The organism is Shinella sp. GW835-FHT14H05 (assembly GCF_058793575.1).
Genome location: NZ_JBXAFY010000017.1, coordinates 1 through 56898, shown reverse-complemented (window position 1 = coordinate 56898; position 56898 = coordinate 1). Strand labels below are relative to the sequence as shown.

The 56898-nt window shown below is 61.0% G+C and carries 48 protein-coding genes (1 of these 48 only partly in view); 31 read left to right on the top strand and 17 right to left on the bottom strand.

Translation table 11 applies throughout. From position 1 onward, the window contains the following. The 6 genes in view from trbJ to traI are tightly spaced (at most 10 nt apart) and all read right to left on the bottom strand, a layout consistent with a single transcriptional unit that may run on beyond the window. A protein-coding gene (gene trbJ, locus AC1Q6Z_RS30175) for a P-type conjugative transfer protein TrbJ (protein ID WP_492650150.1) crosses the window boundary here: on the bottom strand, window positions 1-657 show its 5' portion. It extends 159 nt beyond the left edge of the window; only the first 657 of its 816 coding nucleotides appear in the window; the start codon lies at window positions 655-657; its stop codon lies off the left edge, out of view. Beyond that, on the bottom strand, window positions 629-3097 hold the full coding sequence (locus AC1Q6Z_RS30170) for a conjugal transfer protein TrbE (protein ID WP_492650149.1): 2469 nt from the start codon (window positions 3095-3097) through the stop codon (window positions 629-631). Before AC1Q6Z_RS30170 ends, trbJ begins: the two co-directional genes overlap by 29 nt. A gap of 10 nt (window positions 3098-3107) precedes the next feature. Next, window positions 3108-3407, bottom strand: coding sequence for a conjugal transfer protein TrbD (locus AC1Q6Z_RS30165; RefSeq protein ID WP_192321205.1), 300 nt, complete (start codon window positions 3405-3407; stop codon window positions 3108-3110). After that, window positions 3400-3807: a conjugal transfer pilin TrbC gene (gene trbC / locus AC1Q6Z_RS30160; RefSeq protein WP_192321203.1), complete on the bottom strand. Its 408-nt coding sequence runs from the start codon at window positions 3805-3807 to the stop codon at window positions 3400-3402. The genes AC1Q6Z_RS30165 and trbC overlap by 8 nt, the downstream gene beginning before the upstream one ends. After that, window positions 3797-4768, bottom strand: coding sequence for a P-type conjugative transfer ATPase TrbB (gene trbB / locus AC1Q6Z_RS30155; RefSeq protein ID WP_192321201.1), 972 nt, complete (start codon window positions 4766-4768; stop codon window positions 3797-3799). The genes trbC and trbB overlap by 11 nt, the downstream gene beginning before the upstream one ends. Beyond that, a complete protein-coding gene (gene traI, locus AC1Q6Z_RS30150; RefSeq protein WP_192321199.1) occupies window positions 4765-5397 on the bottom strand; it encodes an acyl-homoserine-lactone synthase in 633 nt (210 codons plus the stop codon). Before traI ends, trbB begins: the two co-directional genes overlap by 4 nt. Before the next feature lie 360 nt (window positions 5398-5757). On the opposite strand from traI, the gene repA reads away from it, so the two are divergent. The 3 genes from repA to repC all read left to right on the top strand — a co-directional run bounded on the left by repA (window position 5758) and on the right by repC (window position 9533). Next, the gene (repA, locus tag AC1Q6Z_RS30145; RefSeq protein ID WP_192321198.1) at window positions 5758-6969 is read left to right on the top strand and encodes a plasmid partitioning protein RepA; all 1212 of its coding nucleotides are present in this window, start codon (window positions 5758-5760) and stop codon (window positions 6967-6969) included. Then, window positions 6966-7967, top strand: coding sequence for a plasmid partitioning protein RepB (gene repB, locus AC1Q6Z_RS30140; protein WP_192321196.1), 1002 nt, complete (start codon window positions 6966-6968; stop codon window positions 7965-7967). The genes repA and repB overlap by 4 nt, the downstream gene beginning before the upstream one ends. A gap of 231 nt (window positions 7968-8198) precedes the next feature. After that, window positions 8199-9533, top strand: coding sequence for a plasmid replication protein RepC (repC, locus tag AC1Q6Z_RS30135; RefSeq protein WP_192321194.1), 1335 nt, complete (start codon window positions 8199-8201; stop codon window positions 9531-9533). Window positions 9534-9544: 11 nt separating this feature from the next. Here the strand turns inward: repC and AC1Q6Z_RS30130 are convergent, their stop codons facing one another. Further along, window positions 9545-10471, bottom strand: coding sequence for a recombinase family protein (locus tag AC1Q6Z_RS30130; protein ID WP_192321193.1), 927 nt, complete (start codon window positions 10469-10471; stop codon window positions 9545-9547). Window positions 10472-10623: 152 nt separating this feature from the next. On the opposite strand from AC1Q6Z_RS30130, the gene AC1Q6Z_RS30125 reads away from it, so the two are divergent. After that, window positions 10624-10989: a type II toxin-antitoxin system RelE/ParE family toxin gene (locus AC1Q6Z_RS30125; RefSeq protein ID WP_192321191.1), complete on the top strand. Its 366-nt coding sequence runs from the start codon at window positions 10624-10626 to the stop codon at window positions 10987-10989. Continuing rightward, complete coding sequence (locus tag AC1Q6Z_RS30120) at window positions 10982-11308, top strand: helix-turn-helix domain-containing protein (protein ID WP_192321189.1); 327 nt, start codon at window positions 10982-10984, stop codon at window positions 11306-11308. Before AC1Q6Z_RS30125 ends, AC1Q6Z_RS30120 begins: the two co-directional genes overlap by 8 nt. Window positions 11309-11335: 27 nt before the next feature. Here the strand turns inward: AC1Q6Z_RS30120 and AC1Q6Z_RS30115 are convergent, their stop codons facing one another. Beyond that, window positions 11336-12361, bottom strand: a complete 1026-nt coding sequence (locus tag AC1Q6Z_RS30115; protein ID WP_492650148.1) for a site-specific integrase — start codon at window positions 12359-12361, stop codon at window positions 11336-11338. A 224-nt stretch (window positions 12362-12585) separates the two neighbouring features. On the opposite strand from AC1Q6Z_RS30115, the gene AC1Q6Z_RS30110 reads away from it, so the two are divergent. Next, the gene (locus AC1Q6Z_RS30110; protein ID WP_192321181.1) at window positions 12586-13539 is read left to right on the top strand and encodes a DUF1403 family protein; all 954 of its coding nucleotides are present in this window, start codon (window positions 12586-12588) and stop codon (window positions 13537-13539) included. 2 nt (window positions 13540-13541) lie between these two features. Next, window positions 13542-14228, top strand: a complete 687-nt coding sequence (gene scpB / locus AC1Q6Z_RS30105; RefSeq protein ID WP_192321179.1) for an SMC-Scp complex subunit ScpB — start codon at window positions 13542-13544, stop codon at window positions 14226-14228. Window positions 14229-14324: 96 nt separating this feature from the next. Here the strand turns inward: scpB and AC1Q6Z_RS30100 are convergent, their stop codons facing one another. After that, window positions 14325-14603 carry a phage exclusion protein Lit family protein gene (locus AC1Q6Z_RS30100; protein WP_492650147.1) on the bottom strand — a complete coding sequence of 93 codons (279 nt, stop codon included), beginning with the start codon at window positions 14601-14603 and terminating at the stop codon, window positions 14325-14327. 201 nt (window positions 14604-14804) lie between these two features. On the opposite strand from AC1Q6Z_RS30100, the gene AC1Q6Z_RS30095 reads away from it, so the two are divergent. Next, a complete protein-coding gene (locus AC1Q6Z_RS30095) occupies window positions 14805-17780 on the top strand; it encodes a Tn3 family transposase (protein ID WP_065653655.1) in 2976 nt (991 codons plus the stop codon). On the opposite strand, the gene AC1Q6Z_RS30090 is transcribed toward AC1Q6Z_RS30095, so the two are convergent. Together AC1Q6Z_RS30090 and AC1Q6Z_RS30085 are read right to left on the bottom strand one after the other, a co-directional pair. Beyond that, the gene (locus AC1Q6Z_RS30090) at window positions 17720-18409 is read right to left on the bottom strand and encodes a phage exclusion protein Lit family protein (protein ID WP_192321173.1); all 690 of its coding nucleotides are present in this window, start codon (window positions 18407-18409) and stop codon (window positions 17720-17722) included. The two genes, AC1Q6Z_RS30095 and AC1Q6Z_RS30090, sit on opposite strands and share 61 nt — an antisense overlap. Beyond that, window positions 18406-19266 carry a pPIWI-associating nuclease domain-containing protein gene (locus AC1Q6Z_RS30085; RefSeq protein WP_192321171.1) on the bottom strand — a complete coding sequence of 287 codons (861 nt, stop codon included), beginning with the start codon at window positions 19264-19266 and terminating at the stop codon, window positions 18406-18408. Before AC1Q6Z_RS30085 ends, AC1Q6Z_RS30090 begins: the two co-directional genes overlap by 4 nt. Window positions 19267-19408: 142 nt before the next feature. Between AC1Q6Z_RS30085 and AC1Q6Z_RS30080 the strand changes: the two genes are divergently transcribed. From AC1Q6Z_RS30080 to AC1Q6Z_RS30040, 9 genes are all read left to right on the top strand, one after another. Continuing rightward, the gene (locus tag AC1Q6Z_RS30080) at window positions 19409-19999 is read left to right on the top strand and encodes a DUF6088 family protein (RefSeq protein WP_192321169.1); all 591 of its coding nucleotides are present in this window, start codon (window positions 19409-19411) and stop codon (window positions 19997-19999) included. Continuing rightward, window positions 19992-21029, top strand: coding sequence for a nucleotidyl transferase AbiEii/AbiGii toxin family protein (locus AC1Q6Z_RS30075; protein WP_192321167.1), 1038 nt, complete (start codon window positions 19992-19994; stop codon window positions 21027-21029). Before AC1Q6Z_RS30080 ends, AC1Q6Z_RS30075 begins: the two co-directional genes overlap by 8 nt. 59 nt (window positions 21030-21088) lie before the next feature. After that, a complete protein-coding gene (locus tag AC1Q6Z_RS30070) occupies window positions 21089-21934 on the top strand; it encodes a restriction endonuclease (RefSeq protein WP_246765508.1) in 846 nt (281 codons plus the stop codon). A gap of 18 nt (window positions 21935-21952) precedes the next feature. Next, window positions 21953-22732 carry a Hachiman antiphage defense system protein HamA gene (locus tag AC1Q6Z_RS30065; protein WP_192321166.1) on the top strand — a complete coding sequence of 260 codons (780 nt, stop codon included), beginning with the start codon at window positions 21953-21955 and terminating at the stop codon, window positions 22730-22732. Beyond that, window positions 22716-26234 carry a DEAD/DEAH box helicase gene (locus tag AC1Q6Z_RS30060; RefSeq protein WP_192321164.1) on the top strand — a complete coding sequence of 1173 codons (3519 nt, stop codon included), beginning with the start codon at window positions 22716-22718 and terminating at the stop codon, window positions 26232-26234. The genes AC1Q6Z_RS30065 and AC1Q6Z_RS30060 overlap by 17 nt, the downstream gene beginning before the upstream one ends. Before the next feature lie 608 nt (window positions 26235-26842). After that, window positions 26843-27379, top strand: coding sequence for a hypothetical protein (locus tag AC1Q6Z_RS30055; protein ID WP_246765507.1), 537 nt, complete (start codon window positions 26843-26845; stop codon window positions 27377-27379). Between the two features lie 108 nt (window positions 27380-27487). Then, window positions 27488-30928: a DEAD/DEAH box helicase gene (locus tag AC1Q6Z_RS30050; RefSeq protein ID WP_192321284.1), complete on the top strand. Its 3441-nt coding sequence runs from the start codon at window positions 27488-27490 to the stop codon at window positions 30926-30928. Further along, window positions 30925-32664, top strand: coding sequence for a phospholipase D-like domain-containing protein (locus AC1Q6Z_RS30045; RefSeq protein WP_192321162.1), 1740 nt, complete (start codon window positions 30925-30927; stop codon window positions 32662-32664). Before AC1Q6Z_RS30050 ends, AC1Q6Z_RS30045 begins: the two co-directional genes overlap by 4 nt. Next, a complete protein-coding gene (locus tag AC1Q6Z_RS30040) occupies window positions 32661-33806 on the top strand; it encodes a hypothetical protein (RefSeq protein WP_192321160.1) in 1146 nt (381 codons plus the stop codon). Before AC1Q6Z_RS30045 ends, AC1Q6Z_RS30040 begins: the two co-directional genes overlap by 4 nt. A 6-nt stretch (window positions 33807-33812) precedes the next feature. On the opposite strand, the gene AC1Q6Z_RS30035 is transcribed toward AC1Q6Z_RS30040, so the two are convergent. Next, window positions 33813-36494: a UvrD-helicase domain-containing protein gene (locus AC1Q6Z_RS30035; RefSeq protein WP_271046329.1), complete on the bottom strand. Its 2682-nt coding sequence runs from the start codon at window positions 36492-36494 to the stop codon at window positions 33813-33815. Between the two features lie 94 nt (window positions 36495-36588). Continuing rightward, window positions 36589-38010: a hypothetical protein gene (locus tag AC1Q6Z_RS30030; protein WP_271046328.1), complete on the bottom strand. Its 1422-nt coding sequence runs from the start codon at window positions 38008-38010 to the stop codon at window positions 36589-36591. A gap of 171 nt (window positions 38011-38181) precedes the next feature. On the opposite strand from AC1Q6Z_RS30030, the gene AC1Q6Z_RS30025 reads away from it, so the two are divergent. The 3 genes from AC1Q6Z_RS30025 to AC1Q6Z_RS30015 all read left to right on the top strand — a co-directional run bounded on the left by AC1Q6Z_RS30025 (window position 38182) and on the right by AC1Q6Z_RS30015 (window position 40268). After that, the gene (locus AC1Q6Z_RS30025) at window positions 38182-39162 is read left to right on the top strand and encodes a 3'-5' exonuclease (RefSeq protein WP_492650146.1); all 981 of its coding nucleotides are present in this window, start codon (window positions 38182-38184) and stop codon (window positions 39160-39162) included. 14 nt (window positions 39163-39176) lie between these two features. Then, window positions 39177-39998: a DUF429 domain-containing protein gene (locus AC1Q6Z_RS30020; RefSeq protein ID WP_192321155.1), complete on the top strand. Its 822-nt coding sequence runs from the start codon at window positions 39177-39179 to the stop codon at window positions 39996-39998. Between the two features lie 72 nt (window positions 39999-40070). Beyond that, the gene (locus AC1Q6Z_RS30015) at window positions 40071-40268 is read left to right on the top strand and encodes a hypothetical protein (RefSeq protein WP_246765506.1); all 198 of its coding nucleotides are present in this window, start codon (window positions 40071-40073) and stop codon (window positions 40266-40268) included. A gap of 106 nt (window positions 40269-40374) precedes the next feature. On the opposite strand, the gene AC1Q6Z_RS30010 is transcribed toward AC1Q6Z_RS30015, so the two are convergent. Further along, a complete protein-coding gene (locus AC1Q6Z_RS30010) occupies window positions 40375-40728 on the bottom strand; it encodes a hypothetical protein (RefSeq protein ID WP_192321153.1) in 354 nt (117 codons plus the stop codon). 221 nt (window positions 40729-40949) lie between these two features. On the opposite strand from AC1Q6Z_RS30010, the gene AC1Q6Z_RS30005 reads away from it, so the two are divergent. From AC1Q6Z_RS30005 to AC1Q6Z_RS29990, 4 genes are all read left to right on the top strand, one after another. After that, window positions 40950-41915: a DUF3991 and toprim domain-containing protein gene (locus AC1Q6Z_RS30005; RefSeq protein WP_192321151.1), complete on the top strand. Its 966-nt coding sequence runs from the start codon at window positions 40950-40952 to the stop codon at window positions 41913-41915. Window positions 41916-42060: 145 nt separating this feature from the next. Continuing rightward, window positions 42061-42663: a DUF1419 domain-containing protein gene (locus tag AC1Q6Z_RS30000; protein ID WP_192321150.1), complete on the top strand. Its 603-nt coding sequence runs from the start codon at window positions 42061-42063 to the stop codon at window positions 42661-42663. A 12-nt stretch (window positions 42664-42675) separates the two neighbouring features. Then, window positions 42676-43074 carry a DUF3085 domain-containing protein gene (locus AC1Q6Z_RS29995; RefSeq protein WP_192321148.1) on the top strand — a complete coding sequence of 133 codons (399 nt, stop codon included), beginning with the start codon at window positions 42676-42678 and terminating at the stop codon, window positions 43072-43074. A 98-nt stretch (window positions 43075-43172) separates the two neighbouring features. Then, window positions 43173-48308, top strand: coding sequence for a helicase-like domain-containing protein (locus tag AC1Q6Z_RS29990; protein ID WP_492650145.1), 5136 nt, complete (start codon window positions 43173-43175; stop codon window positions 48306-48308). Between the two features lie 297 nt (window positions 48309-48605). On the opposite strand, the gene AC1Q6Z_RS29985 is transcribed toward AC1Q6Z_RS29990, so the two are convergent. Both AC1Q6Z_RS29985 and AC1Q6Z_RS29980 read right to left on the bottom strand, forming a co-directional pair. Then, a complete protein-coding gene (locus AC1Q6Z_RS29985; RefSeq protein WP_192321144.1) occupies window positions 48606-48938 on the bottom strand; it encodes a hypothetical protein in 333 nt (110 codons plus the stop codon). Further along, window positions 48928-49251: a hypothetical protein gene (locus AC1Q6Z_RS29980; protein ID WP_271046339.1), complete on the bottom strand. Its 324-nt coding sequence runs from the start codon at window positions 49249-49251 to the stop codon at window positions 48928-48930. The genes AC1Q6Z_RS29985 and AC1Q6Z_RS29980 overlap by 11 nt, the downstream gene beginning before the upstream one ends. A 553-nt stretch (window positions 49252-49804) precedes the next feature. Between AC1Q6Z_RS29980 and AC1Q6Z_RS29975 the strand changes: the two genes are divergently transcribed. The 7 genes from AC1Q6Z_RS29975 (at window position 49805) to AC1Q6Z_RS29945 (ending at window position 56035) form a co-directional block, all read left to right on the top strand. Then, window positions 49805-51544 (top strand): ParB/RepB/Spo0J family partition protein, encoded by a 1740-nt coding sequence (locus AC1Q6Z_RS29975; protein ID WP_192321142.1) that lies wholly within the window; start codon window positions 49805-49807, stop codon window positions 51542-51544. A 97-nt stretch (window positions 51545-51641) separates the two neighbouring features. Then, the gene (locus AC1Q6Z_RS29970; RefSeq protein ID WP_192321140.1) at window positions 51642-52118 is read left to right on the top strand and encodes a UCP036055 family protein; all 477 of its coding nucleotides are present in this window, start codon (window positions 51642-51644) and stop codon (window positions 52116-52118) included. Beyond that, the gene (locus AC1Q6Z_RS29965; RefSeq protein ID WP_371746609.1) at window positions 52115-53008 is read left to right on the top strand and encodes a DUF7007 domain-containing protein; all 894 of its coding nucleotides are present in this window, start codon (window positions 52115-52117) and stop codon (window positions 53006-53008) included. Before AC1Q6Z_RS29970 ends, AC1Q6Z_RS29965 begins: the two co-directional genes overlap by 4 nt. Further along, entirely contained in the window at window positions 53005-53349 is a 345-nt protein-coding gene (locus tag AC1Q6Z_RS29960) for a hypothetical protein (RefSeq protein WP_271046327.1), read from the top strand. The genes AC1Q6Z_RS29965 and AC1Q6Z_RS29960 overlap by 4 nt, the downstream gene beginning before the upstream one ends. A gap of 4 nt (window positions 53350-53353) precedes the next feature. After that, a complete protein-coding gene (locus AC1Q6Z_RS29955) occupies window positions 53354-53809 on the top strand; it encodes a hypothetical protein (protein ID WP_246765504.1) in 456 nt (151 codons plus the stop codon). A gap of 344 nt (window positions 53810-54153) precedes the next feature. After that, entirely contained in the window at window positions 54154-54762 is a 609-nt protein-coding gene (locus tag AC1Q6Z_RS29950; RefSeq protein ID WP_192321139.1) for a hypothetical protein, read from the top strand. Window positions 54763-55108: 346 nt separating this feature from the next. Next, entirely contained in the window at window positions 55109-56035 is a 927-nt protein-coding gene (locus AC1Q6Z_RS29945) for an ArdC family protein (RefSeq protein ID WP_192321137.1), read from the top strand. 53 nt (window positions 56036-56088) lie between these two features. Here AC1Q6Z_RS29945 and AC1Q6Z_RS29940 read toward each other — a convergent pair whose 3' ends face one another. Next, entirely contained in the window at window positions 56089-56346 is a 258-nt protein-coding gene (locus AC1Q6Z_RS29940; RefSeq protein ID WP_192321135.1) for a hypothetical protein, read from the bottom strand. Window positions 56347-56898: the final 552 nt, after the last annotated feature.

Here is a 56898-nt window from a genome sequence, read left to right as displayed (position 1 = left end):
CTGCATCTGCGCCACCTGTTGAGTGGCGATCTCGTGGCCCACCTGGAGCGCCTTCATCTGGCCGTCGGCGCTTTCGGACATCGTGCGCAGCGACGACATCGTGCTCTCTTCGCTGGAAAATTGCTCGGCCGTGAGATTGGCGGCCTTCAGCGTGCCGGCGATCGTGTCCCGGTTGGTGTCGGACCAGGACTGATAGGTCGTCGAAAAATTCGCCTGGTCGGGCAGGCTGCTCTTCATCTCGGCATAGCTCTGGAACCGCTGCTTGAGCGTATCGTCGATATTGCCCATCGAGAACGCGATGCCCTGCCCCTGCCCGACGATGCTCTGAAGCCGGTTGAGATCGCTTTCGACCTGACCCCAGACATGGGCCGGCAGCTGCGCCGTGTTCTGCAGCATGTTCTCGTAGATCCTCAACTGGTTCTGGATCTGCTCGGCCAGCTGATTGATCTGGGTGATCTGGTTGTTCACCTGCTCGGCCGATTTGCCGACCAGCGAGATCAGCTCGGCATTGTTGGCGAGCTGGGTGAACTCCGTCGCCTCGCCGGTGACGCCACCCGCCCGGACTGGGACGGGGATCGAAACTGACGCGACCGCCGCAATGGCCAAAGCGGCAACGGCGGTGCGCCGATCAGGCGCTGTGAAGATATGTTTGCGCATGGGCAATCCCCCTTTGCTGCAGCCAGTGAAGAGGCCAGTCGGCCCCGTGTTCGAGGCGAAGCGCACGGATGCGCTTCAAATCTTCCTTGCCGGAAGCGCCAACGAAGGAGAGTGCGATGGGCCCAAGCGCCATGTCGAAGAGCCGGCGTCCGTCTGGTGACGAGACGTAATATTCGCGCTTCGGAAGCGCGGTTGCGACGATCTCGATCTGCCGTTCATTGAAGCCGATCCGCTCGTAGAATTCCCGCGTGCCGGGTTCACGCGCCGCCCCGTTCGGCAGGCAGATCTTGGTTGGGCAGCTTTCCTTCAGGACATCGATGATGCCGGAGCGTTCCGCATCCGAGATCGATTGGGTGGCTAGCACCACCGCGCAATTAGCCTTGCGCAACACCTTCAGCCATTCGCGGATCTTGTCGCGGAAGAGTGGATGGCCGAGCATCAGCCAGGCCTCGTCGAGGATGATGAGGCTTGGGGCGCCCGTCAGCCGCTTCTCGACCCGGCGGAACAGATAGGTGAGCACCGGCACCAGGTTGCGCTCGCCCATGTTCATGAGCTCTTCCACCTCGAAGCACTGGAAGGCGCCGAGCGTCAGGCCGTCTTCTTCCGCGTCGAGCAGTTGGCCCATCGGCCCGTCAACGGTGTAATGATGCAGCGCGTCCTTGATCTCGCGCATCTGTACGCCGCTCACGAAATCCGACAGCGACCGGCCGCGCGAACTCGCCATCAATCCGATCTGTCGCGAAATGGCGTTGCGGTGGTCGGGCGTCACCGTGACCCCCTGAAGAGCCACCAACGTCTCCAGCCATTCGGCCGCCCAGGCGCGATCGCCATCGGTTGCGAGCCCGGCGAGCGGGCAAAAGGCGAGGCTCGCGGAAGCCCCCTCCCCTTCTCCGCTTGTATCGCCGCCGATCTCATAATGATTGCCGCCGACCGACTCGGTGAGCGGCAACATCGAGCGACCCTTGTCGAAGGCGAAGACCTGCGCGCCGGCATAGCGGCGGAACTGTGCGGCGATCAGCGAGAGCAGCGTTGATTTGCCCGAGCCGGTCGGACCGAACACCAGCGTATGGCCGACATCGTCGACATGCAGGTTCAACCGGAACGGGGTCGAGCCGGATGCCACCTGCATCAGCGGCGGTGCTCCCGGCGGATAGAAGGGGCAAGGGGCAACCGGGCTTCCCGACCAGACCGAGTTCAGCGGAACGAGATCGGCGAGATTGCGGGTGTTGATCAGCGGCTCGCGGATATTGGCATAGGACACACCGGGAAGACTGCCGAGAAAGGCGTCGGTCGCATTGAGCGTCTCGATCCGGGCGCCGAACCCTTCCGCCTGGATCAGGCGGCGGACGGCCTCGCACTTTTCCTGCAGACGCGTCTGTTCGTCGTCGAAGAGGACGATGACGGGCGTGTAGTAGCCATAGGCGGTGAGTTGAGAGGCCGCTTCCGCGATCGCGTCCTCCGTTTCGGCCACCATCAGCATGGCGTCCTGGTCGAGCGAGCGGCTTTGCGTCTGAAAGAGCTGATCGAAGAAGGGCCGAACCTTCTGCTGCCACTTCTGGCGGGTGCGCTCCAGCCGGGCGCGCGCTTCTTGTTCGTCCAGGAAGACGAAGCGGGACGACCAGCGATAGGTGAGAGGCATTAGATCGAGGGCGTTGAGGATCCCCGGCCAGCTTTCCGCCGGCAGGCCGTCGATCGCCACGACGCCGAGAAACCGGTTCTCGACGGTCGGCGTCAGCCCGTGCTGCAACTCGGCCGTCACCAGCCAGTCGAGATACATCGGAATGTCGGGCAGGCGGACGGGATGGTTTTCGCCGGTTACACAGAAACGGATGAACTGGAAGAGGTCGTCGTAACGCGCGGTCCGCAAACCGCCGCGCTCCTCGACCTCCTGCGTGAGCATGCGGCGGATGGAAATGACATTGGCGAGATACTGTTCGACCTCGCGGATCGAGCTCGAAAACGCGTCGAGCGCTCCGTCAGCATAGGTGGTGGAGCGGCTGGCGGCATCCGAATAGACGTAGCGGGTCAGTCCGGAGCGTCGCGGTTCGGGTGGCCGCCAGGTCAGGATCAGCGCATGCCGGCTTTCGAAATGCCCCTTCTCTCGTTCGAAATGCGCCCGCCGCTCCGCGTCGATCGCGCGCGTCACCGCATCGGGGAAATGGCAATCCTCCTCGGCCGGATAATCGGTCGTCGGCACGCGCACCGCCTCCACCTGGATCATCCAGCCGGAGCCGAGACGGGCAAGGATCGCGTTGATCTGGCGGCTGACCTCGTTTCGCTCGGCCTCCGTCGAGCTTTCGCTGTCCGGTCCCGCGAAATACCAGCCCGCCATTAGGCTGCCGTCCTTCAAGAGCATGACGCCATTGTCGACGAGCCCGGCATAGGGAACGAGGTCGGAAAACGAGGGTCCGGACGGACGGAAAGGCTTCAAAGCTACCATGGTCGCGGCCTCAATAGCGCCGCCACGGCGTCGACGTGGCGCGGTAGCAGGACCTGTAGGATATGTGCTGGAGATAGACCCGGCGCATCAGCGGATCGGCTTTCGCCATGATGCGAAGTCCGCCGATCGCCACGAGCCACAGCGCCATCCCGAAGATCGCCGCATACCAGGTGAGCACGACGAAGATCAGGATCACGGCCGCAAGACCCGAGAGCAGCACGAGTTCACGATCGGCGCCCATCAGGAGATTGGGGCGCGACAGGGCGCGGTGGATGCGCGAGCGGACGAGGTTGGAGCCGGTCTCAGCCATGAGCCCCCTCCCCTTCCCGGCCGAGGACGGCGGTCTGCGTGGTTGGGGTTTCCGACGTCACCGGCTCGAGGCTTCCGATCGAAGCGCCGGTCGCTCCGAATAGGGCGACGATCTGGGTGGCCCCAAGCAGCACGCCGCCGACGAGCGCGATGTAGCAAAGGCGCCGCGCAAAATCGTTGAGTTCGCCGCCGAAGATCAGCATGCCGCCGGCGATCGCGACGGCGGCCAGCGCAATGAAGCCCGCGACCGGGCCGGTGATCGATTGCTGGATCTGCTGGAGCGGACCTTCCCAAGGCAGTCCGCCGCCGCCCGATGAGGCAAGCGCGGGCGAAACCAGCATCAGCGACAACAGGAAAACGGTAAAGCATGTGGTCAATGCATGATGACGCTTAGGCGGCATGGATATCCTCATCGATCTGGGCGTAATGTTCAGTCTGATAGGTCGTGCCCCGGAACCCCTCAACATGGATGACGTCGCGGACGCGTCGGCTTCGTCCGCTCCGCTCGATCGAGACAACGACATCGACCGCCTCGCCGATCACCTCGCGCATCGGCTGCTGGCTCACCTCGGCCGTGAGCTGCTCCAGACGCCGCAGAGCTGACATCGCCGTATTGGAGTGAACGGTGGTGACGCCGCCGGGATGGCCGGTGTTCCAGGCCTTGAGCAACGTCAGCGCCGCCCCGTCGCGCACTTCGCCGACGATGATCCGGTCGGGTCTGAGCCGCATCGTGCTTTTGAGGAGCCGCGCCATATCGACACTGTCGCTGGTGTGCAGCAGGACCGCATTCTCGGCTTTGCATTGGATTTCGGCGGTGTCCTCGAGAATCACCATGCGATCGTCAGGCGCGGTTTTGACGATCTCAGCGATGACGGCGTTGGCAAGCGTCGTCTTGCCGGAGCCTGTTCCGCCGGAGATCACGATGTTCAAGCGCGATGCGATTGCGTTTCTGAGCACCGAGGCCTGCGCCTCGGTCATGATCTCGCTCTTCACATAGTCGTCGAGCGGGATCAGCCGTGACGCGCGGCGGCGGATCGTGAACATTGGTGCGGAAACCACAGGCGGCAACAGGCCTTCGAAACGATGGCCGCCGATCGGCAACTCGCCGGAGATGATCGGCTGCTCGTGATCGGCCTCCGACTGCAGCGCATGCGCCACGCTGCCGATGACCACCTCGGCGGCCGCGGGCGTCATCTCGCCGGCCGGCGCGACACCGTGGCCGAGCCGTTCGATGAACAGGCGCCCATCCGGGTTCAGCATGATCTCGACGACGGTCGCGTCGTCGAGGGCCACGCAAAGCTGGTCGCCAAGCGCGTCCTGGAGTTTGCGGACAAGCCGGGAATGAGAACGAAGCTGGGTCATGCCGCGCTCCTGGCCGAGGCGGCACCGATTCCGGAGAAGGAGGATCGGTAACCGGCCGGTCGGACGCGCTCGAAGCTTGCGTAGTCGGCCCGCAGGCTGCCTGCGACCGCCATCGTGTTGCCGATCGCCACAGGTTTGCCCAGTCGCGTCATCGGCCAGCCGGCGCGTTTCAGGATGCGCTCGAAGCGAAGGTCGGTCGCGGTGACGATCTCGCTGTAGCCGTTTACCATCGACCACTCGATGATGCCGGCAAACATGGTTAGCGTCGCAAGGTGAAGGTGCCCTTCCCTCCCCGCCTCAAGCGAGGTGTCGACGCAAAAGCGCGAGCTTTCGATCATCCCGGCACGGGCCTTCAAATCTCCCTCCTCCAGCAACTGGGGAAACGTGTCCTGCAGCATGGTGGGGCCGGTTGCGGGAAGGAGACGTGCCGAGCCGCAGACCGTGCCGGATTTGGTGGCGAGGATATAGGTGGGCCTAAGATCGTCGTACTCGTCCCGTTCACCGTGGCCGGTGGTCGTCACCTCCCAGCCGAGGCGCGATCCGAAGACATTTGCCCGAAGGCAATGCATCTCTTTGAGCAGGCCGGAATACTGCCCGTGGAGGTCCGGCGTAACGGCAATCAAGCGCATGATCCCCTCCGTGAGAATCGATTTGCGCCGATAGAAATCACCACGGTTCGGCTGTGGCTATGTGCAGATCTGCATATCGGTGATTCTGCCGAATCGCGGTTTAGTGACGCTGATGAGGCCCTCGCACATGTGGATGAGACATGCAGATCTGCAGATCGAGAAAATTGGTGCTAACCCCTGTGGTTTAGCTAACCTACGGGAATCGTTACGTGAATCGCTGTTTCAAACGGGTAAGAGCCAAATGTGTTAAGGTTTCGTTAACCTTAAACTGCTGGACGCGCGGCTGGAATCATGCGCTATCTTTGACGGCAAAAGGGCATTAGATCGGCCTTTGCCCGTCAGAAAGGTCCAGTAGCAACAATGTCGAACTTAGCGAGAGCACAAATCGGCGAGGATCCCGCCGACAAAATCATTCGTCACGCGAGAACTCTCTCGTCCGAGTTGCAGGCCCGGCGCGAACAAATGTATCCGCCAAACGCCCAGAAGCAGCTCCGCTACTTCCTGACAAATGAAGTTTCCAAGCTCACGAACATCCCGGAATCGACTCTGAGAACGATGTCAATCGAGGGCAAGGGTCCAGTCCCGGCGCGGCTTGAAAACAATCACCGAGCATACACCTTGGAGCAGATCAACGAGTTGCGCGAGATATTCGCGCATTCTCGTCCGTCCGACGCCCGCCGCTTCTTGCCCCGCAGGCGCACTGGTGAACATTTGCAGGTGCTGGCGGTTGCAAACTTCAAAGGCGGTAGCGCGAAGACGACAACCAGCGCCCACTTGGCGCACTATCTCGCGCTACACGGGTTCAGGGTCCTCGCCATCGACCTGGATCCTCAAGCATCACTGTCCGCGATGTTTGGGGCCCAGCCGGAGATGGACGTCGATGACAATGAGACGATCTATGGAGCGCTGCGCTACGACGAGCATCGGCGCGCAATGCGTGACATCATTCGGCCGACATATTTTGCGGGAATTGATCTGATTCCGGGCAACATCGAGGTGATGGAGTATGAGCATGAGACCCCTCGGGCTCTCGCTGACCGTCGTATCGGCACTGGTGAAATCTTCTTTGAACGGCTCCGGCTTGCCATCGAGGAAGTGGAGAGCGACTACGACGTAGTGGTACTGGATACCCCCCCTTCCCTCGGGTTCCTCACCCTCGGCGCCATTTATGCCGCGACAGGGCTCATCGTGACCGTCCACCCCGCCATGCTCGACGTCATGTCGATGAGCCAGTTCCTGTTGATGATGGGTGACCTGATTGGCGTCATTCGCGACGCCGGTGCGAAAATGCAGCAGGACTTCCTTCGCTATCTCATCACTCGTCATGATCCTAACGACCAGTCACAGGTGCATGTCGTCGGTATGATGCGCAGCTTGTTTGGAGACGATGTTTTGACACCAACCGCTGTGGAGAGCAGTGCTGTCGAGACCGCGGGATTGGCCAAACGGACACTCTATGAACTGGAGCCAGGGAACATTGGCGCGAACACGGTCAAGCGCGCAAGAGAATCGATCGACTCCGTCAATCAGCGAATTGTCGATTTGATTGAACGAAGCTGGGGCAGGCCATGAGCAAGCAACCCGGACGGAAATCAATTCTCGCAAACTTCGCCTCCTACACTCCACAGCAGAGGGAGTTAGAGCAAGAAAATGCTCCGAGTGAGCCGACAACGTCGAGTTCGCGTGTTGCTGGGGTGATAGGTGCGACACAGCGCACGCTCGCAGAATTGCGGGAGGAGAGGGAAGAGTTGAAGGCCCAGCTCGAGGCGAGCGGCGAGCTGGAACTCGATCCGGAATTGGTCGACCCTTCCCCATTCCCTGACCGGCTGATTGACGACGATGAAGAGGCGTTCGAAGCCTTCAAGTTGCTTATCGCTTCAGAGGGACAAATGATGCCTATTTTGGTGCGGCGGCATCCTGCGGACCCGGCTCGATATCAGGTGAGTTATGGACACCGACGACTGCGCGCCGCACGCGAGCTTGGATTGAAGGTCAAGGCCAAGGTTGGAAGTCTTGATGATCGGCAGCTTGTCATCGCGCAAGGCATGGAGAATTCGGCGCGCCAGGATCTCACCTGGGCAGAGAAAGCATTGTTCGCGGCTGGGATGGAAACGGCAGGCGTCAAAGCTCGCGATATCCGTGCGGCTTTGGCCGTTGATGACCCTGAACTGGCAAGGTTCAGAACGGTTTGCCGGATAGTACCGGAAGATGTGATGAGAGCGATCGGCCGGGCGCCGAAGGCGGGACGGACACGATGGACTGCATTGGCAAAGGCCTGCTCTGACGACGACGCTGTCGACCGAGTGCGCAAAACCTTGGCAGATGCCAAGGGTTCTAAATCCGATGACCGATTTGTGCTGGCATTAAACGCAGCTGCCGCGAAAACGCGGAAAAAGTTGGAAACTGTGAACGTTGTGGATGCGAGCGGCAGTAAACTCGGGACCGCGAATTTCACGTCATCCGAAGTGCGGATAACGGTGGATCCCACTCATGCGCCGGGATTCGCTGAGTTTGTTCGGAGTGAATTACCCGCTCTTGTAGAGCGCTACAAAGCGAGTCGAGATTCATAAAATCTTGGCAGCTGCCAAGGTTCGTGCATGCGTGCCGATCCGCTCGATCGGGATAAAAGAGGAAAGGAAGCGAAGAACGACAAAAGCGAAAGGCCCCCGAGCGGCAAACCAACTCGAGAGCCCTTGTTCCTTGTAGCGAAGAAACAATAGCCCTCTCTGATTCGGCTGTCAAATCCGAACATCGTAGCTCGCGGTCCAAACCGACTTTGTCCGTCGCTTAAAGGCGAAGGCATGAGAGAGACTGTTGTAACGACGCCTTTTGGGCGGCGGCCGATGACGCTTGGCCAAATTTCAAGGCAAATCGCAGTAAGAGCGGTCAAGCCGGAAGCAGCTGTCCAAAAGTGGCAAGTGTTCCAAAGCATCCGAGAGGCCAAGGAGCCTCTCGGGGCGACTGACCGATCGCTCACGATCCTCAACGCCCTGCTGTCATTCCATCCGGAAACCACACTCGCCGTTGACGCAGAACTTGTCGTCTGGCCGTCGAATGAGCAACTAGCTGCCCGGGCGAATGGCATGCCCCCAACGACGCTTCGCAGGCACATCGCCGTCCTAGTAGATTGCGGTCTGATCATTCGTCGCGACAGCCCCAACGGCAAGCGCTTCGCCCGCAAGGGCAGGGGGGGAGAAATCGAGCAGGCTTTTGGTTTCGATCTTTCGCCGATCGTCGCCCGTGCGCAAGAATTTCGCGAAATTGCTGACGCCGTCCTTGCTGAGAAGAAGGCTTTCCGGGTTGCCAAGGAGCAGCTAACACTGCTTCGCCGGGACATCGTAAAGCTCATCGAAGTTGGCGTCGAGGAGCGAGTTCCAGGTAATTGGAGTAGGATACAGCTAGCCTACCAGGCGATTGTCAGCCGACTGCCGCGGTCAGCGCCCAGACAGGTCGTCGAGGATATTTGCGTTGAACTTCACGCCCTATGCTCAGAAATTCGTGACGTGTTGGAATCTTTCGCAAAAGTTCAGAATGCGGACGCCAATGAGTCCCATTGCGGTCGCCACATACAGAATTCAAAACCAGACTCTACTTTTGAATCTGAATACTGCTTTGGAGAAAGAGCAGAAGCGGGCGGCACCGTTGCAGAAATCGACAATGTGCGGAGCCTGCCGAAACGGGAGTTGCCATTAGGGATCGTGCTGGACGCCTGCCCGGAAATTAGGGAGCTGGCACAAGGAGGGGCAATCCGGCACTGGCGCGACCTGCTGGCGGCGGCGGATATCGCACGGCCGATGCTGGGGATCAGCCCGAGCGCTTGGCGGGAAGCCCGCGAAGCCATGGGCGAGCAGCATGCGGCGATCACCCTTGCCGCGATCTACCAGAAGGCCGGCCAGATCAACAACGCCGGCGGCTATTTGCGCAGCCTGACGGATCGAGCCAAAGAGGGGCAGTTCTCGACCTGGCCGATGGTCATGGCCTTGCTGCGGGCAAAGCTCGATGCGCAGAACTCCAGCGATGATCGCAGTTTGGAAAGGGACCGATCGAATGATGCGGCCGAAGCCAGAGATCGGCTGCAGGTGTCGGATTCGCTGTTGAAGAGCTTAAAGGGCCTGCAGAGGCCAAAATCGCGATGAAGGCCGCGCTGCTACCCGGCGCTGGAGATCAGTCCCGATCGGCGTGCACGATCGATGAGGTTCTTCACGGACGAGGGCGACCATTTCGAGCCGCCGCGTGGGGTGCGCTCGTGCAATCGTTCGAGTTGGGTCGCGATTTCGCGAAGTGTCAGGTTCGGGTTCGACGAATGGATACCGGCGACCAGCGTCATCAACCGATCCTCGGGCAGGCGGGGAGGGGATTTGCGGAGCAATGCGGCATCGGCCATCCGCTCCGCGACCATCCATTTCACGGCGCGGCGAAGACGCTCCGGCGTCCAGTCGAGGCCGCGTTGGTTCAAAACGCGGGCGATGTCGTCCCAGGTGTGATCCGGCCGCATGCGCCGAACGGTAGGAAGCCATTGATTGGCCGTTGCCTGTACGCGTTCTCCGTACGCCGCTCTTTGCGCCGCAGTCATCTTGGCCAGCGCCTTGGGACGCCGTTCCCGGATGCCGGGATTGCCGGGCAGCCTTCCCTTGGATTTTGCCGCCTTGATTCCTGCCTTCGTTCGCTCGGAAATCAGGGCACGTTCGAGCTGCGCCACGGCGCCGAGCACCTGGAGCGAAAACATTCCTTGCGGGGTCGATGTGTCGATCGGATCGCAGAGCGACCGAAAATGCGCGTTCTTCGCAGTCAGATCCTCGATCACCTCGAGCAGATGGCTAACGGATCGTACCAGACGATCGAGCCGAACCACCACGAGCGTGTCGCCGGCGACGATCTCGCGCAGCAGCTTTGCAAGAGCTGGTCTGGCTCGCGAAGCGCCCGAACCGTGCTCCTGGATGATCTCGCTGCAGCCGGCCGATCGCAGTTCCATTTCTTGCGCGTGCGTTGCCTGCTCCTCCGTCGAGACGCGTGCGTAGCCGATCAGGCGGCCCTGTGGTCGACGAGAAATGCGATTTTGCGTGTCAGCGGTCATTTGGAGCGTCTGAGAGGTCGTTAGTTGAGCGGGTTTCCAAATGAAGAGGATACGGATAACCGATCGGTTGCTGGCGCTTCTGAAGCCGCTATTGCCTTGAGCGGAGACGTGGATTATATATCCCAAAGTATCTATATCATTCAGGATATGAAATGACGGAATGGAAGGTCGAGTTTCATGACCGCTTCAAAGGCGAGATCACAGACCTTCCAGCCGATGTTCGGGTCGAGTTGCTCGCGCATTTGGTGCTGCTTCGCGAGAAGGGCTTTCGACTGGGACGACCTGAGGTCGATACGCTCGAAGGCTCCAAACACGCGAACATGAAAGAGCTGCGCGTCAAGGTCTTGAAGGTGCAATGGCGGTTCGCCTTTGCCTTCGATCCGGAGCGGAAGGCTGTGGTTCTCTGCGGTGGCGCGAAGAGCAGTGTGAGTCAGAAACTCTTCTACAAACGCCTGATCGATCTGGCGGACAAACGGTACGACGAGCATTTGAGCGAGTTGGAGAAGAAACATGGATGATCTCGATAAGCTGATACAGACGCTTCCTGAGGACGAACAGCGCGCCATTGCAAAGCGTGCCGACGAGCTTGTCACGGCGCACAATCTGCGTGAATTGCGGGCACTCGCCGGGCGGACGCAGGAAGACGTGTCTGCCGGGACCGGTTTCAAGCAGACCAACGTCTCGAGGCTGGAGAAGCGCGCCGACATGAAGCTGTCGACGCTTCGCGATTATGTCGAATCCCTCGGCGGCACGTTGAAGATCGTCGCGGATGTGGCGGGCAAGAAAGTCGATCTTTCCAGCATCGCAGAGCGCTCCCGACACGGTTCAAAGGTCTGACCGTGCCACCGGTAGGGGAGGGGTGTTTTAGAGCCCGGCCGCTTTAGTGAGATTCACCCTGAAACGGTCGCGCCGACGCTGGTAGCGGCGGGTCATTTCGGCGCTGGCGTGGCCGAGCTGCTTCTGGACATGGCGCTCGTCGACCTCGGCCGACGAGGCGAGGCCGGCACGCAGTGAGTGACCAGAAAACTTCAGCCCCCGCTCGATCTCCGGAAGATCGCCGCGCACGCCGGCCGCCAGCGCCGCCTTCTTGACGAGGCGAGCCACTTCCTGGTCATTGAGCCGATCGGGCCCAACATTTTTCCCCTGGCCGGTCACGCGCCGAAACAGCGAGCCTCGAGCGAGCTTGGCAAACTTGATCCAAGTCTCAACGGCGACAACCGGACAGGTGGCGTCGGACGAACCGCGGCCGATCTCTACCTCCCGCCAGCCGGTCTTGCCGCGCAGCGTCACCAGCATGCCCTTGTCTGATATCTCGATCCAGCCGCGTCCATCCTCGGTCTGGTCGCGGCCGAGGTCGAGGCCGACGATCTCGGAGCGGCGCAGGCCGCCGGCAAAGCCGATCAGCAGCATCGCGCGGTCGCGCAGGCCGCGCAGGGAGCCGCGGTCGAGCGTCTCGAGCATGGCGATCAGATCTTCCGGCAGAAGAGCCTCTTTCTGTCGGGGCGGGGCGGCGTGCCTGTTGCGGATGCCGGCCATCACGGTGGCGATGGCGCGATCCTTGCGATTGAGCGACATGCCGCGCTGGGCGCAGTTCCAGCCGATGGCGGCGAGGCGCCGCTCGATGGTCGAGACACTGTTCGGCGTGCTGCCGCGTGCTGACGTGCCAACAGCACTGCCGGAGGCGCAGGCGGTGACGTAGAGGCCAACGACCTGCGGATCGGGGGGCAGGGGAGAAAGGTTCTGGCGCCGGCACCAGGCCGTAAAATGCTTCCAGTCGGCGGCATAGGCGCGGCGGGTATTCGCCGAGCTCGCGGCCTCGACATAACCGCGGGCGCGATCGGTGAGATCCTGCAGATGAGCGGGCAGGGCAGGGGAAGCCGGCCCAGCCATCGCGCCGTTAGAAATCTCGCCCTCCGCAGCCCTGCTCTCAGACGGAGCAGCGTTCTGCTCGAGACCAGTTTCAGTGTTCTGTTCGATGATTTGGCTCATTCTTTATATAAAGAGCAAAACGAACGATAATGCAATCTTATCGGTCATTACTCGTGCAAGACAAGGTGTGCGGTTAAACGTGAATTGACTGGATAAAAGTGCACAAGCGATGTAGCCTTGCCGGCATGGATTCGCTCGCCCGCACCGTCGTTTCAGCCTCTATGCCGCCGGCCCACCTCCCCGCCTGGGCGCTTCCGCGCGGGCGCGAGCTGACAGAGGCGGATGCTGCGTTTACCGCCGGCATCGCCTTGAAAACGCTTGATGATCTTATTCGAGCCAGTCCTGTCTGGTCGGGCTGCTGGCGCGCGCGACAAGCCCTGAAATGCGCGGTATCTGCTATCCGTCTGACGGGGCGAAACGACGACGAGGCGGCACTCCGTGACGCGGTTCTGCTCACCTCGGCCGACGGTGATCCCGGCCCCGCCGGAAGGGTGTTTATCGCCTACAGAAGGCTCGCCAATCGAAAACCCGGCTTTTTCTCGAAGACCATTGCCGAACTGGCTGAGCTGCTGGGTCTTGCGTGGGATGATCGATTGAAGGCAACCATCGGCCATGCCGAAGACGCATTGCAGTCGGACCGGCCGGCGCCCTTTGCCGCGGCGGATCTCGTTTCGAGGATCTATCGCGACCGTCCGGATGCCGAGCCGCTCGCCTGGGCGCTCGCCGACATGCTGATGGCGGCCCTGCTGAAATGGGAGCGGCCCGTGCCGCTGCTGATGGCCGAGCGTTACGGTCCTGCCTTCCGGACGCTCGGCGGCAGGGGACGGGTGCGCCCGGGCGAGCCCGGCTTTCCGCGCGCGGTCTGCCTGGCGCTGGTCGAAGGAACGGGGGCCGCCTTGCGCTCGGCGAATGAGATTGCCCGGCGAGCCGATCCGCTTCTGGCCGTGGCGCCGAAGGTGCGGACCAAGGGCGCCAGCGCGGTCATCGCAAGACTGCTTGAGGAGGATGCCGTGCCGGCCTCGGCGCCCGGCAGCAATCTGTCGCGCTGGGCCGCGACCCGGCTGTTCGAACGGCTCGAAGGATTTGGCGTCGTGCGCGAGCTCTCCGGACGATCGTCGTTTCGAGTTTATGGGTTGTAACGATGGCCGGAACGAGCGCAACCAAGAGACTTCGTGGAAGCAAATCGAGATCGGAGGATGAAATCCTCTATGACCGGGAACTGGAGGATCTGCCGCCGGACCTGCGCTGGCGGGAATGGATGTTGCGCGTCGAGGCCGTGATTTTCGCCTCGGCCGAACCGGTCAGCCGCGAAACGCTGGCGCGGGTGGTCGGAAAGAGCTGCATCATCGATCTCATCATCGATGATTTGCGCGAGGAACTGCGGTCGCGTCCCTATGACATCGTCGCTGTCGCCGGCGGCTGGCAACATCGTAGCCGTTCGGCTTATGCGTCCGCGATCCGCGCCGCGCAGGCGCCGACGCGGTCCTCTTCGGTGTCGCTGTCGGAGCATGAAGCCGCGGTGCTGGCGGCCATCGCCTATCAGCAGCCGGTAACGCGCGGCGAGCTGTCGAAAATCTTCGGCAAGGAGGTGAGCCGCGACACGATCGCCAGCTTGCGCGACGCCGGCTTCCTCGGCTCCGGTCCGCGCAGCCCGACACCCGGTGCGCCCTACACCTATGTGACCAGCCGGCATTTCTTGTCGGCGTTCGGTCTCGAGACGCTACGCGATCTGCCCGACCTCGAACTGTTGGAGGACGCGGGACTGCTCAGCCGGCAGGCGCTGGAACAAGGCGTCACCGATGAACCTGGTGACGTTTCGGAGGATTGAGTTTTGCGTGCCAATCAGCGTTTGCTGTTTTCCGGCACCCATAGCCGCTCGTGATTGTCTGTCGTTGGCAACTCTCGTCATTCGGCTCTGTGCTTTTCACCGACTCCGAGAATGATCTATTAGCTGATCGATGAAACCATTCTTCGCGCAGTCAGGCTGTGAAAGTTCGGTGGTCGGGTCAAAAAACGCCTTCAGCACATAATAGCTGATCTCCAGTGCCGGGCTCTCCATCGGGACATTTTCAAAACTGTCGAAAGCGTCGGCAAATCGTTGGGCGGCAGGCGGGTGCGTTGACGTGGCTTGCCGAACTTCATCGACGAGCCCGATCCAGATGAACGCGACGCAGATCGCCAAGGTCCGGAACTCACGGTGCATATCGCTCGGAACTTTATGGGGTCAGAACAAGAGCAGGCCGAAATCGTACGCTAAGGTCGAACAAATCCGGAACGATGCCGTAGATCGGATGTGCAACATCCGATCTCTGTGGATTGCCATCGACATGCGCCAATTTTGATTTCTCTGTCCGGCCCGACTCGACAACGCTTCACGCAGATTGGTCATGAATGGGGTCGGGCGATGGCAAAGCGCAAGCTTCTCAAAGATCAAGATCGCCGGAAGCTTGTCGATATCCCGGTCGACGAGGACAGCCTAATCCGCCACTATTCGTTGTCATTGGCGGATCGCCTGGAGATCGAACTGCGGAGACGTAATCACAATCGGCTCGGCTTTGCCATCCAGCTATGTCTGATGCGATACCCAGGTCGAGTGCTTGGAGCAGAAGAAACTCCGCCTCGCGCCATGCTGAAGTATGTTGCTGATCAGATCGGCGCCGCTCCAGACGAATTTGCTCTCTATGCACGTCGTGAAGAAACTCGTCGGGATCATATGGCGCGGCTAATGGTCTATCTGGATACGAGAAGCGCGACGCCGCCAGATCGCCGCGCCGCGCTATTAGCGGCAATTCAAGCGGCGACCATGTCAGACGACGGTGCTGCGATAGCCAGTTCGGCTGTCGCCGCATTTCGCGAACGCGGAGTTCTTCTGCCGGCGATCGACACGATCGAACGCATTGGCCTTGCCGGCCGTGCCATAGCCCGTCGCCGGGCAGAAAAAACTCTGATTGAAGAAATCCCGCTCGATAGGCTTCAATCACTGGATAGGCTGTTAGAGGTTGACCCGTCGATCGGCAAGACGCGCTTCCACTGGCTGCGCTCGGCGCCAGAAGCGCCGGCTGCGTCGAACCTCGTCGGGCTGACCGAGCGAATAGCTTTTCTGCGGCGGCTGGAGATCCATCCGGAACTGCAGGCGCGGGTATCATCCGGACGGTGGGACCAGATGATCCGGGAGGGCAACGCAACGCCGGCCTGGCTTGCCAACGAATTCAACGCCAGCCGTCGCCACGCTCTGATCGTGGCTCAAGTCATCAAGCTTTGCCAGAAGATCACGGACGATGCTGTGACGATGTTCATCAAGCTGATGGGCAAGTTGTTCTCGCAAGCCAATAATCGGAAGAAGCAGCGGCAGATGGACTGCAGAGCGAACACCGCCAAAGCGCTGCGCATGTTTCTGGATACGATCACGGCCCTGCAGTCTGCCAACGACTATGGTCGGAACGCATTAGATGTTCTCGACCAAAGAGTCGGCTGGGACCGGCTGCTTCGGATAAAGCCCGAGCTCGAGTCGATGGTCGACGACAACGAGGCGCCGTCGTTGATCGTAGCAGCCGAGCAATATTCGACCGTCCACAAGTACGTTGGTGCATTCCTTCAGGCCTTCACGTTCCGCTCGGCGCATCGCCACGACCCGCTTCTGGCGGCAATTGCGCTACTGAAACGGCTTTATACCGAGAAGCGGCGGACACTCCCGGATCGCTTGCCGATCACCCACCTCAGCCAAACTGATCGACGGCTTATCTTCGAACAGGGTAAACCCGATCGCCGTCTCTACGAGATCGCCACGCTCGCGGCTTTGCGAGACCGGCTTAGATCTGCGGAGATCTGGGTCGATGGCAGCCGATCTTTCCGGCCCATTGATGAGCATCTGATGCCGCGGTCGACATTCATCTCGATGAAGGAAGACGATCGTCTCGGTTTGGGGGTCCAGAGCGACGGCGCGCAGTGGCTTGCCGAAGCGCGTCAGATGCTCGACTTCAACCTGACGCGTCTGGCGCACAGAGCACGATCTGGAAAGCTCGAGGGAGTTCGTCTCGAGGCAGGAACCTTGATTGTCACACCAACCGCCAGCGAAGTCCCCGCAGCCGCCGAGGAGCTGAATGCCGAGATCAGCGACATGTATCCGTTGGTGGAGGTTCCCGACTTGCTGAGGGAGGTGCATGAATGGACCGGCTTTGCAGATACATTCACGCATGTTCGCACCGGCGACGTTCCGAAAAATGTCTCTGCCATGCTGGCGGGCGTCCTGGCGGATGCGACCAATCTCGGGCCGAAGCGAATGGCTGGCGCATCCAAGGGGATCAGCGCTCATCAGATTGGGTGGATGCGCACATTCCATGCTCGATCGGAGACTTACCGCGCGGCGCAAGCATGCATCACCGATGCCCACACCCAGCATCCACATTCCCGCCTTTGGGGCAATGGCACAACGTCATCGTCCGATGGCCAATTCTTCCGTGCGAGCGATCGAGCTGCAAAGCGCGGCGACATCAACTTGCATTACGGCAGCGTGCCCGGATCGAAATTCTATAGCCATCTGTCAGACCAGTACGGCTACTTCAGTATTTTGCCCATCAGTCCAACCGAGAGCGAGGCGGCCTATGTGCTCGATGGGCTCTTCGATCAGGACACGGTCCCAGACATCCAGGAGCACTTTACCGACACGGGCGGTGCCAGTGATCATATCTTCGGGCTGTTCGCCTTGATCGGAAAGCGGTTCTCACCGCGACTGCGTAATCTCAAAGACCGGAAGTTCCACACGTTCGACAAGGGCGATGCACATCCGGCGCTGTCGAACCACATCGGGGCGCCGATCAATGCCAATCTGATCATCGATCATTGGGACGATCTGCTCCATCTCGCGGCGTCGATCACGACGCGGTCCGTGGTCCCGTCTACGATACTCAAGAAACTGTCCGCATCTCCGAAGCAAAGCCATCTTGCGAGGGCGCTCCGCGAACTCGGCCGTATCGAGAGGTCGCTCTTCATGATCGAATGGTACTCAAGTCCGGCACTACGGCGGAGATGCCAAGCGGGTCTCAACAAAGGTGAGGCCGCCCATAAGCTCAAACGCGCTGTCTTCTTCCACGAGCGAGGCGAGATTCGCGACAGGTCGTTCGAGAGCCAAGCGTTCCGCGCCTCTGGTCTCAACCTCGTCGTCAGTGCGATCGTCCATTGGAATACCGTCTATCTCGACCGTGCAATCACACAGCTGAAGCGAGCGGGTCGAGACATTCCTGATACTCTGTCGAAGCACATCTCGCCGCTCAGTTGGGAACACATCAACCTTACCGGCATCTACACTTGGGATGCCGAACATCAGATGCCGAACGGATTTCGATCGCTTCGTATGCCAGCCGGGCTGCGGCGGGTCGCATAAGTTCTCAATCTGTTCGCCCTTAGCGTACGATTTCGGACTGCTCTTGTTCTGGCCCCTTTATCGAGGATCCACGACACCGCCCAAGCGTCTGCCTCGTGCTCCTGTTGATGCATCAGCGCGGTATATGCATGATGCCCGAGTACAAGATGCCCGCATTCATGCAAGACTATGAAGCTTGCCGCTGCGAGGAACAGATTGTTGGTCAGGCCATCTTGGGACGAGGGATCGGCCGCTGAATCTGGCTCTAAATGAGGATGTTCCCAAGAAAATTCTTCATTTCGTATAAGCGCCAGGGCGGCATTTTTCAGTTCGATTGCAACAGAGTCCGGACCGCCCGATGTGATGACGACCTGCGAAAGGTTCATTTCGGCGGCCGTCTGCGTAAGGACGGATAGGACACGTACGGAGGCGGCTACAGCCCAAAGGCTCAGCAACGCGGCGTAAGTGCCCTCAATCTCCTTGGTAGTCGGAAATGCCTCGAAGTTTGCCGGCCCATCAACAATCTCGAGGACCCATGTCTCTCCTCCCATTTTCGCCAACAGCTCATGGACGCGCTCCGGCGCAATTCTAAATGGGCTTTCCCGGAGTGACGGGATAAAACCACGCATCAGTCGTTCAGCATCGGTCATTCATAAAAGCTCCGGTTGTCGACGCTGATATTGAGATCATCAGCCCGAATTGCCATGAGCCGAGCGACGGCGCACGTAACGGTCACGACGTAGGGGTAGGAATCATCCTGCCGGAACCCGATTTCGTTTCTGACGTCTGAATTAGACCCGTATTGCAGCTCGACCTCAACCTCGCCTTCAACACGATAGCTAATGTCCTGCGAATCCAACTTGGTTACGCTCACATTGTCTATGTTGTGTCCATCGACGGTCGTATGCGTCGAAAGCTCATCAAGTTCATCGATCGTCTCCGAGATGAGTTTCTCGAAGACGGCTTCTTGCATCGCGTCAGCTACGGCATGGGTGATAGCCTCTCGGCTTTCATTTGCGGCTTGGAGCAATTGGTCGAGGCCGCGCAAGACGTCCTGGATCATCACGCGAATCTCCCATCCTTTGGAGAGGATGGTATCGGCGCGAACATGTGTGGCCCTGTTGAGTCCATCCATTACTTCGATCAGGGGCGTTGTGAACTCGCGCACATCTATGCCGAGAGTGTCGCTGACGAAATCGTCCGGCAACCCGGCCTTTACGATGTAACTTGCGCGCTGATGGCGAGTGACGGTTTTGGTATCCTTGGCCTGCACGAACCAAACGCAGGCTCGAACGTCCTCATCAGGAGCGAGGCTGTGCAGCACATGGCCGATCGCTTCCCGCAGGCCGCTTGCCGCGAAGTTTCCTCGCAGAGGGTTATCCCGATCTCGAGCGACGCGGAAGCAGCCTTCGAGTACGGTCTCGAAGAATTTGTCCTTCGGCATTCGTCCCTGGAGTGCGCGACGCATCTTCTTGAGTTGGCTCCAGCGTGGAGGATTGTTGTTCATCAATTTCCTCTGTGTCCGAAAGTGAGTGTGGCCGGAGCTTCCGCTCCGCCGCAGGCGTTGAATGCGGAGCTTGAATGTCAGAAAAAGATGCACTATTTTCTGACATATGAAAAGCACTTCGACATCGGTACCAGACAAGATTATGAAACGCGCCCGCGCTGGCGGGCGCGGCGGCGTTTTCACGCCTAGCGATTTCCTGGGCATTGCTGGACGCGCCGCAGTCGATCAGGCGCTGTCCCGACTGGTCAAGGGTGGTAAACTCCGGCGCCTCGCGCGAGGCCTTTATGATTTCCCGAAGGTCCATCCGCAGCTTGGGCTGCTTTCGCCAGCTCCGGACGATATCGCCCAGGCGCTGGCACGGGAGACCGGTTCTCAGTTGCAGATTGCTGGCGCCCGTGCGGCGAACGCACTTGGGCTTACCACGCAGGTGCCGGCGAAGACCACCTATCTGACCGACGGTCCCTCCCGCAAGGTCGTCCTGGGAAAGCGCGTCGTCGATCTGCGACATGCCTCGCCCAAGCATTTGATCGCTCCTGGCAGTGCGGCTGGCACGGTCGTGCAAGCGCTTCGCCATGTGGGAGCGATGCGTGCCGGCGACGTTGCGCAGGTCGCAGTGCGCCGCCTGTCAGCCAACGACAAGAAGATGCTTGCGTCCTCTGCGGTTCGGGCCCCAGCCTGGATGAGGCCGACACTCGTATCGATCGCCAACGCGTCAGGTGAGATCGATGGATAGGGTGGCTCTCCTTCCGGCTGATGATCGAGCCGCCCTGTTTGGCGAAACAGGCGCCCTTCGAGGAGTTGACAACACGATCGTCGAAAAGGACTTCTGGGTCTGCTGGACTTTGAAGCGTCTTTTCGGCCTGCAGAAACAAGATGCAGCCACCCTCGTTTTCAAGGGTGGTACATCCCTTTCCAAGGCATTCGGCGCCATCCGCCGCTTTTCCGAGGACATCGACCTTTCGTTCGATCGAGCGGAGCTCGGCTACACCGGCGACCGCGATCCGGAAAAGGAAGGCATCAGCAAGAAACAAGCGAACAAACTGATTGAAGCCTTGGTGAGTGACGTCGAGCGGCATATTGCCGAGAAGCTTCTTCCGGCGCTCAGGTCCGCGATCGTCGAGCAATTGGGCGAGCCGAGCGAAGGCAAGTGGTCGCTGGAAATAGATGCCAACGACGCGCAGACAGTGAACTTCCACTATCCGCCTGCGCTTGCGAGCTCTGAATATGAAAGCATGGCCTACATCACGCCGCGGGTGAAGCTTGAGCTCGGTGCGCGCGGCGATCCATGGCCGACCGAGCAGAAGTTTATTCATCCCTACGCGGCGGAGGATTTTCCGGATTTCTTCAAAGATCCGGAATGCACCGTGACTGTTCTCTCCGCGCAACGGACCTTCTGGGAAAAGGCGACCGCGCTGCACGCCGAGGCGCACCGTCCCGCCGAGACCGCAACGCCGCAGTATTTCTCCCGCCACTATTATGATCTCGCGATGCTCCTCGACACCGAGGAAGGAAAAGCCGCGGCCGGCGATTTCGACCTTCTAGTAACAGTGGCAAAGCACAAGGCGACCTTCTTCCGGTCCAGTTGGGCCAGCTACGATACAGCGAGGCCTGGTACTTTGAGACTGATGCCGAGCGAGTCCCGTATCAAAGATTTGCGCGCTGACTATCGCGCCATGGCACCCATGATGTTTGATGAAAAGCCGCTGTCTTTCGACGACATTCTTGCCAAAATCAAAAAACTCCAAGAAACAATTAACAGCTGATCTAACGCTGCATTCCGGGGGAGCCCATTAGTTCGATACGGTCCATCGATCTGCGCCTGGTGGATGATCTCGTTGACTTTGTCCGGGGGCAGGGCTTCGTGCTGGACTTTTCTGACAAAAGCTTTTCCGAGTTCTTCGCCTCAGAGCTTAAGGTCAACATCGATGACCCCAAGTATGCCGTGAACGGAGGGTCGAAAGGAAAACGCCTCCGCTACTTCCTGCAGCACTGCGATGACGCCACCGCTGTTCGTACCCTTGCGGCCCTTTGGGAGCATCGTTCAGAATATCTCGCGCGCACCGCCGGCAAAGACCCGGTCGTCAATGCTGAAACCCGCTACCTGGGTCTGATCAATCGACTTTCGGGTAATCACGCTCCGCCACCAGCTGCGCCGAGTGCTGCGGCCACCGCCGCCGACCGGAACAAGATTGCCAAGGCCAAGTCGGATCTCCTGCAGATCACGGCGCTCGCGCCACAGGCGCGGGGCTATGCCTTCGAGGGTTTCCTCAAGGATCTGTTCAACGCTTTCGGATTAGCCGCCCAGGAACCTTTTCGCCTGCGTGGCGAGCAGATCGACGGCAGCTTCCAGCTCGGCAATGAAATCTATCTCGTCGAAGCGAAATGGCAGGGTCAACCGATTGGCGTCGCCGAGCTGCACACGTTTCACGGCAAGATCGAGCAGAAGGCGGCGTGGACTCGAGGCCTATTTGTCAGCAACAGCACATTTACCGAAGATGGTCTTGTCGCCTTCGGACGAGGCAAGCGCGTCATCTGCATGGATGGTCTCGATCTCTATGAGATGCTGGATCGCGAGCTCCCGCTCACTCAGGTTCTCGAACGCAAGGTTCGCCGCGCCGCCGAGACCGGCTCCCCGTTCGTCCGTGTTCGCGATCTTTTTCCAGGTTGACCGGCGGGGAGGGCGCGAATGGTACAGTTCAACGATTGGTGCGATTCTGCCGATGGTGAGGTAGGACCGCATTTTCGCAGAGTGATAACAGGCAGGGCGGCCGATCTCGGCACGGGAATACAAGCAACAGCGACCGTTGTTCCCCGCCATTACGCTTCTGAAGAACACGTCGCCCGAGCCCTCCGCCGACTAGGAAAGCCTGCTGCTGCGGCTCTGATCGAGGGCAAGCTTCCGACGACCAAAGCCATTCGCTCGGGCGATCTTGGTGAAATCTACGCAACCGAGTGGATCGACGCTCATAGCGGCGGCTACCACGCGCCGATCAAAAGATTGCGTTGGAAAGACCATCGTAACATGGCAATGCGTGGTGAGGATGTCATCGCGCTACTCCTGGATGCGGACACACAGCAGTTGCGGTTCCTGAAAACCGAGGCCAAGAGCCGGGCAACCCTCACCGCGCAGGTGGTCGCGCAAGCGCGCGAGAATCTGAACAAGGACAGTGGGCTACCTTCGGGCCACGCTCTCTCGTTCATTTCAGCCCGTCTCCTCGAACTCGGCAACGAGCCCTTGGCCGATGCGATCGACGACGCGCTTCTGAAACATGGAATTCCGCCCGCCAGCGTGAAGCACCTTCTTTTCACCTTCTCCGGAAACTCGCCGGAGGCCATGCTGACCGCCTCGCTGCAAGCCTACCCCGGTGAGTTTCACCAATGGGGGATCGGACTTCGCGTCGACGGCCATGCCGCCTTTATCGGCGCCGTCTATGATCAGGTGATCGTCAATGCCAACAACGCCTGAAGCGATTATCGCCGACATTAATGAAGCCGCAACCGCGGGATTTCGTGGCCGCCTGATCGCCCGCGGCCAGGCGAGAGCAATCATCTGGCGCGATGGTGTGTTGCCTCCCGATGCACCGGCCTTCGCTCCCCAACTGAGTTATGACCTTCATTCCTATGGTTACGCACTTCTCGGTCTCGGTCTTCGCCTGCGTGAACTCGGCGGGGACGCCGCACAAGCGCGCATCGCCTTCGAACAGGCGGCGACCGCCCTTGAGGCGGTTATAGGAAAGGGGAATCCCGACGAGATCGATCGCGACTTCCATTTTGTCATGGCGGCAGCGAGCTATCATCTTGCGCATCTTTCCGCCCGCGCCTATTCCCTGCTCGCGATCGTTGGTGCAGACGAAAATTTCTCATTGATCGAACGGGTGCTCGCGCAGTTGATGCAAAGGGACTTGAGCGCTCTTCGAACCGTCGTCTTCGACTACAGGGCTGCCGGCGATGGCAGCGATGCTCGGATTGCGGCCGCGATTCAGGCCGGACTTGATCAGGCGGAGGCCGCAGCAGACCTGGATGACGGCGGCAACGAATTCATCTTCGATGGTCTGGATACCGCACTGACCGACGGTTTTCTTGCAGCGATGTCCCTGTTCCTCCTCGCACTGGAGCGGGGCGAACGGCCATTGCTCGATCAGGCGCTGGAACGGCTCCGAATGAGCCTCTCGGTCTGCAGCGAACTGAATCTGCTACCGCAATGGTGGGCTCATCGCATTGCGATCCATCTCCTGTCGGACCTGTGGTCAAGCACCTTCCATGAGCGAGTGCCACTGCAGCCGGCGGGGGGTGAAGCAGCCGACTGGCCGCGTCTTCGAGAGCTGTTCATCGCGTTACTTCAACGGCGCCACAAATCGGAAATCGACCTTTGGCCGTCGCAGATCGAAGCCGCGGCGCGCGCCGTCGACCAGTCTGACGACCTGGTGGTTTCGCTACCTACAAGTGCTGGCAAGACGCGCGTCGCTGAGCTGTGCATCCTACGATGCCTTGCCGGCGGCAAGCGCGTGGTCTTTGTCACGCCTTTGCGTGCCCTGTCGGCTCAGACGGAAACGACCCTGCAGAGAAGCTTCGGCCCGCTCGGCAAGACGATTTCTGCGCTTTACGGCAGCATCGGGGTGAGCGGATTCGATGAGGACGCAATCCGGGAGCGGGACATCGTGGTGGCAACACCCGAGAAGCTTGACTTCGCGCTACGTAACGATCCCTCACTTCTCGATGACGTCGGCCTGCTAGTTTTCGATGAAGGGCACATGATCGGTCTCAACGAGCGCGAGGTTCGCTATGAAGTCCAGATCCAGCGGCTCTTACGACGTCCGGATGCACACCAGCGTCGGATTGTGTGCCTGTCAGCTATCTTACCTGATGGGGATCAGCTCGACGACTTCGCAGCCTGGCTTCGACGCGATCACCCCGGCGGACTGATTAAAAATGACTGGCGCCCGACCCGATTGCGGTTTGGCGAAGTGGTATGGACCTCGCCCAATGCCCGATTGAACATGCGCGTCGGCGACGAGCGCCCATGGGTGGCACGCTTCCTCACGGGTGCCGAGCCCCCGAGGTGGGTCCCACCAAAACGTCGCCGAACCCGTCTTTTCCCTGACAACCAACGCGAGCTCTGCCTGGCGACTGCATGGCGGCTGGCGGACGATGGACAGACTGTCTTGATCTTCTGCCCGGAGCGGCGGAGTGTTGAGCCGTTCGCAGACGTGATCGTCGATCTTCATGAGCGTGGAGCGTTGCGTTCCCTGCTTGAAGCCGATCCAGCGGTGCTCAACACCGCGATTGCGCTCGGAGAGGAGTGGCTGGGCCCGAACAGCGCGATTCTCAAGTGCCTTCGCCTGGGCGTCGCGCTGCATCACGGCGCCCTGCCGACAGCCTACCGCAAAGAGGTGGAACGGCTGCTTCGAGACAATGTGCTCAAGGTGACCATCTCCTCGCCGACCTTGGCGCAGGGGCTCAACCTATCAGCAACCGCGGTCGTGATGCACTCGCTTCACCGCAGTGGGGAGATGATTGAGATTTCCGAATTCAAGAACGTCATCGGTCGCGCCGGCCGAGCCTATGTCGATGTCGAAGGCATTGTGCTCTTCCCTATGTTCGACGATATCGTGAAGAAGCGGCGCAACTGGGAGAAGCTCATCAACGATCTCGGTGCCCGAAACATGGAAAGCGGTCTCGCGCTTTTGGTTTGGACGCTCTTGTCTCGGATGCACGCGCGTATCGGCGGCGATTTCAATCAGCTCGTGGACTATGTACTCAACAATGCGGCGGCCTGGGCCTTCCCGGAGATCGCCAATGAGAAACCGGAGGATCGGGAACGTGCGCTTGCGGACTGGGAGCGGCATGTCGCCACCCTCGACACGGCGATCCTCAGCCTGATCGGCGAAAATGACGTTCCTGACGAAAGCATCGAAGCGGCGTTGGATGACATCCTCCAGTCGTCCCTCTGGCACAGGCGCATCCTGCGCCAGAATGAACAGGTCCAGCAGGTTCTGAAGGCGGGCCTTCTGTCCAGAGGCCGACTTATTTGGAGCCAATCGACGGCGGCGCGCCGACGCGGTTATTTCCTTGCAGGCGTTGGACTGACGACCGGGCATGCTTTGGATGCGATAGCGGCAGAGGCCAACCTGCTACTGATTCAGGCCAATGGTGGGATCCTCGAAGGTGACGCAGAGGCCGCAATTGCAGCGATCACGGCGCTTGCTGAGCGGGTTTTCGCATTCTTTCCTTTCACGCCCGACCCCATGCCGGCAAACTGGCGAGATATCCTGCGGGCATGGCTTTTGGGTCAGCCGCTAGCCGGCGTGGCGGCGGGTCAGGAATCCGAAACGCTTCAATTCATCGAGGGCGGTCTGGTTTATCGCCTACCATGGGCCATGGAGGCGGTCCGCGTGCGCGCGGCCGCGAATGGTGACACGGTTGGCGTCTTTGATGCTCTTCTCGAAGACCATGAGTTGGGTCTCGCTGTTCCTGCTGTCGAAACCGGCACGCTAAATCGCTCCGCATCGATCCTCATCCAGGCCGGCTTCAATTCAAGGCTTGCCGCCATCAAGGCGGTGGTCGACACGGGCGCCGCCTTCCACACCGGCCAGGAGCTTCGGCAATGGCTAAGTTCGGAAGCCGTCTCGGCTTGGAGTGCGCAGCCCGATTGGCCGACGCCAGAGACCAAGGCAATGTGGACGGAGTTCGTGCAGAGTTTTACGCCGCCTGAAAACCGCACCTGGGCTGATCGAAGATATTGGGCAAACGTCACATGGCTCGGCGCGCCGCCAGCACCGGGCACCCCCGTGCAGGTTCACCATTGGGGAGGTCAGCCTCGGGTGTTCGCCGCCGACGGTGCAGTGCTCGGCAATTTGCAGGCAGCGCTTAACCCGGGGAGAGCGGGCCTGTTGCGCGCTCAGGTTGCTCAAGACGTCGGTCGGATCGACATCACCTATCTGGGACCGGCCGATCTGTCCGGTGCGTGAGGCCCTGTCGGACGGCGATATCTTATTTCGCGCAAAGCGCTCACCGCGCCTTATTGGTCAAATGACTCGAATCACCTACGTTGAACGCATGGCTTCTCCGGCCATGCCGTCCACAGAGGCGAAGCCTCAGGGCAGGAACGACTGCATCAACCCGCAAGAACCTCTTTCCAAGGTGCACGGGCCGAGTGGACACGCCATAGATTGCACCGCCGGAGTGGTTCCATGCGAATTCACGTTTCCGACCTTGATCGGTCAAAACAGGCCGCCAAATATCTTGTACGTGCCGCGACCAATCTACAGCTCTCCTATGTGCATGAGAGCGCTCGCACGTGTGCTGGGCTACCGCGATTGGCACGATCTTTCCTGCAGCTGCGATCATCATCGACAAACACAGCCCGGCGACGTGGGTTTCGATGATGCGCTGCATATCATTCTCTCGATAGCCTATGCTCTCGGTCTTCCTTATGCCGAGGTTCAGTACGCCGTGTCCAAGGCACGTCTTTTGCGTGAAACACCTCTGTCGCTTGACGAGCAGATGACCTTGCAAACCTCGATCTGGCGGCGACGTCTTTTTGGTCGCCCGGGGCGGGGGGAAGGCGGGGACTGTCGTGAAAGACAAGGCTTATGGTACCAACACGCCGGCGTATCTTCGCCGCGCTGGCCGACCGACTTATCTGCATTTCGACACGGGTCTTGGCGAACGCGCGGATTTTGAGGTCGTGACCCCGCGCACCGCCCTTTCTGATTTCGTCCCGTCCCGCCTGTGGCTCCCCTATGGAGTCTGGAAACTGAAGGACGGGTCTGAAGTCATTTTTTCCCGCGACTATTTTCCGATGTGGGGAATTTCCGAGGATCGAGTTCAGCGGCTCGCCCCCTGGCTTTGGATCAATGGCATCGTCGACCAAAGCCATTTTTGGAAGGCGGGAGGCGGCAACTGGACGAGCAGTTCAGTACGAGAAATGGCAATCTCCCAACTTGCTGCTTACCGCATCTTCGAACTTCCCAGGCTGATCGATGTAATGCCGCAACTTTTTGAAGCCGATGTCGACTCGATCGAAGATGGTGTCAGAAGGCTTTATGCCGCGGGACGTCGGGACACCGCCCTCCCATCCTATGCCGAATTGAACACGCGCGTTCTTGGCTAAGTCTACGGGCCACAATGTTTGGGAGAATACCAGCTTCAGATTGGATTGACGACGCAACCACCAGACGAATCTGCTATGTCAAAAGCAAATCGGGCGGGCTGGAACGGCATGACGACAGTCAATACGGTCAAACAACATAGAAAATTGTCGCTGGAGTCCCGGTTTACGTTTGCCGAGGACTCTCTCGCCCGTGTGAGCGGTGCTTGGGATTCGGACCTGCGATCCGCGACCGGGCTCGACGATGGTGAGCGATATTTGCTGCGGCTCTTCAGAAAGACCGGCACGCCGCTGGATGACGACCTGAAGGCGATTATCACTCGAGGATTGCGACGAATTCGACGTGTTCTCTCCTCACGGCGGGCGCGTGAAGTCCTGGTCGAAGTACTCGATGTCGTTGAGGACGGGCAGGAAATCGCGATCGTCATGGTTGATCCCGGCAGCCCGATCTCCGGATCGTCCCATAGAAGGAGAGCACGACAGAACCGCTTTCTGGCGAGTACCAGCCGGAATGTTTTCTGGCGCAATATCGTCCGCATCGCGGAAGCGCTTACCCTGTGCCACGATGCCGGTATCGTGCATGGCGGTGTGAGCACCCATACGATCTTCTCGCATTCAGACGATAGCGACGACTATCGTCTCGGGGGATTTGAAGCATGCGTCCACATTGCTGACAGCAATCTTGGAGCCTCCGGCCATCTTCTGCGCGCTTCTGGCGCGATTTCATTTCGGCAGGATTGGATCGATCTTGCCGGAGTGGCCGCTGCCATCCTCGGCGTGGACGGAGATAATTCCCCTTCGCTGCTCTCGATCGAACGCCGAATGCTGGATCGTTTGGCGAACCCACCGCAGTTTCAGCTCTTTGACGGCAGCATCGTGCTCGGGGAGTTGAGGGAAGTTGTCGCCGAACTCGACAGGGTCGGGTCAAGTTCAGATGGAGAACTCATCCTTTACCCCTCGCGCAACGCCCTCCAGAGCGATTTACCGACTCTGTCGTCCGGGACGATACCCGCGCATGACGGCGTTGCCCTCATGCAGTTCGTCGCGGAAGATCTGCTTTCCGCCGGGGTTCGCCTTGTCCCCGCCGGTCAAGATAGCCTGCGCATTCTCACTGATCTGGCGATCTACAACGTGAAGATCGTCCACGACGCGATTGGCATGATTGAGTCGGCGCATAAAAGGCGACCGAACGACTGGATACAAGGCGCGGAGGATGTCGTTCACCGTTTGCATTTGGCGAGAAATCGCGCGAGTGCCGAAGAGCGCGTGCGCAACCTTGGTCCAGGTGCACGACGATGGCGAGATTTCGCGGAACGCGTCCGAGTAGCCGGGGTAACGAGTGATGTTCCGATGTGGTTCGCTCTGATCCTGCTTGAGGCATTTACCCTGCTGAGGGAGCAGTTTCGTCTGTATCCCGTCGAAGTTCTTTCGTTGCCCGCCAGCGAGCAGAACGTGGTGTGGCTCGCACCTCGCGACGATTCGATACGGGACGATCAGCGCGAAATAATGGGATTGCGCCCCACAGCGGAGGCAATGCGACGCGAACTCAAATATGACGACGGAAAGGTGAATTGGACCGTTTCGAAGTCGGCCAGACTCGCAACCGGCCGTGAGCGAGTGCCGGAACTGAGCTATGAGGGAAGCAATCTGGTCGATGGAAAACTGGCGTTCGCCTTTGCAACGAACCTGGCGGTTCCGGCAGGGCAGTCTCTTTATTTGCGGCCACGCAAGGATACCGGAACCGAGCGCGCTATCAGGCGACGGCTGCAGAACATTGTTGCGGCCAGGGCCAATGTCGAGCTCCTAAGAGCGTTGGATGACCCGGCGCAGGTGGCGATGGACGACATGCTGCGCGACATTGCTGTTCCAGGTTCACCGCCGGCAGATGCGGATATGGAGCCTTCGAAGATCGAGGCTTGGCAGTCGATCGTCGCGGGAAGGTCGATCAATGTCGTCGTCGGTCCCCCTGGTGTGGGAAAAACCTTTTTGATTTCACATCTCGTGAAAAGCATCCTCGATCAAACGCCCGATGCCCGCATTCTGGTGTCTGCCCAGAACCATGAGACTCTCGTCCATATGGAGGACGACCTTCGAAAGTTCTTGCCGAAGCAATCGAACATTGTCGTTCGCGTCGAACGATCTCGCGTCAGCGAAGAAGAGAGCACCTTGCGTCGGAACTCGGTCGTCTTGTTGCGATCCGTATCCAAGCCCGACGCTGAGCGCGCGGCGGTCATGGCAAGCCAGCTCCATCAGATCGCTCAGGCGCTCAATCCCGTCGACAGGTCGGAAAAGTCGGTTGCCGAACGCGCCTTGCGCGACACCGACAATCTGATGCTTCGCTCGTCCGATGTCACCTTGGCCACCACCTCATCCCACGTTCTCGAGGAAATGATTGCCGATGGTGAACAGTTCGACTGGGTCTTCATCGAAGAAGCCGCGCGTGCAAACGGTGCTGAACTGATTGGCGCCCTTCTTCTCGGCAACCGGCGGGTTATGATCGGCGATCATAATCAATTATCGCCTTTCGACGTGGTTGAACGCCAAAAGTTCTACGACGGCAAGCGGGCAAACGAACTGTTGAGGGATGCCAAAGAAAAGCTTTCTGCTATTCCCGATCTGCCTGGCGAAGTGGAAATCGCCCTCGACGCGCTGAAGGCGGACCAGTTCTTGCTCAGCGACGTACTCGCCATCGCCGCTCGTCTTGAGGAGCCGTTCCGATCAATCGTCGAGCGAGAGGCCTTGAGAACCGCGGACACGAAACGTCCGAGCTCGATCGCAAACACGCTACGGGAACAGAGCCGGATGCACCCGGCAATCGGCGAGCTTGTCTCCGATACCTTTTACAAAGGAGAACTCGTTTCGTCGGAGCGCGTGAAACAGCGCAAGAAGGCAGTGGACACTGTCGAAGAGTTCCCCGCTTCGCCTATCGTCATCCTCGACATGCCTTCGTTGAGTGTCGTCAAACGCCGGGCATTCGAGCAGAAGATCAAGCGCTCGTATCGCAACGAGTCCGAGGCAACGGCGATCGTGAGCGCCATGAAAAGGCTGCGACCAATCGTGTCGGCAGACGGGCGTCGGCCAACGTTGGCGGTGCTGTCGCCCTACTCCGCCCAAGTTAGTCATTTCGAGCGCTTGCTCAAACCCGAGATCGACACGGCCGAGAAGACCCTGTTTGGCTTCGCCAGCCCGCGCGGAGATGGAAAGTTCTTCTATACGAGCGACAGTTTTCAGGGGGGTGAGGCGGACGTGATCGTCGCTAGCCTTGTCCGAAACAACGTGCTCGTTGGCACGCGAGCCCTGGGATTCATCAAAAATCCGCAGCGGCTAAATGTTCTCCTCAGTCGAGCCAAGCATAAGCTGATACTTGCCACCAGCCGGAGGTTTATCAGCAATACCGTAAACGGAATCGATCCGGACGGGCTGAACGACGAGCTCGGCTTCTTGCGAAGGATGCTCGACGGAATCGCGCGGCTTGCAGAGACAGAGTTTCCGGGGGGTGACATGGGCGCTTCCATCGTCATGGTCGATGAGAATGGGAAGCTCTCCCGATGAACAACATCTACATTCCGGCATGGCATTATCGTGCGCCGGGCATCGTTCAGCGCACGTGGGGCTGGAGCCCTATCGAGGAAATGGTGCTGCTGTCGCTTGATCGCGATCCGGGAACAATCGATGCCGTTGCGGCACACCTGGAAATCCCGCGACAGGTTGTGAGCTCAACGGTCGCCCGTCTGATGCAATTCGGCCTCGTTGAAGTCCGGCTTTCACCACAGCCGGTGCTCGCGACAAGCAGTGTCGGGCATGGCTTCATTCGCGCCGGGCGCGCGCTTCCAGAACGGACCGCGGACCGCGAAATCGGTATCAGTGTCGTCTATGAAAAGGTCGGGCAATCGGTCTTCAGGACGCGAGATGTGGACACGATTCCCGTGTCTAAGCTCCCGGCCAGTGGAGCGATTGTCGCTTTTCCCGCGGACGAAGTGCCGGAGACGGACTATTCTATGATGCAGCGTGTCAGCCAGTTCACAGCCGGTACACTTCGCCCAGGGGAGTGGCTTCGGGGTGTGGAGGCCAACAGTTCATTCCTGGAGCGAAAATTCCTCGTTCTCAATCTCGATGATGTGAAAGACGGGATTCTGCCACAGGGGGCAAGTGACCAGCTCGTGGAAGCGCTAACGGCGACGATAAAAACCGGCATCTTGCCGACGACCGCCGCACCGCCAGTCAGCCAGCCCGTGGTGATCAACACGTCGTTTGCCACTGACCAGCTTGTCGTTGGGTCTGAACAGCACTTGCAGCGCTTCGAGCAAATCGTGGGCGCTGCAAAGTCCCATATCTTTGTCCTTTCAACTTTTGTCGCCTCGCAGTCAGATGAGAAAGGCAAAGAGAAGCGCGAGAGGATATGGCAGGCCCTGGAGCAGGCTTGCAGACGCGGGGTCAAATGCCACCTGTTCTTCGGAACGTCGCTCGACCGCGCTAAGCATGCAGCAGCCATGCAGGAACTCTACACTCGGCTATCGGCAGTTCGGCAAACGAGAGGCTACCTGCTGGTACAGAGAGAGCCTGTCGGCAGCCATGCAAAGTTCATCCTCGCCGATGACGGCGATGGTGGCGCAATTGCGGTCATGGGGTCCTGCAACTGGCTGTCGTCGCCATTTTCGGCTGTCGAGGTTTCAGTGGAGCTCAGGGAAAACAACGCTGTCGCGACCGGGATGGATCTTCTCCGCGAGATCATCGCCAAACTCTCCGGCGCCAGCCGATCCGTGGAAACGCTCCTGTTCATGGCGTCGGAACTGCGGCGCCAGCGTAGCCGACTTTCAGCGGCTTCGGAAACCGCTCCTCCGGCCGCCCGGCTCACCATTCTTCGGGCCGACGACCACGAGCGCCTTCTGCGAGTTGCGGCGCACGATGCCCAGGAGCGTTTCATCTGCTGTACGAACAAGGTCGGAGCCAATATGGTCCCGGCCCTGTTCGACCCCGCAGAGGTCGCAGGCCGGCGACTGAGTGACGTGCGCGTGTACTACTCGCGGCGGTCCGGGCCGGTCAAACGCGGGCATGTCGCGGAACACCGCGAACGTCTGAATGGCCTCGTCGTGCTGACCGGCGTCCCAGAGCCGCAATTGCATGCCAAGTTCCTGGCGTGGGACAAGGACCATATCGTCGTCAGCAGCTTGAACTGGGGCTCGCAATCGGGGTTGGAGGAGAACCCGCTGGACGAAATCGGCCTTTACCTGGAAGGCCCGAACCTGGCGACATGCCTGCTCGAAAAATTCGAGGCGGCGAGTAGATGACCGGGGTCGTGTCTGACAAGTCCACGCCCAACCCCGCAAATGCAGGCCTTATCATGAAATTCGTGGAGCTTGATGGGCAAGACGGTCAGCCGCCTCGTTCCGTGAGCGTCGGTGGCCTGGAGCTGGAACCGCTGAACTACGACGAGCTGGCAGGCGCGCAACTGCATAAACCTCTGTCCGTCCCGCTCAATTGGCGGTTCGCTAGAATTCTTGAGACGAACATCGAAGGGGTAGAGATCAATGGGCTGGCACGCGGAAACGCAGTGCTCGATAGCACTCATAGTTCGATGGTCATCAGCCTACAGCGTGGCGGGTGGCTTCCGTCTGGTCTCGCGCTCGCCAATGCAGGCGTTACGGTTCTGCCGGATAGAAATGTCATCAGCCAGATCAAGGGACGTTTCGAGGAAGGCTCTGTTATCGGCGCGGGCCAGGACTTTCTGGACTTGCTTGCCGGGCAGGAGGTGCGACTTAACCCCCTTCTATACGCGATCGAAGGCAATGACCGGAGTATTCCAGATCGTCCGATTGTGGAAGCGCAGCTGACGGAGGTGATGGCCTTTCTCCGCAAAGCGCTGCCGACGGCAGAGCTCGTTGTCGGCAGCGACAGTCTGAGGGGCGCTCTGGGCCTGATCGACGACACCCGGGCAGGGTTTGAGCGAAAACGCAACTTCCTCCTTCATCTCGCGCCTTTCCTCACTGCTCCTACGAGCCGCAGGCTTTTCGACAAGAGATGGACCGATGTGATGGATGCGGCCGATCGCTACGGTGTGGCCCGCTATTCTCTCATCGTCCTTGCGGCACTGAGTGCAGTGGCGGTTCCAAACTCTGGCAGCCCCGCAAAGAGGATGTTGAAGTTTCGGGAAGGATACTCTGAGCAGGACGCGTACAACGCGCTCGCGGATGTTCGTTCGCTTGAGATCTTGATTCACCTTCTGGCGTTGTTTCCTAAGGAGCATCCTGCCATTTTTACCGCCGACAGGGCATTGGCGCTTTTCTGGACCGGAATCCGGGCGCATAACTTTCGACGCGAAACGCGTTCGGTATCGTGCGACCTGGCGCCGGTAGAGCAATTGTTTCCGGGCGACACGATCAACCTCTGGGAGAGCGACTGCAGGCGTCGCGCAGCCGTGCAGGCAACGTAGACCCGGTCATTCGGCGCTTCGTCGATTAAGTTGCTGCGTGTGGTCACAGCCGGGATACTGGTTGCACCCCAGAAAGCGGCTGTTGTTGCGACCATTCCTCTCGACTAATTGACCTACGCGGCATGCGGGACATTGATGCAGCGGACCGCCATCGACGGTCTCGAAACGCAGATTTTCCCCGGCGATTTCCGAAAGCTCCCGGATATATCTGGATGGGTCACGGCTGTTCGTGAGCAGGAACACGCCACGACTTGCGCGTGTCAACGCAACGTAGAATAGGCGGCGCTCCTCGGCATACTCAAACATTTCAGGCTGCGGCATGACCAGGTTGAGCAGCTCGTCGTCCTCGATCCGGCTTGGCACCCCGTAATCACCTTCGCTGACATCAAGCAGGATCGTATAGTCGGCTTCAAGCCCCTTGGCGCGATGGAAGGACAGTCCAGAAACCTCGATGTTGTCGAATCTTGGCACGGATCCCCTGAACGGTTCAAGCTGGTTGTAGCGCCACAGCACCATGACCTTGAGCTTCTCGCGCCCGTCGCTCCGCCATTGCCCTGAAATCCCGCCAAGGAAGATGTCGAGCCGCTTCAGCAGTCGGTGACAGGCGTCCGTGAAATCTGGCTTGTCTCGATCACCATCGATCGGAACGACCCGGATCGATCGCGCAATCGCCGGACGTGTCGAGCGCACCGACTTTTTCAATTGGGCGGAGTTCCGCTGCACGAAGCTGGCGGCGGTCTCGGCGATCAGCTGGTTGCAGCGATAGGTCTGCTCCAAACGGCCTTGCCAGCTCGCCCCGAAATTCGCATCGAACTGCGTGAAGATCGTAATGTCCGATCCGGCGAAGCGATAGATCGATTGCCAGTCGTCGCCGACGGCAAACAGCTTGGTGAAGGGCTTCTGGTGCTTCAGCGCCTTGATCAGCTTGGCGCGCGGCTCGGAAATATCCTGGAACTCGTCGACGAGGATCAGGGAATAGGGGCTCTTATACTGCCCGGTCTCCACGAACTGCGTGGCATTGACGATCATCGAGTCGAAGTCGATGCGGCCGGCTTCTTCCAGCTTCCGGGAATAGGTCTCGGTGATCTTCCAGACGACCTGCGCAAACTCCCTGGCGCGGGTCCGGTCGTGGAGCGATTTGGCCCGCTCCAGCAGCATGTCCAGAGTGAGGTGGCTGGCGCGGATGTGCTTGATGCAGACGGCAATCAGCTTGTGATAGTGCTTGATGACAACAGGCTCGAGGGCTTTGACGATCGCCGTGTAGCTTTTGCGTTCGAGCGGAATGCGCCGTTTTGCAAGCTCTGCCTCGAGCTCCGCAATCAGCGTTCCATTATTCGCCTGCGCCGAGGTGGTTTGAAAGATGTCCATCCCGGCCTTTCGGTAGGCGGCCAGCTTGTTTTCGGCATGGGTGACATAGTCTGTGAAGGGTGACGAGCCATCGGCATTGATAGCCAGGTGCTCGTGGATCGTCTTGCTTGCGGGGTAATAGAAGTCGGGATGGACGTACCGGATCTGTCCGTTTTTTTCTTCGATCGGAATCTGGCGTTCGTACTCAAACTCGACGGAATTGAGCCACAGCCAGTTGACGATCGTCTGCTCCTGGAGCGACTTCACATGGATCCCGGCAATCGTGCCGATGGTCGCATTGCCTTTCCGCCGGCGCACCGAAAGATAGCGCTCGTAGTCAGCCTCAGAACCAAACACGTCGACCGGGATATCCGCCTTGGGATGAAGGACGAGGAGGTTGACCCAGAGATCGGTGAATTCTGCATCTGATCGCAGCAGTTCCTCAATGATCCGTTCGATGATTCTCGCTTCGCCGGCGGGGTGCTCAACCCAATCGGCAAGTTGCGGCGGCCGACCTTCGACCTCTTCGATAATGCCGCGACCCAGCGCATGAAACGTGGTCACTTTGCATTCCGGATTTCCCGGATCGATCGCGAGCTGCCTGCATATCCGTTCTTGCAGCTCGTCGGCGGCGCTCTTGTTGAAGGCGAGCACGAGAATCTCTTCCGGCCGATAGAGCTGCTTGTCGAGGACATAGGCGACCTTGCCGACCATCGTGGCGGATTTTCCCGATCCGGCTGAGGCGACCAAGAGATTGTTGTCCTCCAGGCGAATGCATGCCTGACGTTGTTGGTCGGACAGTGATCGGTCATCCAGATTGTCGAAGAACGAGCGATATCTCGGCAGTTCTGCCGAAACGAACGCGTCATTGTATCGATGACGCACATCCGGATCGGTGATGAAGGCGAGGGACGGGGGGAGTGCTGCTTTCAGCGCGGCCGGCATCAGTTCCAGATCGAACAGAGGATGCGAGAGCGCTGCGGCGGCGTCACCGGTCACGCCCGCAATGACCCGGCCGAGGTCGGCTTGGGCCAGATATTGTCGGTTACCCTCAATGATCGCCCGCAGTTTGGTATCCACCTCGCTCAATCGACTAATGTCTGCGCCGATCAATGCGAAGAGGTGGTTGTTGATGAAGCTGTGTAGATCGGCCGCCAACTGTGTGGCGGCTTCTTCTCCAAGGCAGGACAGGTTATCGATCCGATCGCGCGACCGGACTTCGACGGTGTGCCATAGCAATGCCTTGCACACGGAAATGGCGACGACATCCAGACAGGGAAGTTTAACAGCGTCGCCGACTCCAAGACGTATGGATGCGGGCGAGGACGCGGTCAGCGTCATCTTCCATTTTCCTTGAGGAAGGAACCGTGCAAAGAATCCAGGCCGGTATGTTTGAACGCGATCAGACATCAGGGCTCACGCACTACTAGCAAATTCAGTCCGGCAGCCATGCGCAATCGACCCATTCCCGTTCGTAGCGCTTTGCAAAATCCCGCATCTCCCGCGCATTGGCCCCAGGTGTCAGGCAAGCGCGGGCGCAGGTCGTGACCACGTCGCGATAAAAGGCCGACGAAACCGGCCGGATGCCCTCGTAGTTCATGATCAGGTCGGGAAGGCGGTCCGTGATCGCCTCGCCACGGGGCGCCATGACAAGGGTCGGCGGCGTCCCAAACGCATTGATCAAGACGTATCTCCAGCTCGGGTCGGCCTGTCCCTGGGCGGGAACGAGTTCGCAAGGACAGGCATCACCGCCGCCGGAAATCTCCTGATAGACCGCTTCGAGCGCCTGAGCCTTCCTGGCGATAAGGACATAGGGCCCCGCAGGCGTGTAGCCGCCCATCCGTTCGTCGTATTCGATGCCCAACAGGCGTTCGAGGTCGAAGCGCGCCGACCTGTCGAGGGTGGAACGCTCCGAGATAAACCACTGGAGCTGGCGCAGGGTGATTCCAGTGGCCGCAGCGATCTCCTTCGGCGGATTGGGCCAGCAGGCGACCAGGTTCTTGGCGACTTCCGCTACGTTGTCATACTCGTCGTAGGCTGGGATGTCGTCATCGTCATCGACGTCTTCCGATGGGTCCTCTCCCGAATACAGCCACATCCTGCCGGTAAATCCGTCGTGTTTGAAATAGCGCGGCCGATCGGGTGGGAGTGAGGTTTCCCAGGACGACAGCCATGGACCGGCTTCCCACTCCACGTTATCGGGAAGAATGTCTGCCGGGGGTCGCATCGGCAGTCCCAGCCACCGCTCGATGTTGTCCTCGATTTTTCGATTGCCAAGCCCGCGAGGGCCGCTGACTGCCCGCCAATCGTGATCGTCATGTGCATCACGACAAAGGGCTTCGACGGACGTGGCCACAGACAGGTCGACCGGATTATGCCTTTTCGACAACCACAGAGAGGCATCGTGAGCCGAGCGTAACGATGCCGGAGCCGCTTTGTCCTTGGGGTCGGCAACCTCAAGCCGGATCCCGAACTTGGCAATATCCCTCGCCAATGATGGGTCGGCCCGTTCCACGTAGCGGTTTACACGCAAAACATCTGGCAGGCCGCGTAAACCCTCGGCGTTTCCCCATGCCGTCAGCAGCACGTCGCGCAATGATTTGCGCTTCTCCATCGTGGAGAATGTCAACCAGCGGATTGGTAGGCCGGCAACGGTGAGCCCGTAAAGTGCGATGGGGCACAGCCCATACCGTTTAGCGTCCGTCAGTCGTATCGGATCGCGGACAGCCACAATGCCGTGTTGAGGGTGGTGGAACAGGAATTTCGCGGTTGAGACATAAAAATGATGTTCTCGGATCGGCTGTTGCGGCTGATTGTTCATGGCTGTTCTCAAAAGCGTCAAATCGTTGTTCGGCATCCTACGATTTCGACGTCAGTACCCAAAGTAGTTCTTTGCTTTGAATAGTGCTTGTCCGCAGTTCCTCGACCGCAGGCTCCGTGCGACGTGCACCCGATCGGGGGCGTCGTTGCTTGCGCCTATGCCGATGCGTATTGTGCGCCGGCCATGCCGCAATCGGATCGGAATACAATGACCTCGCAACTCGACTTCTTTGCAGCTGCTGTTTTGCCGGCTACCACGAAGGTGACCAAACCGCAGGCTGTTGCTGGAAGGGGGCAGGGCGGCTTCGGTTCGGATGACGAGGCCATGGCCTGCCATCTGGAAGCGACCGGCAACTATCGCTTTCTGCGAAGGCTCTCGCCCCGATCAGTTGTTGAGCGTGCTCGGCCCGAATTTCCACGGCAGGGCGTGATCCTCGACACCGAAACCACAGGCCTCAATTACCGCACCGACGAAATCATCGAAATCGGCGTAATCGCCTTCACCTTCAGTGACGCGGGCGAGATTGGCGATGTCACCGGCGTTTATGGGGGACTTCAGCAGCCAACCGTTCCCATTCCGGCCGACATCATACGCCTGACCGGCATCACCGATGACATGGTCGCCGGTCAGGTGATCGACGTTACCCGCCTCAAATCCCTCATCGAGCCGGCCGACATGATCATTGCTCACAACGCCGGTTTCGATCGGCCCTTTTGCGAAGCCTTCTCGCCGATGTTTTGCAACAAGGCATGGGCTTGTTCGGTTTCCGAGATCGACTGGGCGGCACGTGGCTTCGAGGGAAGCAAGCTCGGTTACCTGACTGGGCAGTCAGGATATTTTCACGACGGGCATCGTGCTGTCGACGATTGTTTCGCGCTGTTGGAAGTGCTCGGGCAGACACCGCTTGATTCCACCGCGACGCCATTTGCGGAGCTCTATCAAGCCAGCCAGCGGTCACGGGTCCGTATTTATGCGGAGAATTCCCCATTCGACATGAAGGATCATCTCAAGGCGCGCGGCTACCGCTGGTCGGACGGCTCCGACGGGCGCCCGAAATCCTGGTGGGTTGAACTACCGGAAGAGAAGCACGACGAGGAACTGCATTTCCTTCGGACAGAGATCTATCGCTGGGACGCCGACCTGCCCGTCAAATATTTGACGGCGTTCGATCGCTTCCGGGCGGCTTGAATAGTCGGGAGGCGATGACGACCATTGTGGGCATTGATGCGGCCTGGACGTCGACACAGCCGAGCGGTGTCGCGCTGGTTTCCTCCATGGGCGACGATTGGCGCCTGATCTTCGCGGGACCGTCCTATCGTCACCTCCTGGCCCATGCCGACGAGGGGCTGATCTCCACGTTCCGCCCTTCAGGTTCGATCGCAGAACCCGTGGCTCTTCTCGCCGCAGCTGGAAAAATCGCTGGAGCGCCTGTCGATCTCGTTGCTGTGGATATGCCTCTGTCTCGTGAGCCGATCGCAGCGCGGCGCGTGTCGGACAATCTGGTTTCGGCAGCTTACGGCGCCCGTCACTGCAGCACCCACACACCGAGTGCGAGTAGGCCCGGCAAGATCAGCAACGACTTCAGGAGCGGCTTCGGGCACCGCGGGTACGGACTGTTGACGAGAGAGGTTAGCGCGCCGGGCCTATTGGAAGTCTACCCGCATCCCGCCCTGGTCGAACTGATGCGCGCCGAAAAGCGGCTGCCTTACAAGCAGGCGAAGACGCGCAACTATTGGCCAATGGAAACCCCCGTCAGCCGGCGCAACAAACTCTTCGAAACCTGGCGTGCGATCGTCGCCAGCCTCGACCTGGAAATAAAAGGCGCATCCGAGATATTGCGGCTACCCCAATTCGAGGCTCCATCATGGCAGTTGAAGGCGTTTGAAGACATGCTCGACGCGGTCATCTGCGCGTGGGTCGGCATATGCGTTTTCGAGGGAACCGCCGTGCCGTTCGGCGACGACGCGTCTGCGATCTGGATACCCCAATCGGATCTTCTGGCGTCGCGGCGGGGTCGGCGATGATCGGATTACTGTGGCAAATGGATCGAACGCCGCCGCAAAATCCGCCGCCGCTGGCAGGAAGACGCCAGGCAATTGGCAGCAACCGATCCGGTCAATGCCTGTTATGAAGCGCAGCCGAGAGCTGCACGCAGCCGGGCGCAGAGAAACGTTGCCGAATCCTGGCATTGGGCCAAGGTCGCCAGCGAAGTCGCCCGCATCGAGCCGCGCGCCGCGATGGACTTCGAGGTCCTCAAGGCCATCGCCGATCAGGAAGCCGCCGGTCGCGGCTGAACAGCTGCATGACGGAAAATGGAGAACACTCGGGCGATAGCTGTGCCGCGAGCGAGCAACTGTGCCGGAACTCCACCCGGCCATCCGAAGCAAACCAATCCCGCTCTCAGATGATGGCGTCCTGGACCAGGTCCGGATCTGCGTCGATCAACCCTCTGTCGGGGTCGGCTAGCAAGCTGCCGCCACTCGGCTTTGCCTTCGCGGTGATCGCGACCGTCCCCGGTCCTTCGAGGAGCCATCGAGCGGGATCGGCCTGCTCCGGACGGAGGTTTCTCACATGGCACAGGATCTTGCACTCGCTCAGTCTCAGGCTTTCGCACTTGCCCGCACCCTCATGGTCCCGGTGACGCTGTTCAGGTCCGGCGATGAATTCGGCGTCGTCGTCAGCGACGAAATCGACGCCGACGACGATCTCGACATCATTCACGAATTCGACCCGCACGATCGCCGGCCGGCTCATTGAGCCGGCATTTCCCTTTTTGGGTGCCGCTTGCGAGCGGCAGGCGGCAAGGGAGGCTTCGCCGCGCCTGGCACGAACTGTCGGCGTGAAGGTACAGATCTGCAGATTGCCAAGGCGCGCCCTTGCCTCCTTTGCTCTTCGCGGCCCGGGGCAGGCGGTCCCGCAAACTGCGGGAAGAGAAATCGGACAAGAAAGGCGGACGCGGGAGCGCCGGCAAACGAATGAGAAAAGAAGAGCTGGAGGACCTCAGGGACCGGGTTCCGTGCGGCGCCCTGCTGGAGCAGGCGGGCTTTGCGGTGGACAGGCAGGAAAGCACACGCAGAGCCTTCAAATACCGGCGCGGTGCGGAAATCGTCATCGTCATCCATGAGGGGCGGGGATGGTTCGATCCCCTTTCCGACGCGAAGGGCGACGTCTTCAGCCTCGCCGGACACCTCGACGGCGTCGCTTTCGTCGATGCACTTGACCGCGTCGCCTCACTGGTCGGGTTCGTGTCCAGGGAGCCGGTCTGGACCCGATCCGCGGACGCGCCCTTGTCCCTCAGATCCATTGAGGACCGATGGGAGCAACGCCGCAAACCCTGGCGAGGCTCCATGACCTGGCGCTATCTGCGGGAGGAGCGTTGCCTGTCCGAGGCGATCATTCGCGACGCCATGCGGCTCAACGTGCTGCGGGAAGGCCCGCATGGCAGCATGTGGGCGGCCCATGTCGATGATGACGGTGTCGTCACCGGCTGGGAGGAACGTGGCCCCGACTGGCGTGGTTTTGCAACCGGCGGGTCGAAGGTCCTCTTCCGGTTCGGTCCAATAGGCGCCTTGCGACTGTGCGTGACGGAGGCGGCGATCGACGCCATGAGCCTGGCCGCCTTTGAAGGGGCACGGGAAGGCAGTCAATATCTCAGTACCGGCGGGGGATGGTCGCCGGCAACAGATGCCGCGCTACGCATGCTCGCCGCACGTCCCGCCGCCCGGCTCGTCGCCGCGACGGACGCCAACGACCAGGGCGAGACCTTCGCCGCGCGGCTGCGCGACATCGCCGATGCGGCCGGTTGCGACTGGCTGCGTCTGATGCCGCCGGTCGAGGACTGGAACGACGCGCTCAGGGCGCGGGAGAAGGAAAAGAAGACGTGGAAAAGGGAGAGAAGCGGAAGAGGCCTGCCGCATGCCCGCCGGCCGCGTCAAGGGTGAAGCTTCGCCCGGCTGAAGCCGGCCCTTGACCCGTCCGGACGGAGAGGCGGCCTGGGGGGAGGGGTCAGGAAGGGCTGAAGAGAAGATGGCGACCATGAGGTTCCGCCGCGCTTTCGCCCCGACGAAGGCCAAAAGGAGCCCGCTCATGACCCTCTCTCCCATCTGCAAAGTCTTCCAGGGCATCGCCGACCGGCATCAGATGTTCCGCATGTTCGATCGCCATGCGGGGCGCCCGAACCGATGGGAGGGCGACGACGGCGCGCTTTACCGCGGCGAGTGGTTCGAGATCGGTGAGCGCGAACATGACTATATGTTCGAGATCCTGCCGCCGCTCTTCATGCGCGGCGAGATGTTCGCCATGCGCGAATTCCTCACCGGCTCGATCACCAGCATCTTTTTCACACTGTCGATCGACGGGCGAATCCGGCACTTCCATGGGTATCGCGACCTTTCCGACAAGGGGTCGTGCGAGCGCATGCGCGCCGCAATCGTCGAGCGCGAATCCCGTCCCGTCCGCGCGATGACGCGCGAGGAGCGTCTCGAGCATATCTGGTCGAGCACGGCCGACGATTATCGCGGCTATGCCAGCGAGCGTTGGCCGGAGGCCGATCGCGGCAAGCGCACGGTCATGTTCTTCGCCAAGCCAGGCGGCACGACGCTGAAGCTGCTGGATACCCTTACCGACGCTGAGATCGCGGCAAAGCTGCCGGTGCATCTGCGTTACCTGCCCGACGCCATCGCGGCGTGAGGAAGGAGACCCATGTTCACCTTCTCCATCACCGACATTCGCGCCGTGCTCGAGTGCGGCCATGCCGACGCCAGGGCCAATGGCGGATATCGCGTTCCCTATCAGGGAATATCGCCGGAAACAGACGCCAGACCCGGCCTGTGGCTGGTCGGCGACGAGGGCGTTTATGCGATGTCCTCCGGCAAACTCGCCGAGGGCCAGCGCCCGCTCGTCGTCTATGCCGAGGAATGCAATCCGAAAACCAATCCCGACTACTGGCACACCAAGCGCCGATATTTTGGAGGCGATGACGGGGTCGAATTCATCGACGCCGTTGAGCTCGAACGGCTGACTGCCGCCGCGCCGGACGCGACGCATCTGACAATCACCATGGACGATACGTCCCTGTCTCTCCGCCTGATGGGCCGCTGACCACGGCGCTTTCCCTTCCCCATCCAATCTCGTGCGACCGAACCGCCTGCATTGCCGGCGGGCAAGCCGGCGCGCGCCTTCAAACAGGAGAATTTTTTATGGCGCATGATGACCCCTTCACCCTCGACATGTTCGGCTCAAGCGGGTTGTCCTCCGGGTTTGGCCTCGGTGTCACCGCTTTCGGCGGATTTCCCGCCGGAACCGCCCCTGAACCGGACAATGACGACGACGATCCTGATCCTACGCCGGCGGCGCCCGCCCCGGCGATGGCGCGCGCAGCGCCGCGAAAGAATGCGGTTCCTCCTGGACACGGCGTCCGTAGCAACTTCCATCTCGACAACGGCGAGGATCGCGGTCTCGCCGCATCCTGGAAGGAGCGAGCCAAGGCCAACGTCGCGGCGATCCTGCTTGCCGATGAGATCGAAAAACAGGAGCGCCCCGCGACGCGCGAGGAGCAAGTGAAACTTGCCCGCTTTACCGGCTTCGGCGCCGGCGAGCTCGCCAACACCATGTTCCGACGGCCGGGCGAGGTGGATTTCCGCGAGGGCTGGAACGATCTCGGGTCCTCATTGGAGGCGGCCGTCACCGATCGCGACTATGCGAGCCTTGCCCGCTGCACGCAATACGCCCACTTCACGCCGGAATTCATCATCCGGGCGATCTGGTCGGGATTGCAGCGCCTGGGCTGGCGCGGCGGCCGCATTCTGGAGCCGGGCATCGGCACAGGCCTGTTTCCGGCGCTGATGCCGGAAAACTATCGTGACAAAGCGCATGTCAGCGGCGTCGAACTCGATCCCGTCACCGCACGCATCGTCAAGCTGCTGCAGCCGAAGGCGCGGATCATCGAGGGGGATTTCGCGCGCACGGACTTCTCAGCCGTCTACGATCTTGTCATTGGGAACCCGCCCTTTTCCGATCGCAGTGTGCGTTCGGACCGGCAATACCGGCCGCTTGGTCTGCGGCTGCACGACTACTTCATCGCACGCTCCATCGATCTCCTGAAGCCCGGCGCCTTCGCCGCCGTCGTCACCAGTGCCGGCACGATGGATAAGGCGGATACGGCCGCCCGTGAGCATATCGCCAGATCCGGCGACCTGATCGCGGCGATCCGCCTGCCCGAGGGCAGCTTCCGCCGCGACGCCGGCACGGATGTCGTGACCGACATCCTGTTCTTGCGCAAACGCAAGGCCGGTGAGCCCGAGGCGGATCTTTCCTGGCTCGACGTCGATGAAGTCCGTTCTGCAACGGAGGACGAAGGCGCCATCCGCGTCAATCGCTGGTTTGTGCGCCATCCGGATTTCGTGCTGGGTGAGCACACTTTGACCTCCGGACCGTTCGGCGAGACCTATACCTGCCGTCCCCGCGCCGGCGTCGATCTCGAAGGGGCGCTGAATGCCGCCATCTCGCTCCTGCCGGAAGATCGCTACGACGGCGAGCCGTCCGCAATCGACATCGAACTGGAGGACGAGCTCGGGGAGGTCGTAGATCTCCGTCGCCAATCTGAAAAGGTCCGCGAAGGAAGCTTCTTCATCGACGCCAGGCATGGTCTCATGCAGATGGTCGACGGCTCCCCGGTTCCGATCAAGGTCCGCAAGGGGCGGTCTGCCGTGAGGCAGACAGGCGAATGCCTGTCCGGAAAGCATGTCCGCATCATCCAAAAGCTGATCCCTGTCCGGGATGCTGTGCGCGAGGTTCTGAAGGCCCAGGAGCAGGATCGCCCGTGGAAGGATCTGCAGGTACGGCTCCGCATTGCCTGGTCATCATTCGTTCGCGACTTCGGCCCAATCAACCACACGACGGTGTCGATCTCGGAGGATGCCGAGACCGTCGAGGTGCGCGAAACCCATCGCCAGCCAAACCTTCAGCCCTTCCGCGATGATCCTGACTGCTGGCTGGTCGCTTCCATCGAGGATTACGACCTCGAAACCGATACCGCCCGTCCCGGTCCGATCTTTTCCGAACGGGTTATCTCGCCTCCTGCCGCCCCGGTGATTATGTCCGCGCCTGATGCCTTGGCCGTGGTGCTCAACGCGCGCGGCCGCGTCGACATCGAGCATATCGCCGAACTCCTGCATCGTGACGCGCAAGCGGTTATTGCCGAACTGGGTGATGCGATCTTTTGCGATCCGACCGACGGTTCGTGGCAAACGTCCGACGCCTATCTCTCCGGCCCGGTCCGCACCAAGCTTGCTGCTGCTCAAGCCGCGGCTGCGCTTGATCCGGCTTTCGGGCGCAATGTCGCGGCGCTACAGGAAGTCCAGCCCGCCGACCTGGGTCCATCCGATATTACCGCTCGCCTCGGTGCGCCGTGGATTCCGGCGTCCGATGTCGTCGCCTTCGTCAAGGAGATGATGGGGGCGGAGATCCGCATTCATCATATGCCGGAACTGGGATTATGGACGGTCGAGGCTCGGCAACTTGGTTATAGCGCCACCGGCACTTCGGAATGGGGCACCAGCCGCCGCCATGCCGGCGAACTGCTCGGCGATGCGCTGAACAGCCGTGTGCCGCAGATCTTCGACACGATCAAGGATACAGGCGGCGAGCGCCGGGTGCTGAATGTCGTCGATACAGAAGCGGCCCGCGACAAGCTCCAGCGGATGAGGCAAGCCTTCCAGAATTGGGTCTGGTCAGATCCGGATCGCGCTGACCGGCTGGCGCGGGTCTACAACGACCGCTTCAACAACATCGCACCGCGCAAATTCGACGGCTCCCATCTGAAACTTCCCGGCGCCTCAGGCGCCCTCACTCTTTATGGGCATCAGAAACGCGGCATCTGGAGAATCATCTCCTCCGGCTCCACCTATCTCGCCCATGCCGTCGGCGCCGGCAAGACCATGACGATGGCAGCCGCCATCATGGAACAACGCCGGCTCGGCCTGATCGCCAAGGCAATGCTTGTCGTTCCCGGTCATTGCCTGGCGCAGGCGGCGCGTGAGTTTCTGGCGCTCTATCCGTCGGCCAACATTCTCGTCGCTGACGAGACCAACTTCACCAAAGACAAGCGCCAGCGTTTCCTGTCGCGGGCGGCGACGGCGGTCTGGGATGCGATCATCATCACGCACTCTGCCTTCAGGTTCATCGGCGTTCCCTCGGCCTTCGAGCAACAGATGATCCACGACGAGCTGGAGCTTTACGAGGATCTGCTGACCAGGGTCGATGATGAGGACCGGGTTTCGCGCAAGCGGCTCGAACGTCTGAAGGAAGGTTTGGCTGAGCGGCTGGAGGCGCTTTCTACCCGCAAGGACGATCTGCTGACCATCTCCGAAATCGGCATCGACCAGATCGTCGTCGATGAGGCGCAGGAGTTCCGCAAGCTGTCCTTCGCCACCAACATGTCGACGCTGAAGGGCATAGACCCGAACGGCTCGCAGAAAGCCTGGGACCTCTATGTGAAGTCTCGGCTTATCGAGACGAAGAATCCGGGCCGGGCGCTCGTGCTTGCCTCCGGCACCCCGATCACCAACACGCTCGGAGAAATGTTCTCGATCCAGCGCTTGCTCGGCTACGAGGCGTTGCGCGAGCGCGGATTGCATGAGTTCGACGCCTGGGCCTCGAACTTCGGGGATGAACGCACCGAACTGGAGCTTCAGCCATCCGGCAAATACAAGCCGGTAAGCCGCTTCGCCAGTTTCGTCAACGTCCCCGAACTGATTGCCATGTTCCGCGCCTTTGCCGACGTGGTGATGCCGGAGGACTTGAGGCAATACGTCAAGGTGCCTGACGTCGCGACGGCCAAGCGGCAGATCCTCACCGCCGCACCGACGCCAGCCTTCAGGGCCTATCAACAGATCCTAGAAACCCGCATCAAGGCGATCGAGGAGCGTGATCGGCCTGCCGAGCCCGGTGACGACATCCTGCTTTCCGTCATCACCGACGGACGCCATGCAGCGATCGACCTGCGCCTGGTGACGCCTGACATGGATGACGAGCCGGAAAACAAGCTCAATCTCCTGATCCGCAACGCGCATCGCATCTGGCAGGAGACCTCGGAGAACAGCTATGTCCGCCCGGACGGCAAGCCTTACGAACTGCCGGGCGCCGCGCAGATGATCTTCTCCGATCTCGGCACGATCAATGTCGAGAAGACCAGGGGATTTTCAGCCTATCGCTGGATCCGCGATGAGCTCATCCGCATGGGCGTGCCGGCATCCGAAATCGCCTTCATGCAGGACTTCAAGAAGACCGAGGCCAAGCAGCGCCTGTTCGGCGACGTTCGCGCCGGCAAGGTCCGCTTCCTGATCGGCTCATCCGAGACGATGGGCACAGGCGTCAATGCGCAACTCAGGCTGAAGGCGCTGCATCATCTCGATGTGCCATGGCTGCCCTCGCAGATCGAGCAGCGCGAGGGCCGGATCGTCCGTCAGGGCAACCAGCATGACGAGGTCGATATCTACGCCTACGCCACGCAAGGCAGCCTTGATGCCACGATGTGGCAGAACAACGAACGAAAGGCGCGGTTCATCGCGGCGGCGCTTTCCGGCGACACCTCGATCCGCCGGCTGGACGACCTGAACGAAGGCCAGGCCAACCAGTTCGCCATGGCAAAGGCGATTGCCAGTGGCGACGAGCGGCTGATGCAGAAGGCAGGCCTCGAGGCCGATATCGCGCGTCTGGAACGGTTGCGGGCCGCCCATGAAGACGACCTCTTCGCCGTGCGCCGGCGGATCCGCGACGCCGAGCGCGAGATCGAAACGGCGACCCGCCGCATCGGTGAAATCAGCCAGGACATCGAACGGCTGGTTCCGACGTCAGGCGACGCCTTCGCGATGATGATGACAGGCAGGCCATTCTCGGAGCGCAAGGACGCCGGCCGCGCGCTGATGAAGGAAATCCTCACCCTCGTCCAGCTCCAGAGGCCAGGTGAGGATCACATCGCCTCGATCGGCGGCTTCGATCTCATCTATGAGGGCGAACGTTTTGGCCGGGGTGACAATTACCACTACCAGACCCTGCTTCAGCGCACCGGCGCGACCCAAGAGATCGATCTCGCCGTCACCGTCACGCCGCTTGGCGCCATCTCCAGGCTGGAACACGCGCTTGACGGCTTCGAGGAGGAGCGCGAACGTTATCGCCAGCGGTTGGCGGAGTACCAGCGGCGGCTTTCCTCCTACCAGTCGCGGCAAGGTGGCGCCTTCGCCTTCGCCGACGAACTGGCGGAGAAGCGTAAGGCGTTGCGGGAGGTGGAGGAGGCGCTTGCAGGCGACGCGCGTGCTGAACTGCAAGCGGCCTGAAGGGCCGCGTCACGCACTTTTGAATGCGCCGCAGCATTTGCATAGCTGCGTTGCACAAAAAGTGGTTTGCGATTGGTCATAAAACAGGCATTGTGATGATAGCTGATGCACATGGCGGTCGCTCCTCCCAGTTCCGCCGCACCAGCTGTTCCCCTCTGGAGGTTTATTGACCTTCACACTTCAAGGGCCGCGGCTTCCGCTGGCCCTCTTTTTTTGCCCATGCCGAATTCAGGCTCATCTCCAACCAGGTGACGCATTCGCGACCGGAGCGTTCGCCGCTCTTCCTGACATTGCCGTTCAATGCATCGTGGCTTCCCGCAGCGGCAACAACTCGATGGCCTTGTTGATGACCTTACGCAACTGGCGCCAGTCGCGAAGGTCGCGTTCGTTCACCCGCTCCTGGATCGCGGTCAATATCCAGCCGACGCAGGCAATGTCGTCTTCGGCGCGATAGGCATCGGACCGCGCGAAGCAGGCGAGGATACGTGGTCTCGCGTCGCCATTATCCTTCGGGATGCTGGCGACCAGGTCGCGCGCCTCGCAGTAAGCGAGGGCAATACGCTGGCAGTCCTCGATCATGCCGCAGGTCCAGGCAAGCGTCTTCGATAATTCCTCGGATTCATCTCCCATCTCGGATCGGCTCCCCCATGATCATGCCGAGCGTCTCGATGACGGCAGGCGATAGTTGGAATTGCCTGGCCAATCCGCGCCCCATCGAGTTGTTCCCCATGGTTTCGATCAGAAGCCCTCTTTGCACGAGCGCGTGCATGTCCTGAGCAAGGACGCTCCTGGTGAGGCCGGTCAATTCCATCATCCGGGTCAGCGTGATGGTTGGATCTTCGCTGTGCAGGACGCCGATCAGCGTCATCAAACCGATCAGCTTGACGCGGGCCGTCGGCGTTTCGCCCTCAAGCGGATTGCCAAGGATCTGGTTGGTCATCATGGTCACGTAGGCCTGCGCAAGCCCCAGGGGCCGCCTTGAGCTTGAAGCGCAATCACGAGGCTCGCGCTTTCGCCCAATGCCATCGCCATTGGTAGACAATCCTCATCATCTCCTTCTCAAGCGATCACCGATGGCGCAGACGCACAATCCGAGCCGTGAGGGGGTGATTCTCGATGCAATCAGCCCGCGTTCTTTTGCCATCCTCAAGGCGATGATTTCAACCGCCGGGCGACAATCTTCCTGTCGGGTGTGCGCCGATCGGTGGCCTTGTGCCGCTCGTGAGCGGTTGGGATGGAAGAGAGGGAAAGAAAAAGAAGGGAAAACCGGTCGCAAAGCGATCTTGCCGGTGACGCGTGACCGCTCAACCGCCCGCTCCTCGTCCCGGCCGCGCGCGCCGCGCAGGGCTGTCAGCCCCGCTTGCGCGTCACGGCAGGGCCGCTCGCGCGCAGTTGCACCGGAAAGCCCGCTTCGCGGTCCGGGAAGTGTCTTCGGAAAAACTGAAGACAGGAAGAGCGGCAATCGCCGCCCCGAAACCCCTAAAGGAGCAGGTCCCATGCAGATCCTCAAACTCGACCCGCGCGCTCTCAAGGACAATCCCGACGATGCCCGCCGCTCGAAGTCCTCGCCGCAGGCCGATGCGCTGTTGCTGGCGACGGTGAAGGCCGTCGGCATCATCCAGCCGCCGGTCATCTCGCCCGAAACCGATGGCGGCAACGGCTACATCATCCAGGCCGGCCACCGCCGCGTCAAACAGGCGATCGCCGCCGGCCTCGAGGAAATCGACGTGCTGGTGACCGATGCCGCCAACGACAATGGCGCGATGCGCTCGATGATCGAGAACATCGCGAGAGAACCGCTCAACGCCATCGACCAATGGCGCGGCACGGAACGGCTTGCGGCTCTGGGCTGGACCGAGGAGGCGATCGCCATGGCGCTGGCATTGCCGGTTCGCCAGATCCGGAAACTTCGCCTGCTCGCCAATGTTCTTCCCGCCATGCTCGACCAGATGGCCAGGGGCGATATGCCGAACGAACAGCAGCTTCGCACCATCGCCGCCGCTTCGATCGACGAGCAGAAGGAAGTCTGGAAGGCCAACAAGCCGAAGAAGGGCGACATCGCGGCCTGGTGGCAGATCGCCAATGCGCTGTCGAAGACCCGCATGTATGCGCGTGACGCGAGCTTCGGCGACGACCTGCGGCAGGCCTACGGCATCGAGTGGGCTGAAGACCTGTTCGGTCCGGCCGACGAGGACAATCGCTACACGACCAATGTCGAGGCGTTCCTCGGCGCCCAGCAGGAATGGATGACGGCGAACCTGCCGAAGAAGGGCGCCATCGTCGAGGTCAACAGCTGGGGCCAGCCGGAACTGCCGAAGAAGGCCGAACGCGTCTACGGCAAGCCGGGCAAGGGCGACCACACCGGCCTCTATCTCGACCGCGACGGCAAGGTGCAGAGCGTGCATTACCGCATGCCGGAGCCGAAAGCGGCCAAGGGCCAAACCGGCTCGGCGGACGGTGACGCGACCGCTGACGGAGATGATGCCGCTGCAGCCGCCAAATCCCGCCCCGACGTCACCCAGAAGGGCCAAGACATGATCGGCGATTTCCGCACCGACGCGCTGCACGAGGCGCTGGCCCGCGCGCCGATCGAGGACGACACGCTGATGGCCTTGCTCGTGCTCGCCTTCGCGGGCATGAATGTCCGGGTCGACTCCGGCGCCAACGACCAAGTGTTCGGTCCCAGGCGGTTCAAGCGCCATGCGGCGCGACTCCTCGACCAGGACGGACGCCTCTCCTTCGACCTCCAGACGGTGCGGGTTGCTGCGCGCGCCATGCTAGTCGAGGTTCTGTCGTGCCGGCGCGGCATGTCGAACAGCGGTGTCGTCTCGCGCATTGCCGGCGCGGCGATCGGCGCGGACGGATACCTTCCGAACATGGGCACGGAAGACTTTCTCCTGTGCCTGTCGCGGCAGGCGCTCGAGACCGCAGCCAGGGAGGTCAGCCTGGAGCCGCAGCCGCGGGTGCGCGACACGCGGACGGCGCTCGTCGAGCACTTCAAGGGCGAAGCGACCTTCATCCACCCTGCCGCGCTGTTCGCGCCCGACCCGCGCGAGATCGCCGATCTGATCGGCCATGCCGATGAGCTCGACGCCGAAGATGGCGCCGCCGATGGTGGTGCCGGCGGAGTTGACACCGCGCCGACCCCTGCCGTCGACACCGACGACCCGTCCCGCGAGGCTCCGAACGAAGCGCCTGACGAGCTCGAGGCCGCCTACGGCATCGCGGCGGAATAGCCCGACCGCATTTCCCTCCCGAATGACGATCGCCGCCGGCTGCCCCGGCGGCGCTTTCGTTTCCATCAACCGCAGAACCCGAACTGGAGGCTTTCTCATGTCTGCGTCCCTGATCTTCGATCTCGCCCCGATCGGCTCACTCGTGTCCTGGTCCGACGGCAAGCCCCGCCCGCCGGAACGTTTCCATAAGAAGCTCGCCGCCTGGCAAACCAGAAACAGCCAGGGCCGGCTCATCCGCGAGGAAGGGCCGCGCAAGCTCGGCAGCTACACGTCGCCCGGCTATTTCACGCTCCATCAGGAGGACATCGGCGGCAAGTCCATGATCCTCGTCACCCTCCACCGGACCTTCGGGCTCGACTCCGATCTCACCTTCAAGGTCCTCGAGCGCCCGCCGCTCGGCGCGGTGCGCATCTTCGACCGCGCCGGTGAAGCGCGCGAGCTGCTCCATCTCGCCGAAGACCGGCAGGCTGCCGAGACCTGGTTGCGGTCGCATCGCTACCCGAGCGCCGTGCTCGAGGCGGTGACGCCCGACGAGGCAGACGCAAAGGCTGATGACCGGAGGACCGCACCATGAATCCGATCTCCATCCCCTCGCAAACTCGCAAGGTCTGTACCGACAAGATTGCTGACGTGGAATTCGACCGCGCCGCTGACGGCATGGCCGTTGCGCGCGTCGGCGATCTCGTCTTCGCCATGCTGCCATCCCGCGATGGCCGGCATCTGCTGGCGAGCGCCTGGCGCGTTTCGCGGCCGCTTGCCGCGCTCAGCCGCGACGATTTCTATTCGTACCATGGTTCGATCGAGGATGAGGCCGCCTTCAGCGCCCGCATGATCGAGCAGGCCGAGCATAGTCGCGAGCTTCAAGCACTCGCACGCCGGACCGTGCGCATCGCCTGCAATACGCCGTGGGGACCGTCGCAAGGGGCCACGCTCTATGCGGAGGGCGTTGTTGCCCACACCACGGCAGGCCATGGCGGCTTCTCGCTTTCGCCAGAGCGGAACGAAAAAGTCCATCCGCTGCTTCGTTCACAGGACGGGTTCTATGAGGAAGATTCGTCCTGGGCGGCCGTCGCCATCACCTTTCCCGACCTCTTCACCAGCATCGAGCGGCGTTCGGCGGAAGCAACGCTCAAGGATTGGCAGCCCGATGCCTGGGAAGCGATCACCGGCACGGTCCTTGCGGCTGGTGAATCTCATGTGAAGGACCGGCGCGCCTTCGAACGCGAACATGCCGGCGACTGGGTCGTGATATCAGCACTTCACTCCGACCATCATCCCGGCATGACCGAGGTGATTGCGACGCGCGGCGGAAGGCGTGATGCTCATGTCGAAGAACGGCGCTTCCTGGTTGCGTCCACCGAATACCAGGTCGGGCGGTTCGGCTTCGTCATCGACGAGGCGCGGCACGTTGCCTATGACCGCCGGTCGAGCTTCGTCACATGGGCGGGGAGGAGCACGCCATGATCCCCTCCATCGATCGTCAGGCGCGGTTGCGCCGCATGGAAGAGGCCTGCCGGCAGACCCGGCACCAGCTCGACATGATCGAGCGCCAGATCATCCGCAAAATGACGGCCTTGATCCCGTCGCTTGGAGCTCGCCGGCCGAGATATCGCCGTGGCAGGCCGCCCGAACCGGACGCCTTCCTCGCCCGCTATCGATCCAATCTCGCCGCCATCACCGCCGAGCGCCAGCCGGAGATCGATGCACTCTCCCGCAAGCTCGCTCGACAGGAGGCCGCGATCGGCGTCTTTCGCGAAAGCCTCTGCGCCGCAAAGCCTCAGCCTCAAACCCGGGGGGAGGTCTAGCGCCATGGCGACGATCGGAGATCTCGAACGCGCGGCCCGTATCGGTCCGACATCTCAGGAGCGCGCCGCCTTCTGGCGGCAGTTCCATCATCTCAAGGGTAAGGCCTGCCTCGACGCCGGTGTGGCCGAGCTCAAGCGATTGATTGCCGCGAAAGTCGCTCGTGCCGAGGGCGTGCCGGAAACGCGGCGGCGCCTGCCGAAGCGCGATCGGCTTCCGCCACTCACACCCGAGCAGCAGACGGCGCTGCAGGCCTATGCCGCAAGACACGGCCGGCGCTGGAAGAGCGTTCTGAACAATGTCTGGATGGGTGGGGCACCCCATGACGATGGCGGGATCCTGCGCGGTCTGCGCAATTCCCATGGCCCGACCTGGCTGCAGTCCTATCGGCTGCCCCCGCGCTGGTTCGGCGAACGCTGCGACCGCGGCGCCCGCACAAGGCGCGGCCGGCGTCGGGGATGACGAGGTGTAGCGCTCGCATGGCTGGCTTCCTTGTCCGCCATGGCATCTGGACACGGCCGCCTCTCCGGTCTGCCCTTCGGTTTTGCTGCGGTCTGAACCGGCGCCCGTCTGGTTCAAGGCCGCTTGCGCGCCGCGAGGCGGCCGGTCATGCCGCTCGTCGCAAAGCAGGCACGCGGGAACGGCACAGGACCGTTGGTCCCGCTTGCCCGCATACCGTCTTTGCTCGATCTGGCCCGCCCGGACCCTGAACCGCCCGGCTGGCGCAGGTTCTCTTCGACCGCACCGAAGGGCAGACCGGCCAAGGGGGCCGGAACCGCTTCGGAAAGCCAGAAAAGGAAACTGCCATGGCAAAGCCCGCAAGCACCTCCCGTCAAACGAACCGCCCGGCCAACCGCCCTTCAGCGCGCGTGGTCCAGCTCCGCAAGGGCGCCACCCTCGAAATGGTCCGCCTCACATGCCCCGACGAGGGCCAGGCGCTCCGCATCGCCGAGAGTTTCGGGACCGCGATCCTCGACAGCGACGGTATCCGCGACATGCATGAACGCCTGATCGTCGCGACCGCCACCGGTCTCTCCGAGGGGCTCGGCGAACGGGCGATGCAGATCCATCTCCAGCGGATCGTCGGCGCCTATGTCGGATCGGCCCATGGCGCCGGACAGTTCTATTCCCGCGCCGTCACCGAGGCGCGCGACGCCACCGCCAAAGGGGCGGGCGACGACCGCGAAGACGATCTCGGCCCGGTCGGCTATGACAGCAACGCGCAACGCAAGCGTGAATTTGCCGCCGACATGGGCATTCAGGCCCATGCACTGAGGATGGCTGCCGAAGGCGCGGTTGCCGCCTACGAGCAGATCGTCGGCGAGACGTGGAAGCCCTTCGACCGGCCGGTCGACAATCCCGGCGACAGGCTCGACCGCAAGGCGGCCGAAGCGCAGATGTCCGCCTTCGACTGAGGCCGTACCGGCGGAGCTTCGGCTCCGCCCTATCCCGATCCGCATCGAGGCCGTCTTCTCCCGAAGGCGGCCTATTTCTTTGGCCCTTATCGCAAGGCGCAAGGAGGCAGGTGAAGAGAGAGAGAGAGAGAGAGAGAGAAAAAAAAAGAAGATCGGAATGATCCGCCGGTCGCGGCCCGTCCCGTGCGCCGGTCCTGCAGGAGCCGGCGGCAAGGCGCAACGGCTGTCACCGTCCTCCACATGCGTTCCGGCCGTTCCGGTGCGCTTGCCGCCCGGTCGCTCCTGCTTTTGGCCCTTCGCGACGGGGCCGCGATCGGCGCGGCCTCCTCAAATGGAGGTATGAACCATGAGCAGGAAATCGGAACACATCCGCACGGACATTTACGCGCGCATCACCGACAGGATTGTTGCCGATCTTGAGAAGGGTGTGCGTCCCTGGGTCAGGCCCTGGAGGGCTGAAAATCTGACCGGGCGCGTGAGCCGGCCGCTCCGGCATAACGGCCAACCCTATACCGGCCTGAATGTCCTGCTTCTCTGGTCCGAGAGCGTCGCCAGCGGTTTTAAGTCGGCGACATGGATGACGCTGCGCCAGGCAAATGAGCTCGGCGCCCACGTGCGCAAAGGCGAAAGCGGCGCGACCGTCGTCTATGCCAGCCGCTTCACCAGGACCGAAAGGGATGCGAGCGGCGGCGAGATCGAGCGCGATGTCCCGTTCCTGAAGGCATACACTGTCTTCAATTGCGATCAAATAGAGGCCCTGCCGGAGCACTACTACCGTCGTCCGGAACCGGTCGCGAAACCGCTCGAGCGCATCGAACATGCGGATCGTTTCCTGGATAACACAGGCGCAGTGGTTAGATATGGCGGCGACAAGGCGTATTACTCCCCCTCCACAGACCACATTCAATTGCCGAGGCCGGAACTGTTCAGGGATATGGCCTCAATGGTCGCAATCAGATCCCATGAGACTCTGCATTGGACTTCGGCTCCTGGCCGGCTAAACAGGGACCTCAGTCGCTACCACAAGGATCGCCGGGAGAGGGCCTTCGAGGAAATGGTGGCAGAGCTTGGGTCGGCGATGATTTGCGCCGATCTCGGGATCGTGCCGGAACTCGATCCGCGTCCCGACCACGCCGCCTACATCCAGAGTTGGGCCGCTATCCTCGGCTCCGACAAGCGCGCAATCTTCGCCGCAGCCGCGCATGCCCAGCGTGCGGTTAACTATCTTCACGCGCTTCAGCCGAATGCCGAGACCAGCCGGGAGGCGGCCTGATCGGATATCCAAGGGGAGGGCTCGGGTCCTCCCCGACCCGGTTGCGCCTCTTGTTACGGACGATCCCGCACCGGAAACATGTCCTCGCCATAGTGGTGAAGCCTGGTATGATGGCGCCGGCACAACCATCGAACCTTCAAGGGCTCGTCGTATTGATCGTGGTGGGCATCGACCGCTTCGAGCCCGCAGACCTCGCATGTCTGCTTTTCCAGTTCGCCTGCCTTCACGGCGCGCTGCACGGCAAGGTGAGCATCGTATTTTGCCGGATTGGCGCGCCGCCAGTTCGCCTGGCGGGTATCGGTGTTCAGCATTGCTTCATCCTGCTTCGCCGGTCTCGTCTTCCGTCGCCGAGACCTTTATCACGATTCTTGCATCTTTTGACCGGTTCCGCGAGCCACTTGGATCCGGGACGGCGAGCGGCCGCCGACACTGACCGGGTGAGACTCGGCACTGGCGGACCGGCGCGGCGCTCTGCCGTCTCCAGAGATGCGAGGCGCTCTATCCCGCTTGGCCGGCACGGGGATGAAACGCAGTGAACGACCCTTTCGCAGGCAGGCCGACAGCCTCGCCGGCCGAGGGAGCCATCATCGAGCGGCGCGGTTTCGTTTCCGGTGCAACGGTGATGCGACCGAGGACGTCGGCGATGGCATCGAGGGCGGGAGCGGGCCTGCAGCGCTGACGAGGGCATGAGCATAGGCACGAATGTTGCGCAGCCTGATGGCGGATGATCGTCAATCCGGCTGACGTCGTCGCATTCCATCCACCCCGAGCTGGCCACACCGACGCGACCTCGATGGATCTGGTGTGACCGAAGGACGCCTTCGTCTCGATCGCCTTGACCGCAACGGCCGCTCACAACTTTC

Excerpts from the sequence above, each read along its gene's own strand:
- AC1Q6Z_RS30170 (WP_492650149.1), bottom strand. The coding sequence starts at position 3,097 with ATGGTAGCTTTGAAGCCTTTCCGTCCGTCCGGACCCTCGTTTTCCGAC.
- AC1Q6Z_RS30165 (WP_192321205.1), bottom strand. The coding sequence starts at position 3,407 with ATGGCTGAGACCGGCTCCAACCTCGTCCGCTCGCGCATCCACCGCGCC.
- trbC (WP_192321203.1), bottom strand. The coding sequence starts at position 3,807 with ATGCCGCCTAAGCGTCATCATGCATTGACCACATGCTTTACCGTTTTC.
- trbB (WP_192321201.1), bottom strand. The coding sequence starts at position 4,768 with ATGACCCAGCTTCGTTCTCATTCCCGGCTTGTCCGCAAACTCCAGGAC.
- traI (WP_192321199.1), bottom strand. The coding sequence starts at position 5,397 with ATGCGCTTGATTGCCGTTACGCCGGACCTCCACGGGCAGTATTCCGGC.
- repA (WP_192321198.1), top strand. The coding sequence starts at position 5,758 with ATGTCGAACTTAGCGAGAGCACAAATCGGCGAGGATCCCGCCGACAAA.
- repB (WP_192321196.1), top strand. The coding sequence starts at position 6,966 with ATGAGCAAGCAACCCGGACGGAAATCAATTCTCGCAAACTTCGCCTCC.
- repC (WP_192321194.1), top strand. The coding sequence starts at position 8,199 with ATGAGAGAGACTGTTGTAACGACGCCTTTTGGGCGGCGGCCGATGACG.
- AC1Q6Z_RS30130 (WP_192321193.1), bottom strand. The coding sequence starts at position 10,471 with ATGACCGCTGACACGCAAAATCGCATTTCTCGTCGACCACAGGGCCGC.
- AC1Q6Z_RS30125 (WP_192321191.1), top strand. The coding sequence starts at position 10,624 with ATGACGGAATGGAAGGTCGAGTTTCATGACCGCTTCAAAGGCGAGATC.
- AC1Q6Z_RS30120 (WP_192321189.1), top strand. The coding sequence starts at position 10,982 with ATGGATGATCTCGATAAGCTGATACAGACGCTTCCTGAGGACGAACAG.
- AC1Q6Z_RS30115 (WP_492650148.1), bottom strand. The coding sequence starts at position 12,361 with ATGGCTGGGCCGGCTTCCCCTGCCCTGCCCGCTCATCTGCAGGATCTC.
- AC1Q6Z_RS30110 (WP_192321181.1), top strand. The coding sequence starts at position 12,586 with ATGGATTCGCTCGCCCGCACCGTCGTTTCAGCCTCTATGCCGCCGGCC.
- scpB (WP_192321179.1), top strand. The coding sequence starts at position 13,542 with ATGGCCGGAACGAGCGCAACCAAGAGACTTCGTGGAAGCAAATCGAGA.
- AC1Q6Z_RS30100 (WP_492650147.1), bottom strand. The coding sequence starts at position 14,603 with ATGCACCGTGAGTTCCGGACCTTGGCGATCTGCGTCGCGTTCATCTGG.
- AC1Q6Z_RS30095 (WP_065653655.1), top strand. The coding sequence starts at position 14,805 with ATGGCAAAGCGCAAGCTTCTCAAAGATCAAGATCGCCGGAAGCTTGTC.
- AC1Q6Z_RS30090 (WP_192321173.1), bottom strand. The coding sequence starts at position 18,409 with ATGACCGATGCTGAACGACTGATGCGTGGTTTTATCCCGTCACTCCGG.
- AC1Q6Z_RS30085 (WP_192321171.1), bottom strand. The coding sequence starts at position 19,266 with ATGAACAACAATCCTCCACGCTGGAGCCAACTCAAGAAGATGCGTCGC.
- AC1Q6Z_RS30080 (WP_192321169.1), top strand. The coding sequence starts at position 19,409 with ATGAAACGCGCCCGCGCTGGCGGGCGCGGCGGCGTTTTCACGCCTAGC.
- AC1Q6Z_RS30075 (WP_192321167.1), top strand. The coding sequence starts at position 19,992 with ATGGATAGGGTGGCTCTCCTTCCGGCTGATGATCGAGCCGCCCTGTTT.
- AC1Q6Z_RS30065 (WP_192321166.1), top strand. The coding sequence starts at position 21,953 with ATGGTACAGTTCAACGATTGGTGCGATTCTGCCGATGGTGAGGTAGGA.
- AC1Q6Z_RS30060 (WP_192321164.1), top strand. The coding sequence starts at position 22,716 with ATGCCAACAACGCCTGAAGCGATTATCGCCGACATTAATGAAGCCGCA.
- AC1Q6Z_RS30050 (WP_192321284.1), top strand. The coding sequence starts at position 27,488 with ATGACGACAGTCAATACGGTCAAACAACATAGAAAATTGTCGCTGGAG.
- AC1Q6Z_RS30045 (WP_192321162.1), top strand. The coding sequence starts at position 30,925 with ATGAACAACATCTACATTCCGGCATGGCATTATCGTGCGCCGGGCATC.
- AC1Q6Z_RS30040 (WP_192321160.1), top strand. The coding sequence starts at position 32,661 with ATGACCGGGGTCGTGTCTGACAAGTCCACGCCCAACCCCGCAAATGCA.
- AC1Q6Z_RS30035 (WP_271046329.1), bottom strand. The coding sequence starts at position 36,494 with ATGACGCTGACCGCGTCCTCGCCCGCATCCATACGTCTTGGAGTCGGC.
- AC1Q6Z_RS30030 (WP_271046328.1), bottom strand. The coding sequence starts at position 38,010 with ATGCCGAACAACGATTTGACGCTTTTGAGAACAGCCATGAACAATCAG.
- AC1Q6Z_RS30025 (WP_492650146.1), top strand. The coding sequence starts at position 38,182 with ATGACCTCGCAACTCGACTTCTTTGCAGCTGCTGTTTTGCCGGCTACC.
- AC1Q6Z_RS30020 (WP_192321155.1), top strand. The coding sequence starts at position 39,177 with ATGACGACCATTGTGGGCATTGATGCGGCCTGGACGTCGACACAGCCG.
- AC1Q6Z_RS30010 (WP_192321153.1), bottom strand. The coding sequence starts at position 40,728 with ATGAGCCGGCCGGCGATCGTGCGGGTCGAATTCGTGAATGATGTCGAG.
- AC1Q6Z_RS30005 (WP_192321151.1), top strand. The coding sequence starts at position 40,950 with ATGAGAAAAGAAGAGCTGGAGGACCTCAGGGACCGGGTTCCGTGCGGC.
- AC1Q6Z_RS30000 (WP_192321150.1), top strand. The coding sequence starts at position 42,061 with ATGACCCTCTCTCCCATCTGCAAAGTCTTCCAGGGCATCGCCGACCGG.
- AC1Q6Z_RS29995 (WP_192321148.1), top strand. The coding sequence starts at position 42,676 with ATGTTCACCTTCTCCATCACCGACATTCGCGCCGTGCTCGAGTGCGGC.
- AC1Q6Z_RS29990 (WP_492650145.1), top strand. The coding sequence starts at position 43,173 with ATGGCGCATGATGACCCCTTCACCCTCGACATGTTCGGCTCAAGCGGG.
- AC1Q6Z_RS29985 (WP_192321144.1), bottom strand. The coding sequence starts at position 48,938 with ATGGGAGATGAATCCGAGGAATTATCGAAGACGCTTGCCTGGACCTGC.
- AC1Q6Z_RS29980 (WP_271046339.1), bottom strand. The coding sequence starts at position 49,251 with ATGATGACCAACCAGATCCTTGGCAATCCGCTTGAGGGCGAAACGCCG.
- AC1Q6Z_RS29975 (WP_192321142.1), top strand. The coding sequence starts at position 49,805 with ATGCAGATCCTCAAACTCGACCCGCGCGCTCTCAAGGACAATCCCGAC.
- AC1Q6Z_RS29970 (WP_192321140.1), top strand. The coding sequence starts at position 51,642 with ATGTCTGCGTCCCTGATCTTCGATCTCGCCCCGATCGGCTCACTCGTG.
- AC1Q6Z_RS29965 (WP_371746609.1), top strand. The coding sequence starts at position 52,115 with ATGAATCCGATCTCCATCCCCTCGCAAACTCGCAAGGTCTGTACCGAC.
- AC1Q6Z_RS29960 (WP_271046327.1), top strand. The coding sequence starts at position 53,005 with ATGATCCCCTCCATCGATCGTCAGGCGCGGTTGCGCCGCATGGAAGAG.
- AC1Q6Z_RS29955 (WP_246765504.1), top strand. The coding sequence starts at position 53,354 with ATGGCGACGATCGGAGATCTCGAACGCGCGGCCCGTATCGGTCCGACA.
- AC1Q6Z_RS29950 (WP_192321139.1), top strand. The coding sequence starts at position 54,154 with ATGGCAAAGCCCGCAAGCACCTCCCGTCAAACGAACCGCCCGGCCAAC.
- AC1Q6Z_RS29945 (WP_192321137.1), top strand. The coding sequence starts at position 55,109 with ATGAGCAGGAAATCGGAACACATCCGCACGGACATTTACGCGCGCATC.
- AC1Q6Z_RS29940 (WP_192321135.1), bottom strand. The coding sequence starts at position 56,346 with ATGCTGAACACCGATACCCGCCAGGCGAACTGGCGGCGCGCCAATCCG.